Source organism: Pseudomonas sp. GM30, from assembly GCF_000282275.2.
GTDB lineage: Bacteria > Pseudomonadota > Gammaproteobacteria > Pseudomonadales > Pseudomonadaceae > Aquipseudomonas.
Genome location: NZ_AKJP02000016.1, coordinates 1 through 55869 on the forward strand (window position 1 = coordinate 1; position 55869 = coordinate 55869).

55 protein-coding genes and 1 pseudogene (1 of these 56 only partly in view) are annotated in these 55869 nt (G+C 61.1%); 32 read left to right on the forward strand and 24 right to left on the reverse strand.

Going from position 1 to position 55869, the window contains the following annotated elements:
- Positions 1–49 precede the first annotated feature (49 nt).
- On the reverse strand, positions 50–529 hold the full coding sequence (locus PMI25_RS12025; RefSeq protein WP_007909658.1) for an Lrp/AsnC family transcriptional regulator: 480 nt from the start codon (positions 527–529) through the stop codon (positions 50–52).
- 454 nt (positions 530–983) lie between these two features.
- On the opposite strand from PMI25_RS12025, the gene PMI25_RS12030 reads away from it, so the two are divergent.
- A complete protein-coding gene (locus tag PMI25_RS12030) occupies positions 984–2012 on the forward strand; it encodes a DUF6515 family protein (RefSeq protein WP_007968497.1) in 1029 nt (342 codons plus the stop codon).
- On the opposite strand, the gene PMI25_RS12035 is transcribed toward PMI25_RS12030, so the two are convergent.
- Complete coding sequence (locus tag PMI25_RS12035) at positions 2006–2914, reverse strand: cation diffusion facilitator family transporter (RefSeq protein WP_007968496.1); 909 nt, start codon at positions 2912–2914, stop codon at positions 2006–2008. The genes PMI25_RS12030 and PMI25_RS12035 overlap by 7 nt on opposite strands.
- Positions 2915–2923: 9 nt before the next feature.
- Positions 2924–3343 (reverse strand): hypothetical protein, encoded by a 420-nt coding sequence (locus PMI25_RS12040; protein WP_003228492.1) that lies wholly within the window; start codon positions 3341–3343, stop codon positions 2924–2926.
- 109 nt (positions 3344–3452) lie between these two features.
- Here PMI25_RS12040 and hrpB point away from each other — a divergent pair, with 109 nt between their 5' ends.
- Positions 3453–5972 (forward strand): ATP-dependent helicase HrpB, encoded by a 2520-nt coding sequence (hrpB, locus tag PMI25_RS12045; protein ID WP_007968495.1) that lies wholly within the window; start codon positions 3453–3455, stop codon positions 5970–5972.
- A gap of 3 nt (positions 5973–5975) precedes the next feature.
- On the opposite strand, the gene PMI25_RS12050 is transcribed toward hrpB, so the two are convergent.
- On the reverse strand, positions 5976–6893 hold the full coding sequence (locus tag PMI25_RS12050) for a LysR family transcriptional regulator (RefSeq protein WP_007968494.1): 918 nt from the start codon (positions 6891–6893) through the stop codon (positions 5976–5978).
- Positions 6894–7115: 222 nt separating this feature from the next.
- Here PMI25_RS12050 and PMI25_RS12055 point away from each other — a divergent pair, with 222 nt between their 5' ends.
- From PMI25_RS12055 to PMI25_RS12070, 4 genes are all read left to right on the forward strand, one after another.
- Positions 7116–8606, forward strand: coding sequence for an aldehyde dehydrogenase (locus tag PMI25_RS12055; RefSeq protein ID WP_007968493.1), 1491 nt, complete (start codon positions 7116–7118; stop codon positions 8604–8606).
- A 378-nt stretch (positions 8607–8984) separates the two neighbouring features.
- Positions 8985–9971: an ABC transporter substrate-binding protein gene (locus PMI25_RS12060; RefSeq protein ID WP_007968492.1), complete on the forward strand. Its 987-nt coding sequence runs from the start codon at positions 8985–8987 to the stop codon at positions 9969–9971.
- 9 nt (positions 9972–9980) lie between these two features.
- Entirely contained in the window at positions 9981–10784 is an 804-nt protein-coding gene (locus tag PMI25_RS12065) for an ABC transporter permease (RefSeq protein WP_007968491.1), read from the forward strand.
- Entirely contained in the window at positions 10772–11608 is an 837-nt protein-coding gene (locus tag PMI25_RS12070) for an ABC transporter ATP-binding protein (protein WP_007968490.1), read from the forward strand. Before PMI25_RS12065 ends, PMI25_RS12070 begins: the two co-directional genes overlap by 13 nt.
- 121 nt (positions 11609–11729) lie before the next feature.
- Here the strand turns inward: PMI25_RS12070 and PMI25_RS12075 are convergent, their stop codons facing one another.
- The gene (locus PMI25_RS12075) at positions 11730–12809 is read right to left on the reverse strand and encodes an endonuclease/exonuclease/phosphatase family protein (RefSeq protein ID WP_007963707.1); all 1080 of its coding nucleotides are present in this window, start codon (positions 12807–12809) and stop codon (positions 11730–11732) included.
- A gap of 74 nt (positions 12810–12883) precedes the next feature.
- Positions 12884–13558, reverse strand: a complete 675-nt coding sequence (locus tag PMI25_RS12080) for a YciC family protein (protein WP_007963708.1) — start codon at positions 13556–13558, stop codon at positions 12884–12886.
- 178 nt (positions 13559–13736) lie between these two features.
- On the opposite strand from PMI25_RS12080, the gene PMI25_RS12085 reads away from it, so the two are divergent.
- From PMI25_RS12085 to PMI25_RS12095, 3 genes are all read left to right on the forward strand, one after another.
- A complete protein-coding gene (locus PMI25_RS12085) occupies positions 13737–14495 on the forward strand; it encodes a DUF2076 domain-containing protein (protein WP_007963709.1) in 759 nt (252 codons plus the stop codon).
- A 244-nt stretch (positions 14496–14739) separates the two neighbouring features.
- Positions 14740–15219 carry a LabA-like NYN domain-containing protein gene (locus PMI25_RS12090; protein ID WP_007963710.1) on the forward strand — a complete coding sequence of 160 codons (480 nt, stop codon included), beginning with the start codon at positions 14740–14742 and terminating at the stop codon, positions 15217–15219.
- A 24-nt stretch (positions 15220–15243) separates the two neighbouring features.
- Entirely contained in the window at positions 15244–15849 is a 606-nt protein-coding gene (locus PMI25_RS12095) for a 3'-5' exonuclease (protein WP_007963711.1), read from the forward strand.
- Between the two features lie 128 nt (positions 15850–15977).
- On the opposite strand, the gene PMI25_RS12100 is transcribed toward PMI25_RS12095, so the two are convergent.
- Complete coding sequence (locus PMI25_RS12100; protein WP_007963712.1) at positions 15978–16433, reverse strand: Lrp/AsnC family transcriptional regulator; 456 nt, start codon at positions 16431–16433, stop codon at positions 15978–15980.
- 163 nt (positions 16434–16596) lie between these two features.
- Here PMI25_RS12100 and yedA point away from each other — a divergent pair, with 163 nt between their 5' ends.
- Both yedA and PMI25_RS12110 read left to right on the forward strand, forming a co-directional pair.
- Positions 16597–17538 carry a drug/metabolite exporter YedA gene (gene yedA, locus PMI25_RS12105; protein ID WP_007963713.1) on the forward strand — a complete coding sequence of 314 codons (942 nt, stop codon included), beginning with the start codon at positions 16597–16599 and terminating at the stop codon, positions 17536–17538.
- Between the two features lie 66 nt (positions 17539–17604).
- Positions 17605–18945: a DEAD/DEAH box helicase gene (locus tag PMI25_RS12110; protein ID WP_007963721.1), complete on the forward strand. Its 1341-nt coding sequence runs from the start codon at positions 17605–17607 to the stop codon at positions 18943–18945.
- A gap of 115 nt (positions 18946–19060) precedes the next feature.
- On the opposite strand, the gene PMI25_RS12115 is transcribed toward PMI25_RS12110, so the two are convergent.
- The gene (locus PMI25_RS12115; RefSeq protein ID WP_007963722.1) at positions 19061–20305 is read right to left on the reverse strand and encodes a TIGR03862 family flavoprotein; all 1245 of its coding nucleotides are present in this window, start codon (positions 20303–20305) and stop codon (positions 19061–19063) included.
- 294 nt (positions 20306–20599) lie between these two features.
- Positions 20600–21520: a histone deacetylase family protein gene (locus tag PMI25_RS12120; RefSeq protein WP_007963723.1), complete on the reverse strand. Its 921-nt coding sequence runs from the start codon at positions 21518–21520 to the stop codon at positions 20600–20602.
- Positions 21521–21602: 82 nt separating this feature from the next.
- Here PMI25_RS12120 and PMI25_RS12125 point away from each other — a divergent pair, with 82 nt between their 5' ends.
- The 3 genes from PMI25_RS12125 (at position 21603) to PMI25_RS12135 (ending at position 23737) form a co-directional block, all read left to right on the forward strand.
- Complete coding sequence (locus PMI25_RS12125; RefSeq protein WP_007963724.1) at positions 21603–22172, forward strand: GNAT family N-acetyltransferase; 570 nt, start codon at positions 21603–21605, stop codon at positions 22170–22172.
- A 105-nt stretch (positions 22173–22277) separates the two neighbouring features.
- Positions 22278–23147, forward strand: coding sequence for an acyl-CoA thioesterase II (gene tesB / locus PMI25_RS12130; protein ID WP_003228466.1), 870 nt, complete (start codon positions 22278–22280; stop codon positions 23145–23147).
- The gene (locus PMI25_RS12135; RefSeq protein ID WP_007963725.1) at positions 23144–23737 is read left to right on the forward strand and encodes an HAD family hydrolase; all 594 of its coding nucleotides are present in this window, start codon (positions 23144–23146) and stop codon (positions 23735–23737) included. Before tesB ends, PMI25_RS12135 begins: the two co-directional genes overlap by 4 nt.
- A 115-nt stretch (positions 23738–23852) precedes the next feature.
- On the opposite strand, the gene PMI25_RS12140 is transcribed toward PMI25_RS12135, so the two are convergent.
- The 4 genes and pseudogenes from PMI25_RS12140 to PMI25_RS12155 all read right to left on the reverse strand — a co-directional run bounded on the left by PMI25_RS12140 (position 23853) and on the right by PMI25_RS12155 (position 28435).
- Positions 23853–24806 (reverse strand): alpha/beta hydrolase, encoded by a 954-nt coding sequence (locus PMI25_RS12140; protein WP_007963727.1) that lies wholly within the window; start codon positions 24804–24806, stop codon positions 23853–23855.
- A complete protein-coding gene (ypfJ, locus tag PMI25_RS12145) occupies positions 24807–25697 on the reverse strand; it encodes a KPN_02809 family neutral zinc metallopeptidase (RefSeq protein WP_007963729.1) in 891 nt (296 codons plus the stop codon).
- Positions 25698–25886: 189 nt separating this feature from the next.
- A pseudogene (locus PMI25_RS12150) lies at positions 25887–26712 on the reverse strand (aldo/keto reductase).
- Entirely contained in the window at positions 26696–28435 is a 1740-nt protein-coding gene (locus tag PMI25_RS12155; RefSeq protein ID WP_007963732.1) for an FAD-dependent oxidoreductase, read from the reverse strand. The pseudogene PMI25_RS12150 and the gene PMI25_RS12155 overlap by 17 nt, the downstream one beginning before the upstream one ends.
- Before the next feature lie 175 nt (positions 28436–28610).
- On the opposite strand from PMI25_RS12155, the gene PMI25_RS12160 reads away from it, so the two are divergent.
- The 4 genes from PMI25_RS12160 (at position 28611) to PMI25_RS12175 (ending at position 32353) form a co-directional block, all read left to right on the forward strand.
- Positions 28611–29387: an IclR family transcriptional regulator gene (locus PMI25_RS12160; RefSeq protein WP_007963733.1), complete on the forward strand. Its 777-nt coding sequence runs from the start codon at positions 28611–28613 to the stop codon at positions 29385–29387.
- A gap of 143 nt (positions 29388–29530) precedes the next feature.
- Positions 29531–30592: a Gfo/Idh/MocA family protein gene (locus PMI25_RS12165; protein ID WP_007963734.1), complete on the forward strand. Its 1062-nt coding sequence runs from the start codon at positions 29531–29533 to the stop codon at positions 30590–30592.
- Between the two features lie 2 nt (positions 30593–30594).
- Positions 30595–31410 carry a sugar phosphate isomerase/epimerase family protein gene (locus PMI25_RS12170; RefSeq protein ID WP_007963735.1) on the forward strand — a complete coding sequence of 272 codons (816 nt, stop codon included), beginning with the start codon at positions 30595–30597 and terminating at the stop codon, positions 31408–31410.
- Between the two features lie 64 nt (positions 31411–31474).
- Complete coding sequence (locus PMI25_RS12175) at positions 31475–32353, forward strand: DMT family transporter (protein WP_007963736.1); 879 nt, start codon at positions 31475–31477, stop codon at positions 32351–32353.
- 109 nt (positions 32354–32462) lie between these two features.
- Here the strand turns inward: PMI25_RS12175 and PMI25_RS12180 are convergent, their stop codons facing one another.
- Positions 32463–33800, reverse strand: a complete 1338-nt coding sequence (locus tag PMI25_RS12180; RefSeq protein WP_007963737.1) for an MFS transporter — start codon at positions 33798–33800, stop codon at positions 32463–32465.
- 111 nt (positions 33801–33911) lie between these two features.
- The gene (locus PMI25_RS12185; protein WP_045122042.1) at positions 33912–34145 is read right to left on the reverse strand and encodes a hypothetical protein; all 234 of its coding nucleotides are present in this window, start codon (positions 34143–34145) and stop codon (positions 33912–33914) included.
- Between PMI25_RS12185 and quiC the strand changes: the two genes are divergently transcribed.
- Together quiC and PMI25_RS12195 are read left to right on the forward strand one after the other, a co-directional pair.
- Positions 34144–36045, forward strand: a complete 1902-nt coding sequence (gene quiC / locus PMI25_RS12190; protein ID WP_007963739.1) for a 3-dehydroshikimate dehydratase QuiC — start codon at positions 34144–34146, stop codon at positions 36043–36045. The two genes, PMI25_RS12185 and quiC, sit on opposite strands and share 2 nt — an antisense overlap.
- Positions 36046–36147: 102 nt before the next feature.
- Entirely contained in the window at positions 36148–36825 is a 678-nt protein-coding gene (locus tag PMI25_RS12195; RefSeq protein WP_007963740.1) for a TetR family transcriptional regulator, read from the forward strand.
- A gap of 79 nt (positions 36826–36904) precedes the next feature.
- Here PMI25_RS12195 and PMI25_RS12200 read toward each other — a convergent pair whose 3' ends face one another.
- Positions 36905–37759 (reverse strand): shikimate dehydrogenase, encoded by an 855-nt coding sequence (locus tag PMI25_RS12200; RefSeq protein ID WP_007963741.1) that lies wholly within the window; start codon positions 37757–37759, stop codon positions 36905–36907.
- On the reverse strand, positions 37756–38205 hold the full coding sequence (gene aroQ / locus PMI25_RS12205) for a type II 3-dehydroquinate dehydratase (RefSeq protein ID WP_007963742.1): 450 nt from the start codon (positions 38203–38205) through the stop codon (positions 37756–37758). Before aroQ ends, PMI25_RS12200 begins: the two co-directional genes overlap by 4 nt.
- Positions 38206–38534: 329 nt before the next feature.
- On the opposite strand from aroQ, the gene PMI25_RS28095 reads away from it, so the two are divergent.
- Both PMI25_RS28095 and PMI25_RS12210 read left to right on the forward strand, forming a co-directional pair.
- Positions 38535–38963 carry a hypothetical protein gene (locus tag PMI25_RS28095; RefSeq protein ID WP_007963743.1) on the forward strand — a complete coding sequence of 143 codons (429 nt, stop codon included), beginning with the start codon at positions 38535–38537 and terminating at the stop codon, positions 38961–38963.
- Positions 38960–39406, forward strand: a complete 447-nt coding sequence (locus tag PMI25_RS12210) for a DUF2442 domain-containing protein (RefSeq protein WP_007963744.1) — start codon at positions 38960–38962, stop codon at positions 39404–39406. The genes PMI25_RS28095 and PMI25_RS12210 overlap by 4 nt, the downstream gene beginning before the upstream one ends.
- A gap of 55 nt (positions 39407–39461) precedes the next feature.
- Here the strand turns inward: PMI25_RS12210 and trmA are convergent, their stop codons facing one another.
- Both trmA and PMI25_RS12220 read right to left on the reverse strand, forming a co-directional pair.
- Entirely contained in the window at positions 39462–40541 is a 1080-nt protein-coding gene (trmA, locus tag PMI25_RS12215; RefSeq protein WP_007963746.1) for a tRNA (uridine(54)-C5)-methyltransferase TrmA, read from the reverse strand.
- Positions 40538–41833: an NCS2 family permease gene (locus PMI25_RS12220; RefSeq protein ID WP_007963748.1), complete on the reverse strand. Its 1296-nt coding sequence runs from the start codon at positions 41831–41833 to the stop codon at positions 40538–40540. The genes trmA and PMI25_RS12220 overlap by 4 nt, the downstream gene beginning before the upstream one ends.
- Before the next feature lie 224 nt (positions 41834–42057).
- On the opposite strand from PMI25_RS12220, the gene PMI25_RS12225 reads away from it, so the two are divergent.
- Complete coding sequence (locus PMI25_RS12225) at positions 42058–42507, forward strand: DUF4879 domain-containing protein (protein WP_007963749.1); 450 nt, start codon at positions 42058–42060, stop codon at positions 42505–42507.
- A 67-nt stretch (positions 42508–42574) separates the two neighbouring features.
- Positions 42575–43126, forward strand: a complete 552-nt coding sequence (locus PMI25_RS12230; RefSeq protein WP_007963750.1) for a DJ-1 family glyoxalase III — start codon at positions 42575–42577, stop codon at positions 43124–43126.
- A 6-nt stretch (positions 43127–43132) separates the two neighbouring features.
- Here the strand turns inward: PMI25_RS12230 and PMI25_RS12235 are convergent, their stop codons facing one another.
- Positions 43133–44371 carry an MFS transporter gene (locus tag PMI25_RS12235; RefSeq protein WP_007963751.1) on the reverse strand — a complete coding sequence of 413 codons (1239 nt, stop codon included), beginning with the start codon at positions 44369–44371 and terminating at the stop codon, positions 43133–43135.
- A gap of 547 nt (positions 44372–44918) precedes the next feature.
- On the opposite strand from PMI25_RS12235, the gene PMI25_RS12240 reads away from it, so the two are divergent.
- From PMI25_RS12240 to PMI25_RS28100, 3 genes are all read left to right on the forward strand, one after another.
- Positions 44919–46361, forward strand: a complete 1443-nt coding sequence (locus PMI25_RS12240) for a cytochrome ubiquinol oxidase subunit I (protein WP_007963752.1) — start codon at positions 44919–44921, stop codon at positions 46359–46361.
- 3 nt (positions 46362–46364) lie between these two features.
- On the forward strand, positions 46365–47372 hold the full coding sequence (gene cydB, locus PMI25_RS12245) for a cytochrome d ubiquinol oxidase subunit II (protein WP_007963753.1): 1008 nt from the start codon (positions 46365–46367) through the stop codon (positions 47370–47372).
- Positions 47373–47456: 84 nt separating this feature from the next.
- Positions 47457–47624, forward strand: coding sequence for a DUF2474 domain-containing protein (locus PMI25_RS28100; RefSeq protein WP_007963754.1), 168 nt, complete (start codon positions 47457–47459; stop codon positions 47622–47624).
- A gap of 74 nt (positions 47625–47698) precedes the next feature.
- On the opposite strand, the gene PMI25_RS12250 is transcribed toward PMI25_RS28100, so the two are convergent.
- Together PMI25_RS12250 and PMI25_RS12255 are read right to left on the reverse strand one after the other, a co-directional pair.
- On the reverse strand, positions 47699–48823 hold the full coding sequence (locus tag PMI25_RS12250; protein ID WP_007963755.1) for a methyltransferase: 1125 nt from the start codon (positions 48821–48823) through the stop codon (positions 47699–47701).
- 150 nt (positions 48824–48973) lie between these two features.
- Complete coding sequence (locus PMI25_RS12255; RefSeq protein ID WP_007963756.1) at positions 48974–49702, reverse strand: autoinducer binding domain-containing protein; 729 nt, start codon at positions 49700–49702, stop codon at positions 48974–48976.
- Between the two features lie 330 nt (positions 49703–50032).
- Here PMI25_RS12255 and PMI25_RS12260 point away from each other — a divergent pair, with 330 nt between their 5' ends.
- Positions 50033–50809, forward strand: a complete 777-nt coding sequence (locus PMI25_RS12260; protein ID WP_007963758.1) for a ferredoxin--NADP reductase — start codon at positions 50033–50035, stop codon at positions 50807–50809.
- Positions 50810–50850: 41 nt separating this feature from the next.
- Here PMI25_RS12260 and mscL read toward each other — a convergent pair whose 3' ends face one another.
- The gene (gene mscL, locus PMI25_RS12265) at positions 50851–51264 is read right to left on the reverse strand and encodes a large-conductance mechanosensitive channel protein MscL (RefSeq protein WP_007963760.1); all 414 of its coding nucleotides are present in this window, start codon (positions 51262–51264) and stop codon (positions 50851–50853) included.
- A 286-nt stretch (positions 51265–51550) separates the two neighbouring features.
- Between mscL and katB the strand changes: the two genes are divergently transcribed.
- Genes katB through radA form a run of 3 tightly spaced genes read left to right on the forward strand, consistent with a single transcriptional unit; the run spans position 51551 to position 55100 of the window.
- Positions 51551–53092 carry a catalase KatB gene (gene katB, locus PMI25_RS12270; protein WP_007963762.1) on the forward strand — a complete coding sequence of 514 codons (1542 nt, stop codon included), beginning with the start codon at positions 51551–51553 and terminating at the stop codon, positions 53090–53092.
- Between the two features lie 60 nt (positions 53093–53152).
- Entirely contained in the window at positions 53153–53689 is a 537-nt protein-coding gene (locus PMI25_RS12275) for an ankyrin repeat domain-containing protein (protein WP_007963763.1), read from the forward strand.
- 43 nt (positions 53690–53732) lie between these two features.
- Positions 53733–55100: a DNA repair protein RadA gene (gene radA, locus PMI25_RS12280; protein WP_007963764.1), complete on the forward strand. Its 1368-nt coding sequence runs from the start codon at positions 53733–53735 to the stop codon at positions 55098–55100.
- A 165-nt stretch (positions 55101–55265) separates the two neighbouring features.
- Here the strand turns inward: radA and PMI25_RS12285 are convergent, their stop codons facing one another.
- Positions 55266–55634, reverse strand: coding sequence for a PilZ domain-containing protein (locus PMI25_RS12285; RefSeq protein WP_007963765.1), 369 nt, complete (start codon positions 55632–55634; stop codon positions 55266–55268).
- A gap of 159 nt (positions 55635–55793) precedes the next feature.
- Here PMI25_RS12285 and PMI25_RS12290 point away from each other — a divergent pair, with 159 nt between their 5' ends.
- Positions 55794–55869: the 5' end (the start) of a carbon starvation CstA family protein gene (locus tag PMI25_RS12290; RefSeq protein WP_007963766.1), read on the forward strand. It continues 1991 nt past the right edge of the window; 76 of the gene's 2067 nt are visible here — the first part of the coding sequence; its start codon is at positions 55794–55796; its stop codon lies off the right edge, out of view.

Genomic DNA, 55869 nt, shown 5'->3' on the forward strand with positions numbered 1-55869 from the left:
ATTTGGAATGCATTTCCCTGTGGGAGCGGGCTTGCTCGCGAAGGCGTCTTCAGCTACGCAGATGCGTCAGCGGCAATTCAGTGCTGTTGAGCACTTGATTGAGCACAAAACTCGAACGCACGCTGGTCACCCCTTCAATTCGGGTCAGATGCCCCAGCAGCAGCTTCTGATAGTGATCCATGTCCGGCACCACCACTTTCAACTGATAGTCGGCATCCACGCCGGTCACCAGGCTGCATTCCAGCACCTGCGGCAAGGTGCGGATCGCCGCTTCGAAATTCTCGAAACGCTCCGGTGTGTGCCGATCCATGCCGATCAGCACGTAGGCGGTCAGGCTCAGGCCGAGCATCTTGCGATCGAGCAGGGCGACCTGGCGCGAGATGTAGCCGTCGTCCTCCAGTTGCTTGACCCGGCGTGAGCAGGGGGAGGGCGACAGACCGATGCGCTCGGCCAGTTCCTGGTTGGAGATGCGGGCGTCGCGCTGCAATTCCGCCAAAATGCTCAGGTCGTAACGGTCGAGTTTGCTCATGAATCAGTCCTTGGTTGTAACTATTGCGGCGGATTATCTATCCAGGGTTAAAAATTGCGCAAGCAGTGTTTATTTGAGCAATCTTCGCAATCCTCTGTCGCGCCTTGCGGCCTATTCTTATCACCAGAATCACTGCTCGGTAACGCAGTCCACTGCGGCCCGCCCAATCAGGCCCGCCGCGGCCGCCACCCCCACCGGGGATGTGCCGGCCCCCGAGCTGCACACTGTCCAGAAGACGGCGTGAGGTGAGCCGACGTCAAAAGCGTCGAGCCAGGACGAAGTTCTCTGAAGGGAGGCCGACGGGTCTCCCTTTTTCTTGTCTGCGTTTTTTGTGCCTCGATGCACAGCCTTCCTCAATAAATAAGTTTCGTGACTGATAACCTGTCGCAGAACCCGGTGTGCGTATTCCCGGTCTTAGCTACAAGCCCTCTTAATACCCGCAGTGAGGAAAAGCATGAAGTCGCGCATCTGGCGTCTGGCCGGTGTTGGTTTGCTGTGTGTGAGCGTCGGTGCGCAAGCGCTGGCCGACGAGCCACAGAATCGTGGCCCCGAGAATAACGGGCACGGCGGTGAGCATCAGGGCAATCAGGGTCGTGGCGGCGATCATCAGCCCCGCGGGCAGAACAATCCGCCGCCGCAAAATCAGCCGCGGCCGCAGAACAACGAAATCATTCGGGGCGACAACAGCCGCCAGTTCGAACACAACGGCCAGCAGCACAACAACGGCCAGTGGCAGAACCAGAACCGCGCGCCCAATCAGCCTGCCCCGGTGCATCAGGCGCCACCGTCGAACAACCTGCCGATCCAGCCACGGCCCGACACCGTGCGCCAGACCCAAGAGCCGCGTCAGGGTTACTACCGTGACGAGCGGCCGCAGAATGGTTACCACAACCAGCAATGGCAAACCGGCAACCGGCCCAATGACAATCGCTGGCCGGGTCGCCCGGACGGGCATGGCAACGGTTGGGGTCCAGGCCCGCAATACCGCCCGGGGCATGTGATCGACCGCTTCCCGGATCGCGAATACCGCGTGCCGTATCGCGGCCAGGATTACTTCTATTCCGGCGGCTACTGGTATCGCCCGCAAGGTCCGCGCTATATCGTCGTGCAGCCGCCACGAGGGATTCGTACCCAGTATCTGCCGGACTACGCCCGTGAAGTGTGGATCGGCGGTGCGCTGCTGTTCCTTGCTGCCGGTTCGTACTATGCCTATCAGGAAGCCACTCAGGATTACGTCGTGGTCGAGCCACCGGTGCAGCAACCGCCGCAACCGCAGCCACAATCCCAGGGCTATGACGTCGAGGCCTATCCGGCCAACGGTCAATCGCCGGAACAGGTGCAGCAGGACGGTTATCAGTGCTACCAATACGCTGTGCAGCAGAGCGGTTTCGACCCGCGTACCGCGACCTATCAACCAGCGCCTGAAGTGGTGCAGGCTTACCGTCAGGCTCAGGGCAACTGCCTGAGCAGTCGCGGTTACTGAATCCGGGTTTGCGCCCGTTCGGTCTTGACCACTTCCTGCGGGTCGGCGTGCACCAGTACTTCGGCTCGCGGGTAGGCGGCGTGAATCGCATCCGCCGCCTGATCGCTGATGCCGTGGGCCACTGACAGGGTCAGCTCTCCCGGCAACTCAAGATGCAGCTGCACGAACCAGTGGTTGCCCGAAATCCGTGTGCGCAAATCATGCGCGCCCAATACGCCGGGTACGCCGCAGGCCAGTTCGAGCATGTGCTGACTGACGTCCGCCGGCAGCTCTTCATCCATCAGCACCGAAAAACTTTCCCGGGCGATCTGGATCGCGCTCCACAAAATGTACCCGGCAATCCCCAGACCGAACCATGCATCGAGCTGATGAAAGCCCATGCCGGCGAGGATCAGCGCGATCAGAATGCTGCCGTTGAGCAGCATGTCCGAACGGTAATGCAGCGAGTCGGCGCGTACGGCGTTGGAGCCGGTCTGCTTGATCACCCGGTGCTGCAGCGTCAGCAACGCTGCGGTCAGCAGCAGCGAGAACACGATCACCCCGATGCTCAGCCACGGTGCGCCGAGCGGTTCCGGTTGCTGGATGCGTTCATACGCCTGAAACGCAATCAGCAGCGCACTGCCACCGATAAACAGCGCCTGCGCCATGCCCGCCAGCGATTCAGCCTTGCCGTGGCCGTAACGGTGATCGTCATCGGCCGGGCGCAGCGCGTAATGCACCGCCAGCAGATTGAGCAGCGAAGTGACGCCATCCAGCGCCGAGTCGGTGAGGCCGGCGAGCATGCTCACCGAACCGCTCAGCCACCAGGCGATGGCCTTGGCGATGATCAGCGTGCAGGCCACTGCCACCGAAGCGCGGGTTGCCAGCCGCAGCAGGCGGGCGTGTTCGGGGCTGGTGGTCATGTGATTTCCTTATGCGGCGGGTTGCAGGCCAAACATCGCCAGTTGCTGAGTGCTGCCCTTGTGCTGGATCAGGCGTGGATCGTCCAGCGGCAGGTTGCGGCCCAGTTCAGTTTCGAGAATAGCCTGCAACTTGAGGTTATCGACCTGACCGTCCGGGCCGACCGCTTGTTTGAGTTTGGCCGGATCGACCTGAGCGGTGTGGCCCGGTTCGAAATAGATCGCGCCGGTGGTGAAGTCCACGGCAAACGCGATCAGCCCGGGAATCACGTAGAACAGCAGGCCCACGGCGTCGAGCACGGCAATCGCCGGATCGATCTTGCCATCGATCTGCCCGCGACGATCGGGGTAGAAAATCGAGCCGCAGGCGGTGAGCTGAGTGAGCAGGGTGGCGACCAGTACACCGCCGATCAGGCGAGAAGGTAAGCGCATGGAAAATCTCCTGAGTCATCTATTAACGAAGCTTCGTCTTGTGAAGTTAAGACCCTGACGAACGCCAAGCAGTTCGCCGTTATACTCGCGGCTCTGTTTGGGAGCCAGCATGATTTCTTTGCCGATCGATGAAGTTTTACCCGCCCTGCGTGAAGCGTTGGCGACACGCCACGAAGCCGTGCTCGAAGCGCCGCCGGGTGCCGGTAAAACCACCCGCGTGCCGCTGGCCTTGCTCGATGAAGCGTGGCTGGCCGGGCAGACCATTCTGATGCTTGAACCGCGCCGTCTCGCCGCGCGGGCAGCGGCTGAGCGACTGGCCAGCGAACTGGGCGAGAAGGTCGGTGAAACCGTCGGCTATCGCATCCGCCTCGACAGCAAGGTCGGTCCCGATACCCGTATCGAAGTGGTCACCGAAGGCATTCTCACCCGGCGTCTGCAGGATGATCCGGCACTGGAAGGCGTCGGTCTGCTGATCTTCGATGAATTCCACGAACGCAGTCTTGATGCCGATCTGGCCTTGGCCCTGAGTTTGAACGGTCGTGAACTGTTTCGAGCTGAACAGCCGCTGAAGATTCTGCTGATGTCGGCAACGCTGGAAGGCGAGCGGCTGTCCGGGTTGCTGGATGACGCGCCGATCCTGCGCAGCGAAGGGCGCATGTACCCGGTGACGATGCGCTGGGGCCGGCCGTTCCAGCCTGGCGAATACATCGACCAGCGCGTGACCCAGACCGTCCTCGAAGCCCTGCACGATGAAACCGGCAGCCTGCTGGTGTTCTTGCCCGGTCAGGCGGAAATCCGTCGCGTGCATCAGCAACTGAGCGATGCCATTGGCGAGCGAAAAGACGTATTGCTCTGCCCGTTGCACGGTGAACTGGACCTCAACGCCCAGCGCGCAGCCATCGACCCGGCCCCGACCGGCCAGCGCAAAGTGGTGCTGGCGACCAACATCGCCGAGACCAGCCTGACCATCAACGGCGTGCGCGTGGTGATCGACGCCGGGCTGGCGCGGGTGCCGCGTTTCGACCCGGGCAGCGGCATGACCCGTCTCGATACTCAGCGCATTTCCAGGGCCAGCGCCACCCAGCGTGCGGGCCGTGCCGGACGTCTGGAACCGGGCGTGTGTTATCGCCTGTGGTCGCAGGATCAGCACGAGCAGCTCGCCGCTTACGGCAGTGCGGAAATTCTGTCGGCGGATCTGGCGAGTCTGGCGCTGCAACTCGGACGCTGGGGCGTGACGCCGGGGGAACTGGTGTGGCTCGATGTTCCACCGGCAGCGGCTTATGCACAGGCGCAGGACTTGTTGCAGCGCCTGGGCGCACTCGAAGGCGAGGCGCTGACCGCGCACGGTCAGGCCATGGCCGAGTTGCCGGCGCATCCGCGCATCGCGCATTTGTTGCTGCGCGGTCAGGCGCTGGGGCTGGCGAACATGGCGTGCGATGTCGCGGCACTGCTCGGCGAGCGCGATATCCTGCGCGGCTCCGGTGCGGATCTGCACAGCCGCCTGGTGCTGCTCTCCGGCGAAGAACGCGCGGCACGCGGTGCACAGGGTGGCGTGCAGCGTGCCCGGCAACTGGCGCGGCAATATCGCGGTTACCTGCGTGGCAAGGCCAGCGCGCCGGTCAGCGATCCCGATCACCCGCGCTGGCTCGGTGCGCTGCTGGCGCTGGCCTATCCGGATCGGGTTGCCCAGCAGCGGCGTGCCAGTGGTGCCGAATATCGTCTGGCCAATGGTCGCGCAGCGCTGTTCGCCGAAGCTGACAGCCTGATGAAGGAACCTTGGATCGTCATTGCTGACCTCGGCAGCCGTCAAGGTCAGCGCGAGGAGCGTATTTACCTGGCGGCGGATTTCGATCCGGCGCTGTTCGATTCGGTACTCGCCGAGCAGGTGCATAACGTCGATCAACTGGACTGGGACGAACGCGAAGGCGTGTTGCGCGCCGAGCGCCAGCGCAAGGTTGGCGAGCTGATCCTCAGCCGTGAACCGTTGACCGGTCTCGACGAAGCGGCGCGCAGTCAGGCGCTGGTCAATCTGGTGCGGCGCAAGGGGCTGGAGTTGCTGCCGTGGACGCCGGAGTTGCGTCAGTGGCAGGCGCGTGTCGCGTTGCTGCGACAACTGGATCTGAACGCCCAGGCCGAAAGCCATTGGCCGGATGTCAGCGACGCGACGTTGCTCAAAACCCTGGAAGAATGGTTGATGCCTTACCTGGGTAAAGTCTCGCGACTGAGTCATTTCGCCAATCTGGACCTGTCGAGCATCGTGCGCAATCTGCTGCCGTGGCCGTTGCCGCAGAAGCTTGATGAGCTGGCGCCGCATCACATCAGTGTGCCGTCGGGTTCATCGATTCGTCTGGATTACAGCGAGTCTCCGCCGATTCTCGCGGTGCGTTTGCAGGAGTTGTTCGGCCTTGCCGAGACGCCACGGATTGCCGGCGGCCGGCAAGTGGTCAAGCTGCACCTGTTGTCCCCGGCACGGCGGCCGGTGCAGGTGACGCAGGATCTGGCCAACTTCTGGCGCAGCACCTATGCCGAGGTGAAGAAGGATCTGAAGGGGCGGTATCCGAAGCACTACTGGCCGGATGATCCGCTGGTGGCCGAGGCCACGGCGCGGGCCAAGCCGCGCGGCACCTGAGGATCAAAAAATCGCAGCCTTTCCCGTCAGTTGTTCCCGGCAATAATCGGCGAACAACTGCGCCGGTTTGGTCAGTTGTCCACGTTTGAGCCACGCCGCGACCAGCCCTGAACCGGTGACATCTTCGACAATGTCGACGCACACCACTTTCTTGCCGTCATAGGTGCATTCCGAGTGCGGCTTTGTCACCAGCACCGAGAAGCCGAAACCCTGGCCGACCATGCCGCGCACCATCTCGATCGACGGCGAGCTGAACTCGATGCGCGGCGTCAGGCCGAGTTCTTCGAACAGGCTGACGAAGTAGGTTCGGCTCGGCTGCACGTCGAGCAGAATCATCGGTTCCAGACACAGATCGCGCAGCGACACTTGCTTGTACTGGGCGAAACGGTGATCGGCCGGCAGTAGCGCATACGGCCGTTGCGCCGGCATCAGCGGTTCGGTCTGGATGGTGGCATCAAGTTCGTGTTCGTAGAGGATCACCAGATCGAACGTGCCCGAGGTCAGGCCTTGCACCAGTTCCTGCTGCTCGCCGTCGCGGATGCGAATTTTCACCCCGGGGTACAGCGCGGAAAATCCGGCAATCAATTGCGGCAGGTACAGCGGCGCAACGGTTTCGAAGCAGCCGATGTCGATCTGCCCGGCGACGATATCGTTGTCGGCGAGGGCGTTCTGCTCGAACTCCCGGGCCATGCGCAACAGCTCCTGCGCCTTGCGAAAAAACCGTGCGCCGCTCGGCGTCAGGGACACGCCCTGCGCGTGATGGCGGATCAGCAGTTGCACCGCGAAGCTGTCTTCCAGACCTTTGATCGCCGTGGAGATCGCCGGTTGCGCGATGTACAGCTTGCGCGAGGCTTCGGCAACGCTGCCGCATTCGACGGTGGTGATGAAGTATTTCAGCTGACGCAAATTGTAGGCGGCCACGGCAAACCTCAGGACGAGCGGACTCGACTTCCAAGCAATTTGTGCGCCGCCGCGTCCGCTGCGCGACGATGTTTTTGTTCTTGAACAGTAGTCACCCACAGCGGTTTTGGGGAAACCGATTGAGCAGTTTTTTCATTGTCTGCGAAGACATTTTTACTAATTTTCGCCCGTCCGGGCCTGCGCCAACATCGACTGCACAATAACGTCCAAGGAGCATTCGACGTGTTCGAACTTGCAGAGTGGCAGCGCCAGGCCGTTGCCTTGAAGTTTCCCGATCAAGCCGTGATCAACGGCCAGCATTGCGCTGCGCAATCGGGGCAGACCTTCGCCGCGATCAACCCCGCCACCGGCCAGGTGCTGGCCAATGTCGCCGCGTGTGGCGAGGACGATGTCGACGCGGCGGTGGCTAATGCGCGACAAGTATTCGAGGCCGGCACCTGGGCGCAACGCCCGCCCGCCGAGCGCAAACAGGTACTGCTGCGTCTGGCCGATCTGCTGATGGAACATCGCGAAGAACTGGCCCTGCTCGATTCGCTGAACATGGGCAAACCGGTGATGGACGCTTACAACATCGACGTGCCGGGCGCCGCCGGGGTGTTTCGCTGGTACGCCGAAAGCATCGACAAACTCTACGACCAGATCGCCCCCGGCGCCACCAATGTGCTGGCGACCATCACCCGTGAAGCACTGGGCGTGATAGCAGCGGTAGTGCCGTGGAATTTCCCGTTGGACATGGCCGCGTGGAAGCTCGCGCCAGCGCTGGCGGCGGGTAACTCAGTGATCCTCAAACCGGCCGAACAATCACCGTTTTCCGCGTTGCGTCTGGCCGAGCTGGCGCTGGAGGCCGGGCTGCCGGCGGGTGTGCTCAACGTGTTACCGGGGCTGGGTGAGCAGACCGGCAAAGCCTTGGGCCTGCACCCGGATGTCGATTGCCTGGTGTTCACCGGCTCGACCCAGGTAGGCAAATATTTCATGCAGTACTCGGCGCAGTCCAACCTGAAACAGGTGTGGCTGGAATGCGGCGGCAAGAGCGCCAATCTGGTGTTCGCTGACTGTCGCGATCTGGCTCTGGCGGCGGAAAAAGCGGCGTTCGGGATCTTCTTCAATCAGGGCGAAGTGTGCTCGGCCAACTCGCGGTTGCTGGTCGAGCGTTCGATTCACGATGAGTTTGTCGAGCGCCTGAAGGCTCAGGCCGAACGATGGCTGCCGGGGGATCCGCTCGACCCGCAAAGCCGTGCCGGGGCGATTGTCGATCAGCGGCAGACGGCGAGCATCATGCGCGCCATTCGCAGTGCCGAGCAGGCGGGTGCGAGCCTTGTGTGTGGTGGTGAGCAACGGCGCTTCAATGGCTCGGACAACTTCATCGAACCGACGATTTTCACTGGCGTCAGTGCCGACATGCCGCTGTTTCGCGAAGAGGTGTTCGGCCCGGTGCTGGCGGTGGTGCCGTTCGATGATGAAGACGCGGCCGTGCGTCTGGCCAACGACAGTGTCTACGGGCTGGCGGCATCGCTGTGGACCGATGATCTGCATCGAGCGCATCGCGTGGCGCGGCGGCTGCGGGCCGGCACAGTGTCGGTGAATACCGTCGATGCGCTCGACGTGACGGTGCCGTTTGGTGGTGGCAAGCAATCAGGCTTCGGTCGTGATCTGTCGCTGCACTCGTTCGACAAATACACCCAGCTGAAAACCACCTGGTTTCAGTTGCGCTGATACCGCGTAGATCCTATCGCTGGCAGGCCAGCTCCCACAGGTTTTTGTGGTGTCCACCAATTCCGGGTACACCAGCGATTACTGTGGGAGCTGGCTTGCCAGCGATTGCATTCTCCCAGGCAGTGAAAATTCCTGGCTTGCACCGACCGTGAGCATCCCCGCCAACCCCGCGCTTTTGCGGTGCACCCTAAGCAGTTTTTTCATCATTTGCTGCCAACAATTTCCTGATTTTCCTCGGCCCGCACATGGGCCACCATCGATCTCGCCAGCCCGATGTTTCACGCCAGAGTCCAGCAGAGACCGCAGCGTGGATTCACATCATCGCGGCCGGCCGTACTGCCCATGACAAAACTAAATCAACAGCGTCGGGAGTGCTCCATGATCAAGTCCTTGTGTATCCGTCTCACCCATCCTCTGGCAATCACCGCCCTGGCCGCCACGGTCGCGACCAGCGCGCAGGCCGGCACTTTGTCCATTGGCCATACCACCTGGGTTGGCTATGGCACGCTGTATCTGGCTCAGGATCTGGGCTACTTCAAGGAAAACGGCCTGACCGTCGAATTGCCGGTGGTCGAAGAAGCCTCGATGTACATGGCCGCCCAGGCCTCCGGACAACTCTCCGGCTCGGCCTCGACCATCGACGAAGTGCTCAAGTACCGTCCGCAGTTCTGCTTCAAGGCCGTCGCAGCACTGGATGACAGCCACGGCGGCGACGGCGTGCTGGTGGGCAAGGACGTGAAGTCGTTGCAGGAGCTCAAGGGCCAGGCGGTGGCCGTCAATGAAGGTTCGACCTCACAGTTCTGGCTGTCGTACCTGCTGAAAAAGAACGGCATGAAAATGAGCGACATCACCGTGCAGAACATGACGGCCGACGATGCCGCCACCGCGTTCATCGCCGGTCGTGTGCCGGCCGCCGTGACCTGGGAGCCGCATTTGTCGATGGTCCGCGACAAACAGCAGGGCAAGGTGCTGATCGACAGCAGCAGTACGCCGGGGGTAATCGTCGATGTGGTAGCGCTCAACTGCAGCGTCATCGAAAAACAGCCGCAGGACGTCAAGGCGCTGGTCGCCGGTCTGTATAAAGCGGTCAAGTACACCCAGGAACACCCGGACGAGGCCTACGCGATCATGGCCAAAGGCGTCGGCGGTTATCTTTCCGATCCTAAGGAGCTGGCCGCTGCCGCCAAAGGTGTGCGTTTCTACGATCAGGCCATGAGCGAAAAACTGCTCGGCGCGCCGGGCAAACCGGGCGACAGCGCCGCACTGATCAAGCTCGCCAACGAAACCGCCAGCGAACTGCAAGGCAAGCCTTACAACGTCAGCCACGACGATCTGGTCGACAACCGTTTCGTCAGCCCGCTCTAGGAGGTCAGCATGTTCAAGCGCAAATCATGGCTGAGCCGTTGCCTGACGCCCAAGACCGGTTTGCCGGTGCCAGTGGTGTGGAGCGCCAGCGGCCTGGCCTGGGTGTTGTTGGTCGGACTGTGGGCCGGGCTATCCTACGGCGGCATCGTCCCGGGGATGTTTTTGCCGACGCCCGGCGCGGTGGTTGAAGCGGCGGTACGTCTGAGTCACGACGGTACTCTCGGCACCCACGTGTGGGCCAGTGTCGAAGTGGTGATGGTCGGCTTCATCGTCTCGTCGCTGGTGGCGGTGCCGCTGGGCTTGTTGATGGGCAGCTTTCGCATCGTCCAGGCGTTCCTCGAACCGCTGGTCAATTTCATCCGCTACCTGCCGGTGACCTCGTTCGTGCCGCTGTTCATTTTGTGGATCGGCATCGGTCTGGAACAACGGGTGTCGGTGATCATCTTTGGCGTGTTCTTCCAGCAACTGGTGATGATTGCTGACGTCTCCAAAGGCATTTCCAAGGACCTGATCAACGCCTCCTACACCCTCGGCTCCAATCGTCGCGATGCGGTGTTGCATGTGATCGCCCCGGCCTCGGTGCCCGGCGTGCTCGACACCTTGCGCGTGACCATGGGCTGGGCCTGGACCTATCTGGTGGTGGCCGAACTGGTCGCGGCGTCGAGTGGCCTCGGTTACCTGAGCCTGAAAGCCATGCGCGGTTTCCAGGTTGACGTGATTTTCCTCGCCATCGCGATCATCGGCCTGCTGGGTCTGGTCACCGATCAACTGTTCCGCTTTCTCCGCTTGAGGGTTGCCGCATGGGCTCAGTAACTGCCGCCAATCATCGTTTCGCCGAACCGCGCGCTGCTGCGCCGCAAGCCGCGCCGCGCCTGCAAGTGGACAAGGTCAGCCTGCGCTACAGAAAGCCCGACGGCGGCACGTTTACCGCACTGGAACAGGTGTCGTTCGAGGTGCCGGATCAGCAGTTCGCGGTGCTGGTCGGGCCGTCGGGCTGCGGCAAGTCGAGCCTGTTGTACCTGACCGCTGGCCTCGCCGAGCCGACCTCCGGCGAGATCTACGTCGGCGGTCAGCAAGTGCAGGGCCCGGGTGCTGATCGCGGCATGGTGTTCCAGAGCTACACGCTGTTTCCGTGGCTGACGGTGCGGCAGAACGTCGAGTTCGGCCTCAAGCGGCGCGGCATGCCGGCGGCGCGGCGCAAGGAAATTGTCGATTACTACGTCAATGAGGTCGGCCTCAGCGGCTTCGCCGACAGCTACGCCAAGCAACTGTCGGGCGGGATGATGCAGCGTGTGGCGATTGCCCGGGCGCTGGCCAATGACCCGCAGATCCTGCTGATGGACGAACCGTTCGGCGCGCTCGACAGCCAGACCCGTTTGCAGATGCAGCAGTTGCTGCTGCGGGTCTGGGGCAACAGCAAGAAGACCGTGCTGTTCGTCACGCACGATATCGACGAGGCGATCCTGCTTGGCGACCGGGTCTATGTGATGGGCGCCAAACCGGGGAGGATCAAGCAGATCCTCGACGTGCCGATCGAACGTCCGCGCTCACTGGACATGGTCATGGAGCGTTCGTTTATCGACATGAAGCGCGAGATCTTCGGCTTGCTGCATGACGACCTCGAGGAAGTCCATTGATCACATAAGCCTCCTGTAGGAGCTGCCGCAGGCTGCGATCTTTTGATCTTGTTTTTTAAGATCAAAAGATCGTCCGAACGCGGCCCGAACCTTCGGCAGCTCCTACAGGGGTAATTGGTGATCAGGGGGTGGCGGGGAGGAGAAACCGCGCAATCACCGGCAAGTGATCGGAAATGCGCAACGTATCGTCCTGGCGCACCCGCGCCTCGACCCGTTTGATCTTCGGGCTGTAGAACAGATAGTCGACGGTGCGATCCGGGCCATTCAGGCCGGGGTCGTTGGGGTAGTGGGTCAGCCAGTGGGCGCGGTCGATGCCGCTGGCTTCGTTGTTGGTCGGGATCATCGGGTACTTGTCCCACAGCAGATGAAGCGCGCTGTCGATGGAGTAGGGCGTGCGCTGCTCGGCGGGCAGACGCTGATACTGGCCCAGCGGCAACAGGTTGAAGTCACCGCCGATCAGCCATGGCAGGCCCTGGCTTTCGTATTTGTCGAGCACCTTGGCCACCGCCGTCACTTGCGCCTGCAAGGTCTCGTCCGGTTGGCTGGCGCGATCCAGATGGGTGTTGAACACCGTCAGTTGCCCGCCGTCGCTCAGCGGCAGCTTGGTGGCGAGCAGAGCATCCTTGGGTTCGAACTGGCGCGAGATGAAATTCGCCGGCGGCACCGGCAATTGCAGGCGTTCGGCGTGTTCGATGCGGTAACGGCTGAGGGTCGCCAGTTGCCGGCCAACGCTGCCGAAGATGTGTGGATCGGGAACGAAATCGGCCTTCCAGTCGAAGGCGTGGGTGCTGCAGGGGTAGAGGTCTGCCACCCGTTCCTGCAGCAATTTGAGCTGATTCTGATAGTCACTGGCCTTGGCACCGTCATCCAGCTCCTGCAACAACACCACGTCGGGCTGCTCGTCGCGAATCACCCGCGCCACTTCGTCGAGGCTGAAGGCCATGTCTTCCGGGGTGGGCGCTTCATCGGTGCCCTGGGCCAGATCGTTCCAGAACACGTAGCGCTTGCCCGCGAGGTACTGCACGTTCCAGGTCATGACTTTCAGCGCTTGCCCCGGCACCAGGGTCGGCGGCGTACCGGTGCAGGCGACCGGCAGTGTTTCGCGCGCGCCGGGGCGCCAGGTCAGGCTATAGAGCAGCCCGCCGATCAGGACGATGGCGAGCACAATCAGCAACAGGGTGTAGCGCAGCAGACGGGGCATGGCTCGGCTTATCGCGTTACAAAAGTGGCTCCGAGCATACCTGACCGCAGAGCCTTGGCCCAAGGGCCGCGAAGTCAGACTGCTCCGTTACGTTTGTCAGGCAATTCGCTGATCAGCATGAACAGGCGGAACAGCACCACGCTGGTGAACAGCTGCAGGAAACTGTGCGCGCTGTCGATCAGGACCGCGATCAACGGATTCTGCGGGTCAGGGTACGCTGCCAGGGTTGCACCCTTGAGCAGCCACAACGGCCCCATCACACACAGAATGCACAGCAGGATCCGCCAGAAATGCCCACGGGTCAGGCGCAGGCTTTCCTTCATTGCCTGCAACGGCCCCATGCCGCGCAACACCAACAGGTATTCAGCGAATGCGAGCATGACCATCAGCATCAGGCCCGGCAGGAAATACAGCGACAGCCCCAGCAGAATCAGCAAGGTATTGAGCGCCGTGAGCAGGGCGAAACGCGGCCACAGGCGCGCGGACATCGCCAGCAGATCGAGGTTGCGCGGGGCTTCGCCACGGGTGCGAGCATCGAGGAACAGGATCAGCGCGGCGGTGTACAGCGGATACACCAGCAGACCGACCACCACGCTGGCGGCGGAGAAACTGTCCGGGTCGGTGACGTGATCCACCACTTGCTGCAACGCCGCTTCGAAGATCACCAGCGGCAGGCACAACTGCACGATGCTGCCCAGGTGGCGTTTGAAAAAATACAGAGAGTCGCGCAGTACATCGAAGGCATTCATCAGTCGGTATCGCAGGTCGAAAACAGTGGCTCACTTTAACCGATGATGGGCGGGCCGACACAAACGTAAACATTCGGTAAAGGTCGTTGAAACATCCTGTCACTGCCTCCATTACAGAGGTGCGCCATGTCCACCGTGGACACGGGCAACGTTATCCCCGGCAATCTACGAGGTCGCCATGAACAGCGAAGAGCAAACCCTGATCGATGGACTGTTTTCCCGGCTGCAACAGGCCGAAACGGAGGCAGCCCCGCGCGACGCCCAGGCCGAGGCGCGGATCAAGGAACACCTGACGCGCCAGCCGGCGGCAGGTTATTTCATGACCCAGGCGATTCTGGTGCAAGAGGCGGCCATCAAGAGCCTCGACGAACAGAACAAGCAGCTGACCCAACAAGTCCAGCAATTGCAGGCTGAACTGCAGGCGGCCAAGTCCCAGAACGCGGCCCCGGCGCCAAGCGGCGGCGGTGGTTTCCTGTCGAGCATCTTCGGCGGCGGCAGCTCGCGTCCGGCGCCGACCCAGAGCGCTCCGGCTTCCACCGGCGGCTGGCGTGAACCGGCGCCACAGCAGAACTACGCTGCGCCAGCGCCACAACAGAACTATGCCGCGCCACCGCCCAATTACGCGCAGCAAGCAGCCCCGGCTGCGGGCAGCAGCTTCCTCGGCGGCGCCCTGAAAACCGCGGCTGGCGTGGCCGGCGGGGTGATGCTGGCGCAGGGCATCAGCAGCCTGTTCCATCACAACCAGCAGCCTGAAGAAATTGTTGAAGTGATCAAGGAAGAGCCGGCGCAAGTGGCTGACCAGAGCGGCAACGACTGGGGCAATGACCAGCGTGTGGCCGATAACGGTTTCTCTGGCAATGACCAGGGCGGGTTTACCGACACTGATTACAGCGATGACAACTCGTCGTTCTTCGATGACGATGATTCGTTCGTCTGAGTGATAAGCCGCCAGTATCAAACCTGTGGTGAGGGGATTTATCCCCGATGGGCAGCGCAGCGGCCCCGAAAATGGGACTGCTGCGCACTCCATCGGGGATAAATCCCCTCACCACAATCCACCATCCGTCTGGAGTGGTGGGTCGATTATTCGCGCCACCTTCCTGTGGGCTGGCATACTGAGCGCCTTTTTCGGGCCCGGCGCCTGATCCCGCTTCGGGCGCTGTGCGCTCACAGGAATTCCGGTGAAAAAAATCGCAGTGTTCGCCGACGTGCAGAACCTCTACTACACCGTGCGTCAGGCCTATGGTTGCCATTTCAACTACGCCGCACTGTGGGCTGACATCAGCAAGCAAGGGCAAATCGTCGAGGCCTATGCCTACGCGATCGACCGTGGCGACAGCAAACAGCAGCAGTTCCAGCAGATCCTGCGCAACCTCGGTTTCACCGTGAAGCTCAAGCCCTACATTCAGCGCAGCGACGGCTCGGCCAAGGGCGATTGGGACGTGGGCATCACCCTCGACATCATGGACGCCGCCGACCACGTCGACGAAATCGTCCTGGCCTCCGGTGACGGTGACTTCGACATGCTGCTCGAACGCATCATCAGCAAACATGGCGTGCAAGCGGTCGCCTATGGCGTGCCCGGCCTGACCGCCAACTCGCTGATTCGCGCCGCCAGCCGTTATGTGCCGATTGAAGGCGCGCTGTTGCTCAAAAATTGATTTTTGTACGGAGTTGAACCCGGTTTGGAACGCATTGCAGTCATCGACTTTGAAACCACCGGCCTGTCGCCGAACAGCAGCTGCCGCGCCACGGAAATCGCTGTGGTCATGCTGGAAAACGGCCGTATCGTCGAGCGTTACCAGAGCCTGATGAACGCCGGCGTGCGCGTCCCCGCGTTCATCGAACAACTGACCGGCATCAGCAACGCCATGCTGCGCACCGCACCTGCGGCGGAGCGGGTCATGGAAGAGGTCAATGAATTCGTCGGTTGCACGCCGCTGGTGGCGCACAACGCCTCGTTCGACCAGAAGTTCTGGGACTTCGAGCTGGGGCGGATCAAACGCACCCGTCTGCAGAACTTCGCCTGCTCGCTGCTGCTGGCCCGCCGCCTGATGCCGGCGGCGCCGAATCACAAGCTCGGGACTCTCACCACGTTCGCCCGCCTGCCGCACACCGGCCAGGCGCACAGGGCGATGGCGGATGCGGAGATGGCGGCCAATCTGATGGCGCACCTGGCGGATGAACTGCGCAGCAAGCATGGCGTACGCGAACTGTCGCACGACCTGCTGTGCAAATTGCAGAAAGTCCCGGCGGCTAAAGTCAGCGAACACCTGCAGCGCTACCGCTGATCCCCAGCCCGACACAGAACCCCTGTGGGAGCGAGCTTGCTCGCGAATGCGGTGTGTCATTCAGCTTCAATGTGACTGATCTACCGCTTTCGCGAGCAAGCTCGCTCCCACAGGTGCCTTCATCGCCCTCAGGGTTTACCGTTGCCCTCTATATGGCTGAGCGGCACACGCTTCTCGATCGCGCTCGACAACACAATCGAGGTCTTGCTGAAGCCGAACTTCGCCACGCGATTGATCAACTCTTCCAGCTCCGTCATCGACCCCACTGCACCCTTCATCATCACGCACGGATCGCCGGTCACCCGAAAGCACTCGGTCAGTTGCGGGATTTTCACCAGTTCGTCGTAGACCTTCTGGCTGCCGTTCTGGTGCAGGCGCAATTCGATCATGCACTGGATCGGCAAGCCGATTTTCGACAGGTCGATGTTCGCCTGATACCCGGTGATCACCCCGGCCGCTTCAAGCTTGGCCACGCGCTCGGCCACGGCGGGGGCGGACAGGTTCACTTTGCGCGCCAGGTCGGCGTAGGACGCGCGACCGTTTTCCAACAGGGCGCTGAGCAGCATGCGGTCGTATTTGTCCAAGGCCGGACTCCTGAAATTGCCAGACTTTCGAAATCACGGTTTAGCCCGTCGATCTCCGTTGTTTCAAAAGTGTACCGGCGTGATAAACAGGTTTTGTAGCTTATTTTTGCTCGCGGGCCTTTCTAGAATAATTCACACCCTGCCTCTGACTGTCGAGCTGCCCATGCCTGCCTTGCGCCGTTTTTCCTTGCCGTTGATCGCCGCGTTTTTCGCGCTGTATGTGATTTGGGGATCGACCTATCTGGTGATCCGTCTTGGCGTCGAATACTGGCCGCCGCTGATGCTCGGCGGGGTACGCTTCGTGATTGCCGGCAGCCTGATGTACGCCTTCCTGCGCTGGCGCGGGGCGCCGGCGCCGACCTGGGCGCAGTGGAAAGCGGCGGGGATCATCGGGATTCTGCTGCTCAGCTTCGGTAACGGCGCGGTCAGTGTCGCCGAGCACACCGGCGTGGCTTCCGGCGTGGCGGCACTGGCGGTGGCGACGGTGCCGTTGTTCACGTTGCTCTTCGGCTATTTCTGGGGCGCGCGCAATACTCGCCTGGAGTGGGCCGGGGTGGCGTTGGGAATTGTCGGCATCGCCATGCTCAACATGGGCTCCAACCTGCAATCGAGTCCGCTGGGCGCGGCGCTGCTGATTTTTGCAGCGGCGACCTGGGCGTTCGGCTCGGTGTGGAGCAAACACCTGCCGCTGCCGCAAGGGGCGATGGCCAGTGCCGTGGAGATGCTGGTGGGCGGTGTTGTCTTGCTGATCGGCAGCGCGGTCAGCGGCGAACACCTGCAAGCCTTGCCACCGGTGGAAGGCTGGCTGGCCTTGGGTTATCTGATCTTCTTCGGCTCGATCATCGCCTTCAATTCCTACATGTACCTGCTCAAGCACGTGCGTCCTGCGGCGGCCACCAGTTATGCCTACGTCAACCCGGCGGTGGCGGTGTTGCTGGGGATCGTGTTTGTCGGCGAGACCATCGGCATGGAAGAAGCGCTGGCGATGCTGGTGATCATCAGTGCCGTGGTGCTGATCGGTCTGCCGCAATGGCGGCGGCCGGCGCAGCCGCTCGTCGTGGAGCCGGCGAAGACCGTCGTCGGAGCAGAACAGCGTGTGAATTAGGGTAAACTGCGCGCCATTGCACACTCGTGTCGCACAATTGCGCTGAATTTTTCCTACGGTACTCCCATGACTTTCGCCACCCTTGGCCTGATCGAACCCTTGCTGCGCTCCCTCGAGAAGCTCGGCTACCAGACTCCAACGCCGGTCCAGGCGCAAGCCATTCCGGCCGTTCTGGCCGGTCGCGACCTGATGGCTGCGGCCCAGACAGGTACCGGCAAGACTGCCGGTTTTGCCTTGCCGCTGCTGCAGTTGCTGGCCATGGAAGGGCCTAAAGTGGCCGCCAATTCGGCGCGTGCACTGATTCTGGTGCCGACCCGCGAGTTGGCGGAGCAGGTTCATGAGTCGGTGCGCCAATACGCTGAAAACCTGCCATTGCGCACGTATGCGGTGTACGGCGGCGTCAGCATCAACCCGCAGATGATGAAGCTGCGCGGCGGCGTTGATGTGCTGGTCGCCACGCCTGGTCGCCTGATCGACCTGTTACGCCAGAACGCGTTGAAACTCGATCAGTTGCAAACCCTGGTGCTGGATGAAGCCGACCGCATGCTCGACCTGGGCTTCTCCGAAGAACTGGCGAACATTTACCGCATGCTGCCGAAAAAGCGTCAGACGCTGCTGTTCTCTGCGACTTTCTCCGATGATATCCGCCTGCTGGCCGGGCAGATGCTCAACGATCCGCTGAGCATCGAAGTCAGCCCGCGCAACGTCGCGGCCAACACCGTCAAGCAATGGGTGGTGACGGTGGACAAGAAGCGCAAGCCGGAACTGTTCGTGCACCTGATGCGCAAGAACAAGTGGAAGCAGGTGCTGGTGTTCGCCAAGACTCGCAACGGTGTGGATGCGCTGGTGGAAAAACTCCAGGGCCTCGGTGTGAATGCCGACGGTATCCACGGTGACAAACCGCAGGCCACTCGTCAGCGTGCGCTGGATCGTTTCAAACTCAGCGAAGTGCAGATTCTGGTGGCGACCGACGTTGCCGCCCGTGGTCTGGATATCGAAGATTTGCCGCTGGTGGTCAACTTCGACCTGCCGATCGTCGCCGAGGATTACATTCACCGCATTGGTCGTACTGGCCGTGCCGGTGCGACCGGCGAGGCGATTTCGCTGGTGTGTGCCGATGAAGTGAATCTGCTGTCGGCGATCGAGATGCTTACGCGTCAGACCTTGAAGCGCCACAACGAACCGGACTTCGAACCCGAGCACCGCGTGCCGGATACCGACGCCAGCGGTCAGGTGATCAAGAAGCCGAAAAAACCGAAAAAGCCGAAGACGTCCGGCGGCGGTGGCGGCAAGCGCAATCTCGGCAAGTGGGTCGACAGCGGTGAGACTCAGGCGCCGGAGCCTTCGATCAAGCCTGTGCGTAAAGTGCCGGTGTTCAATACCGGGCCGCGCAAGCGCAAGCCTTGATGTGATGCGGCGTCAATTTGGAATGCATTTCCTGTAGGAGCTGCGGCACGCTGTGATCTTTTGATTTTGTTTTTTAACGGTCAAAAGATCGCAGCCTCGTTTCACTCGGCAGCTCCTACAGGGTTTTGGGCTGCAGCCACTGCAGTATTCCCAACCCTGCAGCCCGCCCGCTGGCAAAACACCCGGTCAGCAGATAGCCGCCTGTCGGCGCTTCCCAATCGAGCATTTCCCCCGCACAGAACACCCCCGGCAACGCCTTGAGCATCAAGCGCTCATCCAGCGCTTCGAACGTCACGCCACCGGCACTGCTGATGGCTTCGTCCAGCGGCCGCGCTTTCACCAACGTCAGCGGTAACGCCTTGATCGCCCGTGCCAGCAACGCCGGATCGGCGAAGGTTGCCGCGTCAGTCAGTTCACGCAACAACGCCGCTTTCACCCCATCAATCCCGACCTGACTGTGCAGATGCTTGGCCATCGAACGCGAACCGCGCGGTTTGCTCAACGCCGCCTGCAATTTATCCACAGGCCGGCCGGGCAACAGATCGATGTGCACCGTGGCTGAACCCTGCGTATTGATCGCCTCGCGAATCGGTGCCGACAGCGCATAGATCAGGCTGCCTTCGACCCCGGTTGCGGTAATCACGCATTCGCCCAGGCGTGGGATATCGTCGTTCAAACCGATGGCGACATTTTTCAGCGGTGCGCCGGCGAATTTGCTGACAAGCAATTCGCTCCAGGCCTGCACTTCGAAGCCACAATTGCTTGGTTGTAACGGCGCCAGTCCTACGCCTTTTTGCTCCAGAGGCAGCATCCACGCGCCATCCGAACCCAGCCGCGACCAACTGCCACCGCCGAGGGCGAGCAGGGTGGCGTCGGGTTTGACGGTGATTTCGCCGTCGGGGCTGGCGATGCGCAGTGCACCGTGTGCATCCCAACCGAGCCAGCGATGGCGGGTGTGGATAACCACGCCGCTGTCGCGCAGGCGTTTGAGCCAGGCGCGCAACAGTGGTGCGGCTTTCATGTCGGTGGGAAATACCCGGCCGGAGCTGCCGATGAAGGTCTCGATGCCCAGATCATGAATCCAGCGGCACAACGCGTCGGCGTCGAAGCCGCGCAGCAGTGGCGCGATCTGCGGCGCGCGTTCGGCGTAGCGTGCGAGGAACGCCGGGTAAGGCTCGGAGTGGGTGATGTTCATGCCGCCAACCCCGGCCAGCAGGAACTTGCGCCCCACCGAGGGCATGCCGTCGTACAGATCGACGCGCACGCCGGCCTGGCTCAGCACTTCGGCGGCCATCAGGCCGGCGGGGCCAGCGCCAATGATGGCAACGTGAGCGGAGAGGGGGGCGGAGGTCTGGGTCATGGCGTGCGCTGCGGTATGGCGGGATAAGGCGCGCATTCTAACAGCGCAGACCAATGTGGGAGATCCCTGTGGGAGCGAGCTTGCTCGCGAAGACGTCGGTAGATTCAACATCTAGTTGACTGACCCACCGCTTTCGCGAGCAAGCTCGTTCCCACAGTGGATTTTTTAGTGAATTCGATACCTGGTTAAAAATTAGTCAGTGTGCTGCAAGCCATGAGCGGTATGGCCTGTAGTCCCTTTCGCTCAGGTTATCCACAGGCCGTTCCACAGCGATTGTGGGTAACGCAGCACAGCTTAGTGACAACCGTGTGACGTCCAGACCCGTTGCGCGCTGTGATGCAGGATGCCGTGGCGGCGGGCGAGGGCGTGGCGATCCTTGCTGTAGCCGCCGCCGATCACGCCGACCACCGGGATGTCGCGACCCAGACAATGGCGCATCACGCTTTCATCGCGGGCGGCGACGCCGGCGTCTGTCAGTTGCAGATAACCGAGGGCGTCGTCCTTGTGCACATCGACCCCGGCGTCGTACAGCACCAGATCCGGTTGATACAGCGGCAGCAGGTAATTGAGGGTGTCATCCACCACCTGCAGATAGTCGGCATCGCCCATGCCGTTGGGCAGCGGAATGTCCCAGTCGCTTTCGGCCTTGCGTGCAGGAAAGTTCTTTTCGCAGTGCAGGGAAACGGTAATGGCCTCCGGCGTGTCGTGGAGGATTCGCGCGGTGCCGTCGCCCTGATGCACGTCGCAATCGAAGATCAGCACCCGGTTCACCCGACCGCTTTGCAGCAGGTAATGGCTGATGATCGCCAGGTCGTTGAAAATGCAGAACCCGGCCGGATAGTCGTAGTGGGCGTGATGGGTGCCGCCGGCGAGGTGACAGGCCAGACCATGCTCCAAGGCTTTTTCTGCCGCCAGAATCGAGCCGCCAACTGCGCGCACCGTGCGCCGCGCCAGTGCTTCGTTCCACGGCAGGCCGAGGCGCCGCTGGTCTTCGCGGGACAACTCGCCGCTCATGTAACGTTCGATATAGCGACGGTCATGCGCCAGGGCGAGGATGTCGTTGGGGCAGATCTCGGGACGCAGCAGGTCGGCGTCGCGGGTCAGGCCGCTGTCGACCAGGTGATCGCGCAGCAAGCGGAACTTGTCCATCGGAAAGCGGTGATCCGCCGGAAACTCGGGGCTGTAGTCTTCGTGGTAGATCAGCGGCAGTGGCATGGCAACTTCATGTAGGAACGATGGAAAGAGTGAACGATCCTACCAGCGATGTAGACTTGCGGCATGGAAACGGAGGGGCATGATGGAGCCGATACTGCAACTGGAAAGTGCGCGATTACTGATGCGCCAATGGCAGGACGAGGATTTGCCGGCATTTGCGGCGATGTGTGCCGATCCGCAGGTCATGCGTTACTTTCCACTGCCCCTGAGCCGTCTGGAAAGTGCGTCGATGATCGGCCGGGTGCGCGGGCATTTTGCCGAGCATGGTTTCGGTCTGTGGGCGCTGGAGCGCAAGGACAGCGGTGAGTTCATCGGTTTTACCGGTCTTGGCGTGGTCGGCTTCGATGCGCCGTTCACCCCGGCGGTGGAAATCGGCTGGCGTCTCGCCAAGGAGCACTGGGGCCTGGGCTATGCCAGTGAAGCGGCGTGGACCGCTCTGCGTTGCGGCTTTGACCGATTGTCGCTGAAGGAAATCGTGTCCTTCACCGCGCAGAGCAATCTGCCGTCGGAGAAAGTCATGCAGGCGATTGGCATGCAACACGATCCGGCCGATGATTTCGATCACCCCAAACTTGCCGTCGATCACCCGTTGCGCCGGCATTTGTTGTACCGGATTACCAGGGAGCAATGGCTGCAAACCCTGCATGGCTAAGCCGACACGGACGTTTACAATGGCGCGACAATGGCTCGCGCCAGAACCTGAATGGGCCGCCGCAGCCAAGACTGCGTGGCATAGCGTTGTGTGAGGAGAGTCTGAATGAGCCAAGTGTTGGAAGATCTGGTCGACCTGCTGACCCTGGAGCCGATCGAGGAAAACCTGTTCCGTGGCCGCAGCCAGGACTTGGGTTTCCGTCAGTTGTTCGGTGGTCAGGTACTCGGTCAGTCGCTGTCGGCGGCCAGTCAGACGGTTGAAGAGGCGCGCCACGTGCATTCGATGCACGGTTATTTCCTGCGTCCGGGCGACGCCAAGTTGCCAGTGGTGTATTCGGTGGATCGCGTGCGCGATGGCGGCAGTTTCAGCACTCGCCGGGTCACGGCCATCCAGAAGGGCCATCCGATCTTCACCTGCAGCGCTTCGTTTCAGTACGACGAGGCAGGCTTCGAGCACCAGAGCCAGATGCCGGTGGTGGTCGGCCCGGAAAACCTGCCGTCGGAACTGGAACTGACCCAGCAGCGCGCGCACCTGATCCCCGAGCACATGCGCGAAAAACTGCTGTGTCCGAAACCGATCGAAGTGCGCCCGGTCACCGAAAAAGATCCGTACAACCCGCAACCGGCCGATCCGGTGAAATACGTGTGGTTCCGTGCCGACGGCGCGTTGGCGGATATTCCGGCGTTGCACAAATACCTGCTGGCCTACGCCTCGGACTTCGGCCTGCTGACCACCTCGATGCTGCCCCACGGCAAGTCGGTCTGGCAGAAGGACATGCAGGTCGCCAGCCTCGATCACGCGTTGTGGTTCCACAACGATCTGCGCGCCGATGACTGGTTGCTCTATGCGATGGACAGCCCGTGGGCCGGCAATTCCCGTGGTTTCTCCCGTGGCAGCGTGTACAACCGCGCCGGGCAACTGGTGGCGTCGGTGACCCAGGAAGGCTTGATTCGGCACCGCAAGGACTGGGCATGAGCCTGAGCGATGTGAAGCATTGGGTGTTCGACATGGACGGCACCCTGACGGTTGCCGTGCATGATTTTGCGGCGATCCGTGTGGCGCTGGCGATTCCGCCCGAGGACGACATTCTCACCTACCTCGCGGCGTTGCCGGCGGAGGAGGCCGCGGCGAAACACGCGTGGTTGCTCGAGCATGAGCGCGATCTGGCGCTGGGTTCGAAACCGGCGGCGGGTGCAGTGGAGCTGGTGCGTGATCTGCACGGGCGCGGCTATCGCCTTGGCATCCTGACCCGCAATGCGCGCGAGCTGGCGCATGTGACACTCGACGCCATCGGCCTGGCCGACTGCTTCGCCGTGGAAGATGTGCTGGGCCGCGATGAAGCACCACCCAAGCCGCACCCCGGCGGGTTGCTGAAACTGGCCGAGGCCTGGAAGGTGCCGGCCCGCGAGATGGTGATGGTCGGGGATTACCGCTTTGACCTGGATTGCGGGCGAGCGGCCGGGGCGCGGACGGTGCTGGTGAATCTGCCGGACAACCCGTGGCCGGAACTGACGGACTGGCATGCGCAGGATTGTGTCGAGTTGCGGCGGATGCTTTCGGTCTGAGATCTTCGGTGCCTGTCAGATTGCCTTCGCGAGCAAGCTCGCTCCCACAGGGGAATGCATTCCAACTGTGGGAGCGAGCTTGCTCGCGAAGAGGCCAGAACGGCCACCGCACAACTTACTGCTCAAAAAGCGCTTTCTGCCCCTCTGGCGACGTCAACATCCCATCGCCGTTATGCCCGATCCCGGGTACTTCAACCAGCCGCTGATTGACCCCTTCCGGATGGCGACGCAGCAGGTAGCCGAAAAACAGCTTGCCGCGCTCCAGCCGATACGCGCCCTGGGCCTCGGCGGCGCAACTCTTGTCCAGCGCCGGATGTTGCGGGTCTATGTCCTGCTGCCCCAGCAGATAAATCACTTCGCGTTTGATGTAGCTGCTCTCAAGCTGCAACGGCGTTTGCCCACCGGCGTATACCGGCATGTCTGCCAGACCGTACTTCCAACGATTGAAACCCGGGCACTGTGCGTGATCGAACGCCACCGGCCGCTGTTCATTGAAATAAGCGTACGACGACGGATTGGCCACCACATAGCGCAGGCGAATGCCATTGGCCTTCAGCGCCGGCTGATCCTTGGCCAGCAGGGCGTAGCGCTGCACCACCTGGCCGCCACCGGAATGGCCGAAAATCACGATCTGCTGCACGTCCGGAAACTGCTTGCGATCGCTGACCCGGGCGACGATGGCGTCGAGTGCGGCGTAGGAACTCAGCGGCTTCGGCCCTGTGGATAACCCGCCGCCCATCCACTCGTTGCCTTTCCAGCGCAGCAATGTGTTGGGCAGGGAGTACAGCGCGACGTCGCTTTCGTTGAGAAACTGCGGCGCGATCACCAGCGTGTGCGCAGTTTGCCCGGCCAGTTCGGTGGCGTGCTCGGCACTCTTGCGATAGGTCTCGGCATTGCGCAGCCGACCGTGAATGACGATCAGCACCCGCTCGATTTTCTCCGGTGCCGGGCTGATGCCGACGGCCATTTCGCCGGCCTCGAATTGCAGGCGCCCGGGGCTGATCGCATCGACGCCCGCCGCGTGCGCGCTGCCGCCGATGATCAGTAAAGCCAGAAGCCATTTGCGCATTTACAAATTTTTCGCCGCGAAGGTATCGCACTGGCCGACCTGGCCCTGGGCGAAACCGGTTTTGAACCAGCGCACCCTTTGCGCCGACGTGCCATGGGTAAACGAGTCCGGTACCACACGGCCCTGACCCTGTTGTTGCAGGCGATCATCACCGATGGCGTTGGCCGCATTCAAGGCCTCTTCGACGTCACCCGGTTCCAGCCAGTTCAGGCGCTTCTGCGCATGGTAGGCCCAGACGCCGGCGAGGCAGTCGGCCTGCAATTCCTGACGCACCAGCAAACCGCCGTCGCCTTCCATCTGCCTGCCCTGCTGACGGGCCGCCTGAATTTTCGCCGAGACGCCGAGCAGCGTCTGCACGTGATGGCCGACTTCGTGCGCGATCACGTAGGCCTGGGCGAAGTCGCCGGCAGCCTTGAAGCGCTGGGCCATTTCCTGGAAGAACGCCATGTCCAGATAGACTTTCTGATCCGCCGGGCAATAGAACGGGCCGGTGGCAGAAGTCGCTAGACCGCAGGCGGAATTCACCCGGTTGCTGAACAGCACCAGGGTCGGGTCCTTATATTGGCGGCCAGCCTGCTGGAAAATTGCGCCCCAGGTGTCTTCGGTATCGCCGAGGATCGAACGCACGAATTCGGCCTGCTGGTCGTTGGCCGGGGGCGCCTGCCGGGTTTGCGTCGAGGCCGGTGCCGATTGCTCGGTCATTTGCCCGGTGAGCTGGCCGAGGATCTGCAACGGATCCTGTCCGGTAATCCAGCCGATGCCGACGATCAGCAGGATCGCCCCCAGGCTCAGGCCTTTGCCGCCACCGAACCGCATGCCACCGCCGCCGCCGGTATCATCGCCACGGGCATCGACGACGTTGTCACTGCGTCGGCCTTTTTTCCATAGCATGTGGGAATCCTCTTTCTGTACGTGGTGATGAGTGTTGCCGGTGTGTGAGTGTGGCGCCAGTCCGGTCGTCCGTCTATTGGCGTATACGCAAACAGGCCCGGCCTCGGGAGACGAGGGCGGGCCTGTTATTGACGAGCGTGTGGGCGACTAATTCAATCGATTGGCTGATTTCTCTTGGCGCACTGTGCGTCAGCGATCGAAGGCATCCCACACCGGGGCGAAATCCGGGCTGACCTGACGCTGATTTTTCGGCAGTGCGGCGATCAGTGCGCGGTCTTCGGCGTCCAGTTCTACCTGCAGCGAAGCCAGGTTCGCCAGTTGATTGGCGCGGCTGCTGGCCTTGGGAATCGCCGCGACGTTGGGCTGATCCAGCAGCCATTTCAATGCGACCTGAGTCGGCAGCACGCCGTGTTTTTTCGCGATCTGCTGAATCTGCGCAATGTCCGAGACCTTGTTGCGCGCCAGCGGTGTGTAGGCCGTCAGCGCCAGGTCGTGTTGGCGCGCATAGTCGAGCAGGGCGTTCTGGCCGAGGAGGACGTGGTACTCGACCTGGATCGCTGACAGAGGGATGCCGTATTCCTCGACGACTGTGCGCAGCAGCGGCAGCGGAAAATTCGCCACGCCGATGTTGCGCGCCAGACCTTGCTCCTTGAAGGATGCGAGGGTTTCAAGCGTGCGCGGCAAGTCCCAGTCAGTGCTCGGCCAATGGATCATGAACAGGTCGACGTACTCGCTGCGCAACGCCTTGAGGCTTCGTTCCAGCGAGTGGCGCATGGCGTCGGGTTGCAACTGGTCCCACCAGACCTTGGTGGTGACATGAATCTGCTCGCGAGGCGTCGGTGTGTTCGCCAATGCTTGTCCGACCGCGTCTTCGTTGTTGTAGGCCGCCGCCGTGTCGATAGCCGAGTTCCAGCGCTTGCTCCACGGCGCGGGTGCATTCGTCGCCGAGCATCGGCCAGGTGCCGAGGCCGAGTTTCGGCATGTTCAAACCCTGGGCGTTAACGATGTGCTGCATGGTCGATCTCCTGTTCGAAAGCAGTAATGCCAGCGATATGCCGGGCGGCGATGTAGCCGAAAGTCAGCGCCGGGCCAAGGTTGATCCCGCCCGCCGGATAGTGCCCGCCCATGATGCTGGCCATGTCGCCACCAGCGGCGTAGAGCCCGGCGATGGGCCGGGCATGGGCGTCGAGCACTTGCGCCTGCGGGTTGACCTTGAGCCCGGCAAAGGTGCCGAAGCAGCCCGGTTGGACTTTCACGGCATAGAAGGGGCCGGCCTCTATTGGGGCAACGCAAGGGTTGGGAAGGTTCGCCGGATCGCCCTGTTTGCGGTTGTAGGACGTGGAACCGCGACCGAACAACGGGTCTTCGCCAAGGCGAGCCTGCAGGTTGTAGTGATCCACCGTGTGACGTAATCCAACGGGATCGATGCCGCAGGCGCTGGCCAATTCCTCCAGAGTGTTGCCGGTTTTCAGATAGCCGCTGCGGATAAATCCTGACACCGGAACGGGAAATGGCCGCGACATGCCCAGGCCATAACGCCGTTGAAAGGCGCGGCTGCAGATCAGCCACGAGGCGACTTCTTCGCCTTCAGGCGTGGCGGCAACCATGGCGCTGACGTAGTCGTAGTAACCGTTGGCTTCGTTGACGAAGCGCTGGCCGTTGCGCAGTACGCCGATGATTCCCGGTTTGCCGCGTTCGATGATGTGTGGGAAATGGCCGATGCTGCCGTCGGCATGCGGCACTTGCGAGACCGGCGCCCAGGCCACGGGCGACGCCAGGTCGGTGTTGACCGTGGCGCCGACGCTTTCGCCCAGACGCAGGCCATCGCCGTTCACCGCCAGCGGTGGCAATGCCCAGTGTTCATGACCCGTGGGCGTGCGCGGAAACAAGGCCTTGCGCCGTTCGACGTCGTTGGCGAATCCGCCGGCGGCGAGCACCACGGCTTTGCGTGCATGAATGCGGACCGGGCCTTTGGCGCTGTTGACCATCGCGCCGCAAACCCCTGCTTCATCGCGCAGCAGTTCGGTCACGGGTGCTGACTCCCATAACAGGACGCCAAGGTCCTCGGCGGACTTCGCCAGTCGTGCGACCAGCGCCACACCGTTGACCAGTTGCATGGCCCGGCCATGTACCGCGAGGTCAAGCAAGTGCCGGGTAAAACGACGGGTTACGTGCCACGCGGCTTTCAGCGATCGGCTGAGATTGAGGAACGCCGCAAGGTCGGCGCCGGCCATGATCGGCATGCCCATGAAGGACGTTTCGCGCATGGTTGTACGCAGGCGCCTGAGCAGACGTCCGACTTTTCGTCCGTCGTAAGGCGCCGCGATGACCGAGCGGCCGCCCGTGCCGGCGCCGGGTGTATCGCCATGAATGTCGGCAATGGCGTTGCCATCGGCGAATTGCAGAGCAGTGTGCTGTTCGAAGAACGCCACCATGTGTGGCGCGGCAGTGAGGAAAGCGTCGACCATTGCCGGGTCGTAATGCTCGCCAAGTTCATGGCGCAGGTACGTGCGCGGTTGCTCGACGTCTTCGACGATGCCGGCGCGCCGGGCCAGCGGATTGCACGGCACCCATGCCCAGCCCCCGGACCACGCAGTGGCACCACCAAATACCGGGTCTTTCTCGACGACGATGACTTTCAGACCGTGCCAAGCGGCAGTGACCGCTGTGGATAAACCGGCGGCACCGGAGCCGACGACCAGAACGTCGCAATCGATTTCGGGAAGTTCGGCAGGCATCAGGCAAAGCTCCGGAACTGGTTTTATTGGAATTTGATTCCAGAAATTAACCAATGAGGTGCGACTGCAACAAGGTGTGTTTCAGTAAAGTGGGCGGTTATCGCACGGCCAGTTCCGGATTTCGCTTTGTCCCGGATGTCTTCTAGAATCGGCAAAATTTCACTTGGACCTTCCCATGGCCGGCAGTCAGATCGAACGGGTATTCAGCGTGCTGGAAAGCCTCACCAGTGAGCCGCGCGGGCTGCCGATGCAGACCCTGGCCGAGCAACTGGATATCCCGAAAAGTGCCACTCATCGCATGCTTGCGGAGCTGATCCGGCTGGGCTACGTGCGGCAGAATGCCGACACTTTGCGCTATCACCTGTCGACCAAACTGGTGGCGATGGGGTTTCAGTACCTGTCGAGCAGCGGTGCCGACATCGTGCAACCGGTGCTGGATCGACTGGCTCAGGAAACTGGCGAACTGGTGCGCCTGGGGGTAATCGACGGCGAGCGCCAGACCTGGATCGCCAAGGCGCAGGGCGCGCGGACAGGCCTGCGTTATGACCCGGACATGGGCCGCGACGCGCCGTTGTTCTACACCGCTTCCGGGCACGCGTGGCTGGCCTGCATGAGCGACGCCGAAGCCTTGTCGCTGGTTGAACGCCAGGGCGTGGAAGTGCCGGTAGGCGTCGGGCCGAATGCTCCGCGCTCCAATATCGAACTGCTGGAGCGCCTGCGGCTGGCGCGGGAGCAGGGTTACGCCTGTGTCGAGGAAAGTTCGGCGGTGGGCACCTCGGCGATTGCCGCGGTGGTCAAGCATCCGGTTGACGGGCGGGTGATCGGTGTACTGAGCATAGCCGGGCCAAGCGCGCGGATGCCCGGCGCGCGGCTGCACGAATTGGCGCCGTTGCTGCTGACGTTTACTGAGGAATTGTCGGCGGCGAGCCTGGCGTCCGAATTGTTCATCTGACCCGCGCCTGTAGATTCAGCGGCAAGTACAAAGTTGTGCGGTGTTCGCACGGTTTTCCCGTCACCGGGTGTTGGATTGTGGAACGCGGTTCTAAATTGTTGCTGGAGTGACATTTCCAACAACAATCACAAAAGGATCGCGCCTTGACTCCGCCCCTTCGTATCGCCCTGATCGGCGCTGGCAACATGGGCCAGCAGCATTACCAGCATTTGCAAACCCTCGAAGAAGCCCGGTTGTGCGCAGTGGCCGATCCCGGCCCGCAAGCGCCCGCGCTGGCGGCGCAGTGGGGCGTGACGTATTTCGCTGATCATCGACAGATGCTGGAGCAGGTACGGCCAGACGCAGTGATCGTGGCCAATCCGAATAGTCAGCACGTCAGCACCGCCCTGGATTGCCTCGCCGCCGGGGTTGCGGTGCTGCTGGAGAAACCGGTGGGCGTGCATCTGGACGAGGCGCGCGAACTGGTGGCGGCAGTCAAACGCAGTGGCGTGCCGGTGCTGGTCGGCCATCATCGGCGGCACAATCCGTTGATCGTGCGCGCCCACCAATTGCTGCGCAGCGGCGCGCTCGGGCGCCTGAGCACGGTTACCGCGCTGTTCCAGTTACGCAAACCTGACCGTTATTTCGAGGTCCCGTGGCGCCGTGAGTCGGGGGCGGGCCTGTTGCTGACCAACCTGATTCACGACCTTGATCTGCTGCGTCACCTGTGCGGTGAAGTGCAGGCGGTGCAGGCCGTCACCGACAACGCAGTGCGTGGTTTTGCCAACGAAGACAGCGTGGCGCTGTTGCTGCAATTTGCCGACGGTGCACTGGGTACGCTGAGCGGTTCCGATGCAGTCGCCGCGCCGTGGAGCTGGGAGCTGAATTCCGGAGAGAACCCGGTCTATCCGCGTCAGGTCGATCAGCCGTGTTATCTGCTGGCGGGTACCGCCGGGGCGCTGAGCCTTCCGCAACTCAAGCGCTGGCATTACCCTGCCGATCAAGTCGATGCCGGTTGGCACGAACCGCTGACTGCGGTGCAAGAACATTGCGCGACCGGGGATGCTTTGCGGTTGCAGCTGGAGCATTTTGTGCAGGTCGCGCGGCGTGAAGTCGAGCCCTTGGTCAGTGCCGCCGATGCCGCGCGAACATTGGCGCTGGTCGAGGCGATTCGCGAGGCGGCGGCCAGCGGTCGTGCCTGTTCCCCGGCAGCGGTCGAGGCTTGAGCATGAACGAACGAATTCTGTCTCTGGCCAGTCTCACCGTACTCGAGTTGTCACCGCCGCAAATGGTCGAGGTGGCGGCGCGTGCCGGTTACAGCCATGTTGGCCTGCGGCTGGAGCCGGCGACGCCTGAGGAATATCACTTTCCATTGGTGGCCGATCGCGGTTTACGGCGTCAGACGCTGGCGCGTTTGCGCGACACTGGCATCGCTGTGCTCGATGTGGAAATCCTGCGTCTGAAACCGCAAACCGTGGTCGCCGATTTCGACAAGCTGCTGGCCGTCGGCGCGGAGTTCGGCGCCAGTGAATTACTGGTCGCCGGCAATGATCCTGACGAGCAACGGCTCACCGACAACTTTGCCGCGTTGTGTGATCTGGCGGCGCCTTACGGTTTGCATCCGCATCTGGAGTTCATGCCCTGGACCGATGCGCGCAACCTCGAGCAGGCGTTGCGCATCGTTGCCAATGCCGACCGGGAAAACGCCGCAGTGCTGGTCGATGCCTTTCATTTCGATCGCTCCGGCTCACGGCTGGAGGATCTGGCCAGCGTTGCGCCCGCGCGCCTGCGTTATGCGCAATTGTGCGATGTGGCGGGACCGCGACCGGGGGACATGGCCGAGATCTTGCGTCAGGCGCGCAATGAGCGGCGGTTACCCGGCGAGGGCGATTGTGACCTGCACGGTTTGTTGCGCAGTCTGCCAGCTAATATTCCACTGAGCCTGGAGATCCCCACGGTAAAACTGCTGGAGCAGGGCGTCAGCGGATTGCAACGAGCGCAGATGGCGCTCGACAGGACGCGGGAATTGTTGGCGCAGTTGTAAGTCAGTTTTTGTGGCGGGGCGCCAGCGTCCTCGCCACTGTTCATTTTTCCTTCAGAGATATCCAATGACCGTCAGCACCCCGCTCTCCGGTGTCAACCAACCCTTCAAGGGGATCTTGCTGATTGTCGTGGCGACTTTCCTGTTCTCCAGCCACGACGCGCTGTCGAAATACCTCTCGGGTTTCTACCCGATCGTCATGGTGGTGTGGGCGCGGTATCTGGTGCACACCTTGCTGATGGCGGGGATTTTCCTGCCGCAATCAGGGCTGCGTGTGCTGCGCACCAAACGGCCGTTATGGCAGTTGGCGCGGGCGCTGTGCCTGCTCGGCACCAGTCTGTTTTTCACCACCGCGCTGCTGTACATCCCGCTGGCCGAGGCCACGGCGGTCAACTTTCTTGCGCCGGTGCTGGTGACGGCGTTGTCGGTGCCGTTGCTCAAGGAGCGGGTGACGCGTGGACAGTGGATCGCGGTGATTTGCGGATTCATCGGCGTGCTGATCATCGTCCATCCGGGCGGCGAGCTGTTCACCCCGGCGGTGCTGCTGCCGTTCTGCTCGGCGTTGTTTTTCTGCTTCTATCAACTGCTGACGCGCAAGCTCAGTGAAGTCGACAGTCCGACCACCAGCAACTTCTTCGCCGGTCTGTGCAACACGCTGGTGATGAGTGCGCTGGTGCCGTTCTTCTGGCAGGTGCCGACCTTGTCGCACGCTGTGTTGATGCTGGCGTTGGGCAGCTGCGGGATGACTGCGCATCTGTTTCTGACCCAGGCGTTTCGCCACGCGGCACCGGCCCTGCTGGCGCCGTTCGGCTACTGCCAGATCGTGTTCGCGGGGCTGCTGGGGTGGGTGGTGTTCAACCACACGCCGAGTCTGCTGACGGTGATCGGGATTGCGGTGATCTGCTGCAGCGGCCTGGCGGCCGCGTGGCAGCAAAGCCGTCGCTGAAGGATCCACAAATTCCTGTGTAGGAGCTGCGGCACGCTGCGATCTTTTGATCTTCAAAATCAAGATCAAAAGATCGCAGCGTGCCGCAGCTCCTACAAGGGTAGGCCGGTTATTCGGTGACGTCTGGAATCTTGCGCGGGGCCATGAAGTACATCCAGGTCAGCGCGAGGAAGTACATCGCCGGGATCAGTGTGAACAGCACCGTGTAGTTGTTATGGGTGACGGTCAGGATGTGGCCGACGATCTGGGTCATGAACATCCCGCCGATCGCGGCGCACATACCGCCGAAACCGAACACCGTGCTCATCATGTGCTTGGGCGTGTAGTCCATCACCAGGCTCCAGATGTTTGCAGTCCAGGCCTGATGCGCGCCGATGGCCAGAGAGATTGCCGCGACGGCGACCCACAGATTGCTCGAACCGGCGGCCATGACCACGCCGATGATGCAGCAGGCGAACAGGAACATCGACAGCAGTCGCGCCTTGATCGAGTTCATGCCGCGACCGATCAGGAACGAAGACAGAATGCCGCCACCGACGCTGCCGAAGTCGGCCGTCACGTAGATGATGATCAGTGGAATACCCATCTGGGTGACGTTGATGCCCAGGTTGTATTGCTGATTGAGAAACGGCGGCAGCCAATACAGGTAGAACCAGAACACCGGCGCGGTCAGCGAATAGGCGAGGGCGAAGGCCCAGGTGCCGCGCATGCGCAGGATGCGTGAAAACGGGACGCGGGCTTGTTCCGGTTCGACTTCCTGCTGGATGTAGTCGAGTTCGGATTTCTTCACACGTGGATGGTCTTCCGGGTTGAAGTATTTCAGGCCCCAGAACAGCAGCCAGATCCCGCCCAGTGCCGACATGCACAGGAACGCCGCCTGCCAGCCCCACACGTGCAGGATCAGCGGCAGCAGCATCGGCGTGAACATCGCGCCAACGTTGGTGCCGGCGTTGAAGATACCGGTGGCCACGGCGCGTTCACCGGCGGGGAACCACAGGCGCGTGGTTTTCACGCAGGCCGGGTAATTGGCTGCTTCGGTCAGGCCGAGAATGAAGCGGCAGACCATGAAGCCGACCGCCGACGTTGCCAGACCGTGAGCGCCGGTGGCCAGGCTCCAGAGCAGCACGGCGCAGAAGAACACGCGCTTGACGCCGATCCGGTCGATCAGGCGTCCCTGCAGGACGAAGCCGATGGCGTAGCCGACCTGGAACCAGAAGTTGATGTTGGCGTAATCCATCGCCGTCCAGCTCATTTCCTTGGCGAGGATCGGCTGCATGACACCGAGGGCGGCGCGGTCGATGTAGTTCAGGGTCGTGGCGAAAAACACCAGCGCCAGCATGCCCCAACGGGTCTTGCCGACGGCCATGGCGCCGCGGATCTTGTCGCCGATGCCACCCGTGGCAGTGCTCATGGCCGGGGCCATGCGGGAAGTCTGTGAAGGAATCATTGTTCCACCCGTTTTTGAATTTGTTATGTGGTGTTGTTTGCACGCACTGCGACCGAAGGTTCATTTCCGGACTCAATGTGGAGTCGATGGTGGGCAGTGGACGAAAAATCGTCAATTCGCCGAAACGCCATAGTGTTCGATAATCGCACGCAAAACTAACCGGCTGGTACACTTTAAATTGCTGCTGAAGACGATGCAGCCAATAATTTCCTCACGATAAAAAACGGGCCTCTGCAGGCGCTGCCGAAGGCTGCGATCTTTGTTTGTGAAGATCAAAGGATCGCAGCCTTCGGCAGCTCCTGCAGGGACGCGTGACAAGACGATCTCCATCGGGAGTAGAAACATGCAGCATTCCATTGCCACCGTTTCCCTGAGCGGCACCCTGCCGGAAAAGCTCGAAGCCATTGCCGCCGCCGGGTTCGACGGGGTCGAGATCTTTGAAAACGATCTTCTGTATTACGACGGCAGTCCGCGGGAAATCAGGCAGATGTGCGCTGACTTGGGGATCGCCATCACCCTGTTCCAGCCGTTCCGCGATTTTGAAGGCTGCCGCCGTGATCGACTGGCGCGCAATCTTGAGCGGGCCGAGCGCAAATTCGACTTGATGCAGGAACTGGGCACCGATCTGGTGCTGGTGTGCAGCAACGCCTCGGCGGACAGCGTCGGCGACCGGCAGATTCTGGTCGATGACCTGCGGCTGCTGGCTGAACGTGCCGGCGCTCGCGGGTTGCGCATCGGCTATGAAGCGCTGGCCTGGGGCCGGCACGTCAATACTTATCAACAGGTCTGGGACATCGTCCGCCAGGCCGATCACCTGGCACTCGGCGTGCTGCTCGACAGCTTTCACACTTTGTCGCTGAAAGGTGATCCAGGCGCGATCGCCGACATTCCCGGCGACAAGATCTTCTTTGTGCAAATGGCCGACGCGCCGATCCTCGCCATGGATGTCCTGGAGTGGAGCCGGCATTTCCGTTGCTTCCCGGGGCAGGGCGAGTTCGATCTGCCGGGGTTCCTTGCGCCGATTATCCAGAGTGGTTACACCGGGCCGTTGTCGCTGGAAATCTTCAACGATGGCTTCCGCGCCGCGCCGCCACGGGCGAATGCCGCCGATGGTCTGCGGTCTCTGCTGTATCTGGAGGAGAAAACCCGCCAGCGTCTGGAGCAGCAGGTAACGCCGGTGAGTAACCGCGACATCCTTTTCGAAACGCCGCCGGCCAGTGAGTACAACGGCATCGAGTTTCTTGAGTTCGCCGTCGACGAAAGCCTCGGCGCCAAACTGAGCAACTGGCTGGAACGCCTGGGTTTCGTCAAGGCCGGGCAACACCGCTCCAAGAGTGTGAGCCTGTTGCGTCAGGGCGATATCAACCTGATCCTCAACGCCGAACCCTATTCGTTCGGCCACAGTTTTTTCGAGGCCCATGGCCCTTCGCTGTGCGCCACTGCCGTGCGGGTCAAGGATAGCGCCAGCGCTCTGGCCCGCGCCGTTGCCTACAAGGGTCAGCCCTATCGCGGGCTGGTCGGCCCCAACGAACTGGAACTGGCCGCCGTACGCGCGCCGGACGGCAGCCTGATTTATCTGGTGGATGAAGCGGCGGACGTTTATGGCACCGACTTCAATCTGCTGCCGAACGCTCAGGCCCGTGGCGGCCTCAAGCGCATCGATCACATGGCCATGGCGTTGCCGGCCGACAGCCTCGACAGTTGGGTGCTGTTCTACAAGAGCCTGCTGGATTTCGAGGCCGACGATGAGGTGGTGCTGCCCGATCCATATGGGCTGGTGAAGAGCCGCGCGTTGCGCAGCCGCGACAGTTCTATCCGCCTGCCGCTGAATATCTCGGAGAACCGCAATACCGCTATTTCTCACGCACTGTCGAGTTATCGCGGTTCCGGTGTGCATCACATCGCCTTCGATTGTGATGACATCTTCGCCGAAGTCAGTCGCGCCAAGGAGGCCGGCGTGCCGCTGCTGGATATCCCGCTGAACTATTACGACGACCTCGCGGCACGCTTCGATTTCGACGACGAATTCCTCAGCGAGCTGGCGTACTACAACGTGCTCTACGACCGCGACGCGCAGGGCGGTGAGCTGTTCCACGTGTACACCGAGCCGTTCGAGGGACGCTTCTTCTTCGAGATCATCCAGCGTAAAAACGGTTATGCCGGTTATGGTGCGGCGAACGTCGCGGTCCGTCTGGCGGCAATGGCCAAATCACGCAGTGGCGCCGTGCGTCAGGCGAAGTTGTAGGAAATTCGTAAACGCGGGATTAAACACGAGCCGCGTGGCTTCCTTCACTGTGCAGCGCGGCCCATAATCGCCAACCTGTGCAGTGATGGCCGTGAGCCCGCAATGACAATGACTTCAGAACTTCCCGCCGCTCCCGTCGAATCCGGCATCGAGCCGCGCAAGAGTCGCAAGAACAACCCGGAAAAAACCCGCGAGAACATCCTGCAGGAGGCGATCGTCGAGTTCGTTCAGCAGGGCCTGTCCGGCGCCCGCGTTGACGCGATCGCCGAGCGTATCCACACCTCCAAACGCATGATCTATTACTACTTCGGCAGTAAGGAGCAGTTGTACGTCGAGGTGTTGGAGAAGCTTTACGGCGACATCCGCAGCACCGAAAACCGCCTGCACCTGGCCGAGTTGCCGCCGGTGGTGGCGATCCGTCGACTGGTGGAATTCACCTTCGATCACCACGACCGCAACGTCGATTTCGTGCGCATCGTGTGTATCGAAAATATCCACAACGCCGAGTTCGTAAAGCGTTCGGATGCGATAAAGGCGATGAACAATACGATCCTCGATTCACTGGGCGAGATTTTGCGTCGCGGTGCCGAGGAGGGTGTCTTCCGCGCCGGGCTGGACGCGCTGGATGTGCACTTGTTGATCAGCTCGTTCTGCTTCTATCGCGTCTCGAACCGCCATACGTTCGGTGAGATTTTTCAGATCGACCTGCCGGATGAAAGCATCAAGCAGCGTCATCGCGAGATGATCTGCGAGTCGGTGTTGCGCTACTTGCAGCCGTGACAAGCAAAAGATCGCAGCCTTCGGCAGCTCCTACACAAGGCCCTGTAGGAGCTGCCGAAGGCTGCGATCTTTTGATCTTTTAAACGTTCATGCTTTGAAAATGCGCCAGCATGCGCTGCGCATCCGGCACCACGCCGCTGAACAGCTCAAATGCCTTCACCGCCTGAAACACCGCCATGTTGCCGCCGTCCAGCGTGCGGCAACCCAGCGCGCGGGCGTTGCGCAGCAGTTCGGTTTCCAGCGGGAAGTAAACGATCTCCGCGACCCACAGTTCCTTGCGCAGCAACTCCACCGGCACCGGCATCCCCGGCAGTTTGGCCATGCCCATCGGCGTGGTGTTCACCAGGCCATCGGCCTGATTCAGCGTGCCCGGCAGATCACGCCCGGCCAGCGCGCGGCCTGAGCCGAAATGCTGGTTGAGGTTGTTCGCCAGACTCTCGGCGCGTTCGCGGTCGACGTCGAAAATGCTCAGCTGCTGTACGCCTTCACTCAACAGCGCGTGGGCCACCGCCGCCCCTGCACCCCCGGCGCCCATCTGGACCACACGTTCACGCGCAGCGTCCTTCAGGCCCCGACGAAAACCTTCGGCAAAACCCAGGCAATCGGTGTTGTGGCCGATGCGCTTGCCGTCCTTGAGTACCACAGTGTTGACCGCGCCGATGCCCCGGGCTTCCGGCGACAGTTCGTCGAGCAGCGGGATGATCGCCTGCTTGCACGGAAAGGTGATGTTCAGACCGGTGTAGTTCATCCGTTCGGCGGCCTGCAGCAAGTCGGGCAGGGCGTTGCTGTCCAGATGCAACTGATCGAGGTCGATCAGCCGATACAGGTAACGCAGGCCTTGCGCATCGCCTTCGTGTTCATGCAGGGCTGGCGTGCGCGAGGCCTGAATGCCAGCGCCAATCAGCCCGGCGAGTATTACGTTCTTGCGGATCATGCTGCGCGTCCTTTCAGCCGTTGACTGAAATGCTCCAACGCCAGGCGATAGCCATGACTGCCGAAGCCGCACATCACCGCCGTAGCGATGGCAGAAACGAAGGAGTGATGGCGGAACGGCTCACGCGCATGGACGTTGGACAGATGCACTTCGATCACCGGCAACTCACTGGCGACCAGCGCGTCGCGGATCGCCACCGAGGTGTGCGTCCAGGCCGCCGGGTTGATCACGATCCCGGCGCAACGCCCGCGTGCCGCGTGAATCCAGTCGAGCAATTCACCTTCGTGATTGGTCTGGCGAAACTCCACCGTCAGGCCGAATTCTTCGGCGGCACGCCCGCACAGTGCAGAGATATCAGCCAGGGTTTCGTGACCGTAGGTCGCCGGTTCACGGGTGCCGAGCAGGTTCAGGTTCGGGCCGTTGAGCACCAGAACGATAGGGGACATGGGGCAAACTCCACTTATTGTTGTTGGCTTGGGCCGAGTGTTTCAGCCTGTGGAGGTAAAATGTACCAGATGGTTACCATGGTCAATTGAACGGCGTTGCGTCCGATGTTTTATGTTCGGTGATCGCACAAGAGCCACATTGCATTCGGATTTTTCGAATTGTATCGACAGTTTTGCTTACGTTTTTTCTCGAAGATGCAGCGCTTCCTCATCCGTGCCGACGCTAGTCTGAATGTGGTGAAAGGCATTGAGGTGCAGTGCAGCACCGGCCGTCGGATTTGAAAGGAAAATCGAATTCTGAAACTTATTAACCTAACGGATGGGTTAGCATGAAAGTATGCAACTACAAGGGATTGTCGATAAGCATCATGTTGCGAGATGAGCATTGCCCGCCACATGTTCACGTTAATGCAGGCGCCTGGAATGCCCGATTTCAGTTCAGTTTCTGGCACAACGACATTGACCTGTGGGATGTCGTGCCGCTTTCACGTCGACCGCCGCTGGCGGTGCTGGAAGGATTGTGTCGATCACTGGGGCAACCTGCTCATCTGCGTCGCGCACGAGGGATCTGGTGGTCAGTCTTGCAGACAGTTTGTCTCGACAATCAGGTGTGGGACTGCGAGTCAAACGAAGTTCCCGTGATGAAACCGGTCACCGCTACGACCTACAGGATCAGTTCGGCGCGTTATGAGCCAGAAGCAGACAAGACTGTTCTGACATTGCTCGGCAAACTGGCAGGAGTTGAAATCGATTTATGAAAGTCATCAAGGCAAAGCCGTCCGTACATCGTCCGCTGACGGAAGAAATGCTTGATGCCGCGATAAAACGTGGCGAAGCGCGCCAAGCTAGTAGCTTGCAGGCTGTTTCTGTGACCTTTGAAAGCCCGTCTCTGGTCATTCGTTTTGAAGACGGCAGCGGTGTGATGCTACCGGTGAGCCAGTATTCGGAGTTCGACGGGTTTGATTCAGACGATTATGCGAACCTGACAGTCGGCTATGCAGGCACTGCGCTTTGCCACGAGGGCAAAGACCTCGACGTTTCCATCACCGGAATGATTTCGGCGAGCCCGTCACTCATGAGGATGGCGGCTTCGGTGGTTGCGTCGCGCAACGGTCGTCAAAGCAGTGCGGCAAAATCCGAAGCTGCACGAGCAAATGGCAAGAAGGGCGGGCGTCCACGTAAGACCGACACTGCACCGTAAGCAGGAACAAAAAAGCCGTCAATCAAGACGGCTTTTTCGTATCCGGCATTCGCCATCAACGGCGGGTCAGCAACACCCCGGACTCCATGTGATGCGTCCACGGGAACTGGTCGAACATCGCGCAGCGGGTGATGCGGTGCGTGTCGTGCAGTTGGGCGATGTTGGCCGCCAGGGTTTCCGGGTTACAGGAGATGTACAGGATGTTGTCGAAGCGTCGGGTCAGCTCGCAGGTGTCCGGGTCCATGCCGGCGCGTGGCGGGTCGACGAATACGCTGCCGAACTCGTAGCTCTTCAGGTCGATGCCTTGCAGGCGACGGAACGGGCGCACTTCGTTGAGCGCTTCGGTCAGCTCTTCGGCGGACAGACGCACCAGCGTGACGTTATCCACAGCGTTTTCGCTGAGGTTGCTCAGTGCGGCGTTGACCGAAGTCTTGCTGATCTCGGTGGCCAGCACTTTGCGCACGCGGGTGGCGAGCGGCAGGGTGAAGTTGCCGTTGCCGCAGTACAGCTCCAGCAGATCGTCAGGACGATCACCCAGCGCTTCGTATGCCCAGTTGAGCATCTTCTGGTTCACCGTGCCGTTGGGCTGGGTGAACGCACCTTCCGGCTGGCGATAGCTGAACGTGCGACCACCGACGTCGAGTTTCTCCACCACGTAATCGTGGCCGATGACTTCGCGTTTGCCCTTGGAACGGCCGATGACGCTGACGTTGAGATCAGCCGCCAACTTCGACGCGGCCGCATGCCAGTGCTCATCCAGCGGACGGTGATAGCACAGGGTAATCATCGCATCGCCGGCCAGAGTGGTCAGGAGCTCCACCTGGAACAGCTTGTGGCTCAGCGCCGAACTGGCCTGCCATGCCGCCTTGAGCTGCGGCATTAACTGGTTGATGCGCAGGCTGGCAATCGGGAACTCTTCGATCAGGATCGGCGTGCGTTTGTCGTCTTGGGAAAACATCGCGTAGTGCCGCTCACCGGCCTCGCGCCACAGGCGAAATTCCGCGCGCAGGCGGAAGTTCTGCAGCGGCGAGTCGAACACGGTCGGCTCTGGCGCACCGAACGGGGCCAGCAGGTCACGCAAACGCGTGACCTTGTCTTCGAGCTGAGTGGCGTAGGCCTGGGAATCGAAAGTCATGCGTTGAACCAACCCAACTTGATCACGAACAGAATCGACAGAATCACCAGCGCCGGGTTCAGCTCACGGGCGCGGCCCGACAGCAGCTTGATCACGGTCCAGGAAATGAAGCCGAACGCGATGCCGTTGGCGATCGAGTAAGTGAACGGCATGGCCAGCGCAGTGACCACCACCGGCGCGGCGACGGTAATGTCTTCCCAGTCTATTTCCGCCAGGCCCGAGGTCATCAGCACGGCGACGAACAGCAGTGCCGGAGCGGTGGCGAAGGCTGGAACGCTGGCCGCCAGTGGCGAGAAGAACAGCGCCAGCAGGAACAGGATCGCCACGACGATGGCCGTCAGACCGGTACGGCCGCCAGCACTCACGCCGGCAGCCGATTCGATGTAGCTGGTGGTGGTCGAAGTGCCCAGCAGCGAACCGGCCATCGCGGCGGTGCTGTCGGCGATCAGTGCACGACCCATTTTCGGCATATGGCCGTCCTTGCCCATCAGGCCGGCACGCTTGGCGACGCCGATCAGGGTGCCGGAGTTGTCGAACAGGTCGACGAACAGGAAGGCGAAGATCACGCTGACCAGACCGATGTCCAGTGCGCCCTTGATGTCCAGTTGCATGAAGGTCGGCGCCAGCGAAGGTGGCATCGAAGTCACGCCGCCGAACGGGGTGAAGCCCATGGCGATGGAAATGATGGTCACTGCCAGAATGCCGATCAGCACCGCGCCGCGCACTTTCAGCGCTTCGAGGGCGACGATCAGGGCGAAACCAAGGGTGGCGAGAATCGGCGCCGGGGCTTTCAGGTCACCGAGGCCGACCATGGTCGCCGGGTTGCTGACCACGATGCCGGCGTTGTGCAGGGCGATCAGCGCGAGGAACAGGCCGATACCGGCAGCAATCGCCGAGCGCAGTGGCAGCGGGATGCTGTTGATGATCCATTCGCGGATGCGGAAGATCGACAGCAGGAAGAAGCACACCGCCGAGATGAACACCGCGCCCAGCGCCACTTGCCAGGTGTGGCCCATGTGCAGGACCACGGTGTAGGTAAAGAAGGCGTTCAGGCCCATTCCCGGTGCGAGGGCGATCGGGTAGTTGGCGATCAGGCCCATGATGGTCGAGCCGATGGCGGCTGCCAGACAGGTGGCGACGAACACCGCGCCTTTGTCCATGCCGGTCTCGCCGAGAATGCTCGGGTTGACGAACAGAATGTAGGCCATGGCCAGGAAGGTCGTGACGCCCGCAAGAATCTCGGTGCGCACATTGGTGTTGTGTGCCTTGAGTTGAAACAGCCTTTCCAGCATGTCTGCTCCCCGTGGCGCGCGCGGCGCCGTGAATGTATCGACCTCAACAGCAAAGCACAGACCGTCGCAAGCGCCTGGGAATTTATGGTGGGCCGGAAAAAGCCGCGCATCATACCAGCCGCGTGAGGAATATGGCGGATGTTGGTGCCGAACGTCGTCGAAGTTTTGCCGCAGGGCCAACTGCGCCATACTGCGCGCTGAATTTTTCGGGGAAACGCGATCACATGGGCAAGCGCTGGATGAAGGCTTTCGGGTTAGTGGCCGGGCTGATGGCCGGGTCGACGGCGGCGCTGGCAGCCTCGGCACCACCGTTGACGCAAGTGAAAGTGATCAAGGTTCAGTCGCCCGCCTGTGGGCTGGAAGACATCGGTGACGGACAGACCCAGACTCAATGCAATCACGCCGGGCCGAGTATCAAGGTGTACGTACTGGAAGTCGGCTATGGCCAGAACCAGCCGCACGCTACGCTGGACGGTTTTGAAGTCAACGGCACCCGGGCGCCGGTGTGCGCCTTTGATAACGGCAACCTGACCGAGTGCACGCCCGGCAGCAAAACTGTCGGCTCGCTGTATACCTTCGATCTGGCGGGCAAGCAGGAAGGCACTTTCAGTTTCAGCAACACCTCGATCAACGCGCCACGCAACACCATGTCGACCCAGCTTTACATCAAGTAACGGCTGTCAACGAACGGGGCAGGGCAAAGCTGACTACGCTTTAAAGATCACTCAGCGGATGGCGCCCATGACCTTTAGAGCCCTGATTACCCTCGCCGAGGGCATCGATGATCTGCAAAGCGTGACCCTGATCGACGTGCTGCGCCGTGCCGGCGTCGAAGTCGTGGCGGCCAGCATCGAAGGTCGGCGCATGCTGACCTGCGCGCGCGGTACGCGTCTCACGGCGGATGGCATGCTGATTGATGTACCGGCGCAGACTTTCGACCTGATCGTCCTGCCCGGTGGTGTTGTCGGTGCACAACATCTGGCAGCGCATCAGCCGCTGCAACAATTACTCAAGGACCAGGCCAGCGCCGGGCGCCTGTTCGCCGCCATCGCCGAGTCGCCGGCCATCGCCCTGCAAGCTTTTGGCGTGTTGCGTCAACGGCGCATGACCTGCCTGCCGAGTGCCAGCCATCAACTTTTAGGCTGTACGTTTGTTGATCAATCGGTGGTGGTCGACGGCAACGGCATCACCGCCCAAGGCTCAGGTGGCGCACTGGTGTTTGCCCTGACGCTGGTGGAGCAGCTTGGTGGCAAGGCGTTGCGGGCGAAAGTGGCGGGGGAGATGTTGGTTTGACGAGCCTCAGACCTTCGCCTCTTCCACCGGCACATGCATCCGGTCGCGGTTGGCCAGCGTCGGAAACAGTTTGATCCACGTTCCGGTGACCACCAGTGTGCCGATCCCGCCCATGACCACGGCCGGCACGGTGCCGAACCAGTGGGCGGTGAGGCCGGATTCGAATTCCCCCAACTGGTTCGAGGCGCCGATGAACAGGCCGTTCACCGCGCTGACCCGGCCGCGCATCTCGTCCGGGGTTTCCAGTTGCACGAAGGAGGCGCGGATGACCATGCTGATCATGTCCGCCGCGCCGAGCACCACCAGCACCGCCAGCGAGAACCAGAACGAGGTCGACAGGCCAAAGGCGATGGTTGCCACGCCGAATACGCCGACCGCGGTGAACATCACCCGGCCAACGTTGCGCTCGACGGCGAACCGGGCGAGGAACAGTGACATCCCCAGCGCGCCAACCGCCGGCGCCGAGCGCAGCAGGCCCAGACCCCACGGCCCGGTGAGCAGGATGTCCTTGGCGAACACCGGCAGCAGCGCCGTCGCACCACCGAGCAACACCGCGAACAGATCCAGCGAGATCGCCCCGAGAATGTCCGGGCGGCTGCGAATGAAGCGGATGCCTGCCAGCAACGAATCCAGCGTGGCTTTACCCTTGTTCAGCGGCGTTTGCCGGGCGGGCAGGTTGAGCATCAAGGTGCAGGCGATGACGTAGAGCAATACCGTCGGGCCGTAGACCCAGACGCTGCCGAACGCGTAAAGCAAGCCACCGAGGGCTGGAGCGACAATGGTGGCTGACTGTTGAGCCGATTGCGCGGCGGCGACCGCCCGTGGAAACAGGGCGCTGGGCACGATGCTCGGCAGCAGCGCCTGGGTCGTCGGCATTTCGAAGGAGCGCGCCGCACCGAGCAGGAAGGCGAGGATAAAGATCATTTCCCGGGTGACGTGGTCGGTCGCACTGCCGATGGCCAGTGCCAGGGCAATCAATGCCTGCAACGACTGGCAGATCGCGGCGACCCGGCGCCGGTCATAACGGTCGGCGACATGCCCGGTGTGCAGCATGAACAGCACCCGAGGCGCGAATTCGACCAGACCGACCAACCCCAGGTCGAGCACGTTGCCGGTCAGTTGGTACAGATTCCAGCCGATCGCCACGGTGAGCATCTGAAAACCGCTGGCGGTAAAGATCCGGGCGAACCAGAACGCGAGAAACGGACGATGGTGACGTAACAGCAGGGGCTCTTGGCTGGGCATCTGAAGGCAGGTCTGGCTCGGGGGGGAACCGCGAGGTTATCACCAGTCTGTAACAGGAAGTTGCTATGACAGAAAATTTAGTTAGCCAGACATCGATTATCCGGATACCCCTTTCTCTGTGGCGAGGGAGCTTGCTCCCGCCGGGTCGCGAAGCGGCCCCAAGCCAGCGCAATCCTGCTTTCAGGCAAGCGCTGGAAAATCTTTTTACGACTGCTGCGCAGCCGAGCGGGAGCAAGCTCCCTCGCCACAAAGGGTTTTCTGGCTCTGGGACATCTGTTTCAGAGCGTTGCCCAGGCAATGAGGCAACTTGTCACGCGGCAAACGACCACGCGGTTGTTCGTCGCAAATGGGACTACTCTTTCAACGTTGCTTGATCCAGATCAAGACCCTCCCAGGCGATGGTCTGGTGGCCCGTCGGCCAGACTCCCTGCGTTGCGATGGCTGTTAAAAAGAACGAATCAGAATTCGCCGCACTCCATATCCGTGGGGGCAGTAGGCGCAGGGGCCACAAGCCCTGTTGCCGGTATTACCTGACAGAGGAAGCCATATGTTCGGTTTAGAGGCACTCGATCTCGCCCGAATTCAGTTCGCGTTCACCATCTCGTTCCACATCCTGTTCCCGGCCATCACCATTGGTCTGGCGAGCTACCTGGCGGTGCTCGAAGGGCTGTGGTTGAAAACCCATAACGACACCTACCGAGACCTCTACCACTTCTGGTCGAAGATCTTTGCCGTCAACTTCGGCATGGGTGTGGTTTCCGGTCTGGTCATGGCCTACCAGTTCGGTACCAACTGGAGTCGTTTCTCGGACTTCGCCGGTTCCGTCACCGGGCCGCTGCTGACCTACGAGGTGCTCACGGCATTCTTCCTCGAAGCCGGTTTCCTCGGGGTGATGCTGTTCGGCTGGAACAAGGTCGGACGCAAACTGCACTTCTTCTCCACAGTGATGGTAGCGATCGGCACGCTGATCTCGACATTCTGGATTCTCGCTTCCAACAGCTGGATGCAGACCCCGCAAGGCTTCGAGATCGTCAACGGTCAGGTGATCCCGACCGACTGGCTGGCCATCGTCTTCAACCCGTCGTTCCCCTATCGCCTGATGCACATGGCGACCGCTGCGTTCGTCGCCACGGCGTTCTTCGTTGGCTCGTCGGCGGCCTGGCACCTGCTGCGCGGCAAGGACAACCCGGCGATCCGCACCATGCTGTCGATGGCGATGTGGATGGCGCTGATCGTCGCGCCGATCCAGGCGGTTATCGGTGACTTTCATGGCCTGAACACCCTTGAGCACCAGCCGGCGAAAATCGCCGCGATCGAAGGTCACTGGGAAAACAAAGGCAACGAAGCGACCCCGTTGATTCTGTTCGGCTGGCCGGACATGAAGGAAGAGAAAACCAAGTTCGCCGTGGAAATCCCCTACCTCGGCAGCCTGATCCTGACCCACTCGCTGGACAAGCAGGTGCCGGCACTCAAGGAGTTCCCGCCTGAAGACCGGCCGAATTCGACCATCGTGTTCTGGTCGTTCCGGGTCATGGTCGGCCTCGGCTTCCTGATGATCTTCACCGGTCTGTGGAGTCTGTGGCTGCGCAAGCGCGATTCGCTCTACACCTCGCGGCCGTTCCTGTATCTGGCGTTGTGGATGGGGCCGTCCGGCCTGATCGCGATCCTCGCCGGCTGGTTCACCACCGAAATCGGTCGTCAGCCGTGGGTGGTCTATGGGCTGATGCGCACGGCAGATGCTTCGTCCAACCACAGCTTCATGCAGATGAGCATCACCCTGATCATGTTTGTCGTGGTGTATTTCGCGCTGTTCGGTGCGGGGCTCGGCTACATGATGCGTCTGGTGCGCAAAGGACCGAAAACCGACGAAGGCAAGGAAACCAACGACGGCGGTCCTGGCCAGAAACGCACACCGGCTCGGCCGTTGTCCGCCGCCGATGACGAGGGCACTGACGCTGGTTCGCATCGCAGCCTGGAAAAGGAGATTTGACTCATGGGTATTGATCTTCCGCTGATCTGGGCCGTGATCATCATCTTCGGCATCATGATGTACGTGGTCATGGACGGCTTTGACCTGGGGATCGGGATTCTCTTCCCGTTCATCCCGGGCAAGACCGACCGTGACGTGATGATGAACACCGTCGCCCCGGTGTGGGACGGCAATGAAACCTGGCTGGTACTGGGCGGCGCGGCGTTGTTCGGCGCGTTCCCGCTGGCCTATTCGGTAGTGCTGTCGGCGCTGTACCTGCCGCTGATCTTCATGCTGATCGGCCTGATTTTCCGCGGTGTGGCGTTCGAGTTCCGCTTCAAGGCCAAGGACGACAAGCGTCACCTGTGGGACAAGGCGTTCATTGGCGGCTCGGTGGCGGCGACGTTCTTCCAGGGCGTGGCACTCGGGGCCTTCATCGACGGTTTGCCAGTGGTCAATCGGCAATACGCCGGCGGTTCACTGGATTGGCTGACGCCCTTCACCCTGTTCTGCGGCGCCGCGCTGGTGGTGGCCTATGCCTTGCTCGGTTGCACCTGGCTGATCATGAAGACCGAAGGCAAGTTGCAGGAGCAGATGCACAACCTCGCGCGGCCCTTGGCGTTCGTGCTGTTGGCGGTGATCGGCATCGTCAGTCTGTGGACACCGCTGGCTCATCCCGAGATCGCGACACGCTGGTTCAGCATGCCGAACCTGTTCTGGTTCATGCCGGTACCGATTCTGGTGCTGGTAACGCTGTACGGGTTGATCCGCGCGGTGGCGCGCAACGCCAACTACATGCCGTTCCTGCTGACCCTGGTGCTGATTTTCCTCGGCTACAGCGGTCTGGGCATCAGCCTGTGGCCGAACATCGTGCCGCCGTCGATCTCGATCTGGGACGCCGCCGCACCGCCGCAAAGCCAGGGCTTCATGCTGGTCGGTACGCTGTTCATCATCCCGTTCATCCTGGGTTACACCTTCTGGAGCTACTACGTGTTCCGCGGCAAGGTCACCCATGAAGACGGTTACCACTGATCTCTCGCTCTGCTCACCTGTGGGAGCGAGCCTGCTCGCGATGGCGTCCTTGGCGACGTCATCGCCTGATGGAGGAACGATGCAATGAACGGCAAACATTCCCTGCACGAGATTGAAGAAGCCGAAAAAAAACCGCTGTGGCAGCGGCTCGGCTGGTTGGCCCTGATCTGGATCGGTAGCGTCGGCGCGCTGTTCATTGCCGCCAGCCTGATGCGCCTGTTCATGAACGCGGCCGGTTTGACCACGCACTGATACATCCCGTCCCGTGGCCCTTGGGCACGGTTTACAACCCTCTGTACCGCGGAGGGTTTTTTTTGCCTGAGGTTTTACTTGCGGGCCTTGAGAATCACGAATTTCGGCGTGGCCGCCACTTGCTCGACGCCACGGAACAGCCGCGCCAGTTTGCTGTGATAACCCAGATGACGGTTGCCGACAATGTACAGCGCACCGCCCACCACCAGCGCTTCACGGGCCTGCTGAAACATGCGCCAGGCGAGGAAGTCACCAACCACCTGCTGCTGGTGGAACGGCGGATTGCACAGCACCACGTCCAGCGATTGCGGCTCTTGACCGGCCAGGCCATCGCCGGCCCGCACGATCACTTCGCGCTCGCCCAGCGCGGCACGCCAGTTCTCGGCGGCCGATTGCACGGCCATGAACGATTCGTCGACCAGCGTGTAGTGCGCCTCAGGGTTGTGCAGGGCACTGGCGATGGCCAGTACGCCGTTACCGCAGCCGAGGTCGGCGACGCGGGCGCTGCCGAGGTTTTTTGGCAGGTGTGGGAGAAAGGCTCGGGTGCCGATGTCCAGACCTTCACGGCAGAACACGTTGGCGTGGTTGAGCAATTCGATGGCCGGCTCGTCGAGCTGGTAACGCGAAGGATAGGGCGAGGTCGCCGGGGCTTTGGCCTCGGGCGTGGCGATCAGCAGGCGCGCCTTTTTCACCGCCAGTGAGGCCTGTACCGGACCGATGTAACGCTCCAGCAGATCACCGGCAGCACGCGGCAAATGCTTGACCATGGCCGCTGCCACCACTTCGGCGCCAGGTGCCAGTTGCCCTTGCAGGCGAATCAGTTGTTCTTCCAGCAATGCCAGCGTCTTGGGGACGCGGATCAGCACTCGGTCGAACGGTCCGACCAACGGCTCACTGGCCGCAATCCCGCGCACCGCATCAAATGCCAGGCCGTTGCGTACCAGGTTCTTTTCCAGCCCCTGGAATGCGAGAAACGAGTCGCCACTGCTGCTGACCTGTACCTTGCCCGCCAGACTTGCCGCCAACGCTCCGAAGCTGTCATTGAGTACCAATACCCGGGTGTCTGCCGTCGGTTGTTGCGTGGCCAGATGATTGAGCAGGTATTCGTCAGCCGCGTCGAACGCTTGCAGCGGTTCGTTCTGCTGTTCTGGCTGGCGGATCAGGTCGAGTTGGGCGAAGGGTGTATCGAGCAAGGGCATGGTACGGGAACTCTGGTTAATCAACGGGTGGCCCGCAGCCCAGGGTGTCGCGCAGCGGAACCGTCCGAGTGAAATACAACGTCAAGGTTCACGTCATCACTCAGGAAGGTCGCAAATGGTACGTTTTTTTCTGGCGAATTACTCGTGGCTTTAGGCGATCGGGGCATCGAGAAGGCCACAGCGGCTGGCAGCGATGACCGCCGAAATCTTGTTACAGACGTTCAGTTTGATAATCACGTTTTGCACGTGGTAATTCACGGTCCGTTCGCTCAGGCAGAGGATTCTGGCGATTTCATAGGCCGTTTTGCCGAGCGCCGAGAGCTTCAACACTTCCAGTTCACGTGGTGAGAGGTGCGGGTGCTGCGGCTTTTTCGGTGCTCTGGGCAAGGTTCTGGCGAACAGATCGCTCAGATGGCTGGTTGCGTAAAACATATAGCCAAAATGCTCGTACAACTCCAGCGGGCTCAGTGGGCCATTTTTTCTGACAAGGCTGAGCGTGCTGCACAGGCCGCTGGCTTCATGGTGAAACGACTGCGACCAGCCGTGGCGCAACCCATGTTTCTGTTGGGCATCCCATAGTGGCAGGGTCTGCGAAAACACGTCCTCGGTCCAGACAATCGGCAGCATCGAATGATTGCAGTGTGCTATTACCGGATCGATTTTGCTGTAGCTCCGTTTTTCATAAAGTTGATTCCACTCCATCGGATAGTTATTGATTTGCAAGGCTTTGAAGTCAGCGTTCCGATTCATTGATGTTAATGAGATAGCACAAAAATTGAACCCAATATTTTGAGCGAATCGCAGCAGGATCGGATAAGCGGTCTCTATTTCTCTTGCGAAAGTCAGTTGCTTTAATTGCGACTCCTTCCACATTTCCATCACAAACTCTCCATGAGTTGTTTTCGGGGGTGCTTGCTTGGATCCAATCGGATCCTGCACGCAACGGAGTGTAGGACAGGTCCTACAAGAGGCGTTGAATTTTTTTGCTCTTATAGGGGGGTGTTAGTTGCTGGAAAAGTTATGACTCATCAATAACTCATTGTATGTAGCCTGTCATTCAATGTGCTTATGGATAGCGCTGTATTAACTGTATATGGGTCTACTTCTCATTGAGCTGGGCTCCGTGAATAGGAAGTCATTACAAAATCAGTGGTGTTTTATGCTCTGGGTTTGCGCGAGACTGTAAGGGACTTTTCAGTGGAGTGCCCCATGACTGTCAGCGCAGAGAAGTTTACCGCCCAGACCCTGCTCGACGTGCAGCCCTTGACCCCCAGCCTGTTTACCCTGCGTACCACACGCGATGCGGGTTTCAGGTTTCGCGCAGGACAATTCGCCCGCCTGGGGGTGACCAAGGCTGATGGCAGTACGGTGTGGCGTGCCTACTCGATGGTCTCTTCGCCTCATGACGAGTTTCTCGAGTTCTTCTCCATCGTGGTGCCGGGTGGCGAATTCACCGGTGAACTGAGCCGGCTGCAGGTCGGCGATACCCTGCTGGTGGAGCGCCAGGCGTTTGGTTACCTGACGCTGGATCGGTTTGTCGACGGTCGGGACCTGTGGCTGTTATCCACCGGGACCGGGGTTGCGCCGTTTCTGTCGATTCTGCAGGACTTCGAAGTGTGGGAGCGATTCGAGCGGATCATTCTGGTGTACAGCGTGCGTGAGGCCGGAGAGCTGGCCTACCAGTCATTGATTGCTGAGCTGTCCAGGCGTGATTACCTGGCAGAACATGCCCATAAGCTGCGGTTTATCCCCACGGTTACCCGCGAACAATTGCCGGGCGCCTTGCACGGTCGCATCACCACGCTGATTGAAAACGGCGAGCTGGAGCGTGAAGCCGGCGTTGAACTGACCCCCGAGCACTCGCGCGTCATGCTGTGCGGAAATCCGCAGATGATCGATGACACCAGGGCACTGCTGAAACAACGCCACATGAGCCTGAGCCTGACGCGGCGACCGGGGCAGGTGGCGGTGGAAAACTACTGGTAAAAAAACGGCGCCATCAGGCGCCGTTTTTATTCATAAAGCAGTCAAGGCCGGTTGTTCTGGGCTTTGAGCAGATCGCGGATCTCACCAAGCAACTCTTCTTCCTTGGTCGGAACCGGTGGCAGGGAAGGGGCTACGGCTTCTTCGCGTTTCAGACGGTTGATGGCTTTGACACCCATGAAAATCGCGAAGGCGACGATCACGAAGTCCAGAATGCTCTGGATGAATTTACCGTAAGCCAATACCACGGCAGGGGCGTTGCCCTCGGCGGCTTTTAGCGTAATGGCCAGATCACTGAAGTCCACCCCTCCGATCAGCAGGCCGATTGGCGGCATGATCACGTCGCCGACAAACGACGAAACGATTTTGCCGAAGGCCGCGCCGATGATGATACCGACGGCCATGTCGACCACATTGCCTTTGACCGCGAAGGCCTTGAACTCACTTAGCACGCCCATAGGTTATTTCCTTGTTACAGATGAGTTTGGTGTACGCAGTGTAAATCAGCAAAACGCGTCCTGCGCGAAACACCTTCTTACAATGCCCGTTTTTATCGACACATGAATCGACGATTAGTTTGCAAAGTGCCACTAATCGCGCGCGAAATACGCCGTAAATCGCTGATCGCAAAGCCATTTTTTTCAATCGTCGGGTTGCGAACTTTCTATTTATGTTCACCGGCGTAGCCCTCTAGCCTCTGGTTGGCGCACCTGGATGCGCCCAAAAAAACCAGAGGAACCTGATATGAATTCCACTCTTGGACTGGGGGCTTTTCCCCATCGCCGTACGCTCGGCGTGCTTACCGCCAGCTTGCTGACCTTCTCCGTGCACGCCGCGCCCCTGACCCGGGATAACGGCGCGGCGGTCGGCGATAATCAGAATTCGCAGACCGCCGGCGCCACCGGCCCGGTGCTGCTGCAGGATGTGCAACTGATCCAGAAGCTCCAGCGTTTCGACCGTGAGCGCATTCCTGAGCGCGTGGTGCATGCCCGCGGTACCGGTGCCCATGGCACCTTCACGGTGACCAACGATCTCAGCGACCTGAGCAAGGCCAAGGTATTTGCCGCCGGCCAGGTCACCCCGGTGTTCGTGCGCTTCTCCGCGGTGGTTCACGGCAACCACTCCCCGGAAACCCTGCGTGATCCACGGGGTTTTGCCACCAAGTTCTACACTGCCGATGGCAACTGGGACCTGGTCGGCAACAACTTCCCGACCTTTTTCATCCGCGATGCGATCAAGTTTCCAGACATGGTCCACGCCTTCAAGCCCGATCCACGTACCAACCTTGACGATGACTCACGTCGTTTCGACTTCTTCTCCCACGTGCCGGAAGCTACTCGCACGCTGACCGAGCTGTATTCCAATTCGGGTACTCCAGCCAGTTATCGGGAGATGGACGGTAATGGCGTGCATGCCTACAAGTTGGTTAACGCCAAAGGCGAAGTGCACTATGTGAAGTTCCACTGGAAAAGTTTGCAGGGCATCAAAAACCTTACACCTGAACAAGTCGAGAAAGTTCAGGGCAAGGATTACAGTCATATGACTAATGATCTGGTCAGCCATATCAACAAGGGTGATTTCCCGAAATGGGACTTGTACATCCAGGTGCTGAATCCGCAAGATTTGTCCAAGTTTGATTTCGATCCATTGGACGCTACCAAGATCTGGCCGAATGTTCCTGAGCGAAAAGTTGGACAAATGGTGTTGAACCGTAATCCAGCCAACGTGTTCCAGGAAACCGAACAAGTGGCGATGGCTCCGGCCAATGTTGTGCCGGGTATCGAACCTTCAGAAGATCGTCTGTTGCAAGGCCGAGTGTTTTCTTATGCCGATACGCAAATGTATCGTCTGGGAGCCAATGCCCTGCAGTTGCCGATCAACGCGCCAAAAGTTGCCGTCAACAATGGCAATCAGGACGGTGCGATGAACTTCGGTGCCACGCAGTCTGGCGTGAACTATCAGCCAAGCCGCCTGCAACCGCGTGAGGAGCCGCAAAGCGCGCGCTACAGCCAGCTGGCACTGTCGGGCAGCACCCAGCAGGCGAAGATTCAGCGTGAGCAGAACTTCAAACAGGCCGGTGATCTGTATCGCTCGTTCAGCCAGCAGGAACGTCAGGACCTGATCGCCAGTTTCGGCGGCTCGCTGGCGACCACCGATGACGAGAGCAAGCACATCATTCTGTCCTTCCTTTATAAGGCCGATCCGGAATACGGCACTGGCGTAACCAAAGTGGCCAAGGGTGACCTTGGCCGGGTCAAGACGCTGGCAGCGAAACTGGTCGACTGATCTCGATGCCCTGCCACGCGGGGCCTGATTCAGGCCCCGTTCTGCTCAAGGAGACGGCGAATGCGATTTTGTCTGTTATTGCTGCTCGGTTGCCTGTCATTTACTGCGCTGGCCGAACAGAACCCCGAGGCGATCAAGGCCCAGTTGCAGGATTACTATTTCGACGCCGCACGGCGTGGCGATGTGCCGATGCTCGAGACGTTTATCGAGTCCGGTTATTCCCTCGATACCCGCGACAGCAAGGGCTACACCGCTTTGATTCTGGCGGCGTATCACGGCCAGAGTGCGGCAGTTGACCGGTTATTGGCCGCAGGCGCTGATGCCTGCGCGCAGGACCAACGCGGCAACACGGCGCTGATGGGCGCGATTTTCAAAGGCGAGATGCAGATTGCTCGAAGGCTGATGGCCACCGATTGCAGCCCCGATCAACGCAACGGCGCGGGTCAGACTGCGGCGATGTTCGCCGGGTTGTTCAAGCGTGTCGAACTGCTCGATGCGCTCAAGGCCAAGGGCGCCGACCTCAATGCCGAGGATCCGCTGGGCAACAGTGCCGCGCGTCTGGCCAACGGCGAAATCCGCACCGCCGCGCCGCGCTGAGCGGTGGCTGCGTTATCATCGCGGTTTTTGCCGGGGGATCCAGATGGCCAAGGCCAAGCGCATGTACGGCTGCACCGAGTGCGGCGCAACCTTTCCCAAGTGGGCGGGCCAGTGCGGCGAGTGCGGCGCCTGGAACACCCTGACCGAAACCATGATCGAAAGCGGCGGGGCCACGGCGCCCACCGGACGTACCGGCTGGGCCGGGCAGCAGGCGCAGATCAAGACCCTGGCCGAAGTCAGCATCGAGGAGATTCCGCGTTTCTCTACCGCGTCCGGTGAACTGGACCGGGTTTTGGGTGGTGGTCTGGTCGACGGCTCGGTGGTGCTGATCGGTGGTGACCCGGGCATCGGCAAGTCGACGATTCTGTTGCAGACCCTGTGCAACCTCGCCAAGAGCATGCCGGCGCTGTACGTCACCGGCGAAGAATCCCAGCAACAAGTGGCGATGCGCGCCCGGCGCCTGGGTCTGCCCCAGGATCAACTACGGGTGATGACCGAAACCTGCATCGAAACCATCATCGCCACCGCCCGTCAGGAAAAACCCAAGGTGATGGTGATCGACTCGATCCAGACCATTTTCACCGAACAGCTGCAATCAGCGCCGGGTGGCGTCTCGCAGGTACGTGAGAGCGCGGCGCTGCTGGTGCGTTATGCCAAGCAGAGCGGCACGGCGATTTTCCTCGTCGGTCACGTCACCAAGGAAGGCGCGCTCGCCGGCCCCAGGGTGCTGGAGCACATGGTCGATACCGTGCTGTATTTCGAAGGCGAGTCCGATGGGCGTCTGCGCTTGCTGCGGGCGGTGAAGAACCGTTTCGGTGCGGTCAATGAACTGGGCGTGTTCGGCATGACCGACAAGGGCCTGAAAGAAGTCTCCAACCCTTCGGCGATTTTTCTTACCCGTGCCCAGGAAGAAGTCCCGGGCAGTGTGGTGATGGCGACGTGGGAAGGCACCCGGCCGATGCTGGTGGAAGTGCAGGCGCTGGTGGATGACAGCCATCTGGCCAATCCGCGCCGGGTTACGCTGGGTCTGGACCAGAATCGTCTGGCGATGTTGCTGGCGGTGCTGCACCGCCACGGCGGCATTCCGACCCACGATCAGGATGTGTTCCTCAACGTGGTCGGCGGGGTGAAAGTGCTGGAAACGGCGTCCGACCTGGCGCTGATGGCGGCGGTGATGTCGAGCCTGCGCAACCGGCCGTTGCCGCATGATCTGCTGGTGTTTGGTGAAGTCGGTTTGTCCGGCGAGGTGCGCCCGGTGCCGAGTGGGCAGGAGCGTCTGAAGGAAGCGGCCAAACATGGCTTCAAACGCGCGATCGTGCCCAAGGGCAATGCGCCGAAAGAGGCGCCGCCGGGGTTGCAGATCATTGCTGTGACGCGGCTGGAACAAGCGCTCGACGCACTCTTCGAATAGCCGCCATTCCCTTGATTGAATGAAAACCTGTGGTGAGGGGATTTATCCCCGATGGGCTGCGCAGCAGACCCGGATTTATCAGGGCCGCTCCGCGCCCCATCGGGGATAAATCCCCTCACCACAGGGTGTTCCAACAGGGTTGTTTTCCACGGGGCGATTTGGGGGCTAGATTTCGATCAGCGCGCCCAATTCGCGCTCAAGCTCGGCTTCGTCAGCCAGATTCAGCTCGATCAACCGCCGCAAGCGCTGGATCGACTCCAGGCTAATATGCCGGCACACGAAGCCCAGTTGCCCATGATCTTCATGGGCCAGATGCACATCCATCTGAATATCCACGTCATCGCTCAGATGAATGTCGACGAAGAAATCCTGCTCCCTATCCCCAAGCCACGGCTCCGGCCGTTCGATCAGCAGCCCTTTGAGCGACAGATCGATCAACTTCACCGGCCAGATGAATTGACCCTGACTCAGCTCGGTTCTGGCATCGAACGCAATACGTTTGAAGCGACGGCGATTGGCTGGGTGTTCGCTCATGGCGCAATCCTCGGAAGAGTTCGCTGACTATAGACCCGACCGTTGGGTGGCTGCCAATCGACAAGCCGTCTAGACCAACGTCGGGGTATGGCCTTTGGCGCCGTAAGCGCTAAACTCGGGGTGGCTGTCTTTCTTGTCCACCCTGGCTGGAATAATAAAATGAAAAATAATAATAGCCTGCTACGCCACTTACCCTGGCTAGTGCTGGCAATCGTAGGAGCGTGCGCCCTGGGCG

Bases quoted from the DNA above. Each gene is read 5' to 3' on its own strand.
- PMI25_RS12155 (WP_007963732.1), bottom strand. From the start codon at position 28,435: ATGCCTGCCGAACTTCCCGAAATCGATTGCGACGTTCTGGTCGTCGGC.
- PMI25_RS12030 (WP_007968497.1), top strand. From the start codon at position 984: ATGAAGTCGCGCATCTGGCGTCTGGCCGGTGTTGGTTTGCTGTGTGTG.
- PMI25_RS12260 (WP_007963758.1), top strand. From the start codon at position 50,033: ATGACTGTCAGCGCAGAGAAGTTTACCGCCCAGACCCTGCTCGACGTG.
- tesB (WP_003228466.1), top strand. From the start codon at position 22,278: ATGAGCCAAGTGTTGGAAGATCTGGTCGACCTGCTGACCCTGGAGCCG.
- PMI25_RS12230 (WP_007963750.1), top strand. From the start codon at position 42,575: ATGACCTTTAGAGCCCTGATTACCCTCGCCGAGGGCATCGATGATCTG.
- hrpB (WP_007968495.1), top strand. From the start codon at position 3,453: ATGATTTCTTTGCCGATCGATGAAGTTTTACCCGCCCTGCGTGAAGCG.
- PMI25_RS12195 (WP_007963740.1), top strand. From the start codon at position 36,148: ATGACAATGACTTCAGAACTTCCCGCCGCTCCCGTCGAATCCGGCATC.
- PMI25_RS12285 (WP_007963765.1), bottom strand. From the start codon at position 55,634: ATGAGCGAACACCCAGCCAATCGCCGTCGCTTCAAACGTATTGCGTTC.
- aroQ (WP_007963742.1), bottom strand. From the start codon at position 38,205: ATGTCCCCTATCGTTCTGGTGCTCAACGGCCCGAACCTGAACCTGCTC.
- PMI25_RS12200 (WP_007963741.1), bottom strand. From the start codon at position 37,759: ATGATCCGCAAGAACGTAATACTCGCCGGGCTGATTGGCGCTGGCATT.
- PMI25_RS12220 (WP_007963748.1), bottom strand. From the start codon at position 41,833: ATGCTGGAAAGGCTGTTTCAACTCAAGGCACACAACACCAATGTGCGC.
- PMI25_RS12250 (WP_007963755.1), bottom strand. From the start codon at position 48,823: ATGCCCTTGCTCGATACACCCTTCGCCCAACTCGACCTGATCCGCCAG.
- PMI25_RS12035 (WP_007968496.1), bottom strand. From the start codon at position 2,914: ATGACCACCAGCCCCGAACACGCCCGCCTGCTGCGGCTGGCAACCCGC.
- PMI25_RS12135 (WP_007963725.1), top strand. From the start codon at position 23,144: ATGAGCCTGAGCGATGTGAAGCATTGGGTGTTCGACATGGACGGCACC.
- ypfJ (WP_007963729.1), bottom strand. From the start codon at position 25,697: ATGCTATGGAAAAAAGGCCGACGCAGTGACAACGTCGTCGATGCCCGT.
- radA (WP_007963764.1), top strand. From the start codon at position 53,733: ATGGCCAAGGCCAAGCGCATGTACGGCTGCACCGAGTGCGGCGCAACC.
- trmA (WP_007963746.1), bottom strand. From the start codon at position 40,541: ATGACTTTCGATTCCCAGGCCTACGCCACTCAGCTCGAAGACAAGGTC.
- PMI25_RS12040 (WP_003228492.1), bottom strand. From the start codon at position 3,343: ATGCGCTTACCTTCTCGCCTGATCGGCGGTGTACTGGTCGCCACCCTG.
- PMI25_RS12025 (WP_007909658.1), bottom strand. From the start codon at position 529: ATGAGCAAACTCGACCGTTACGACCTGAGCATTTTGGCGGAATTGCAG.
- PMI25_RS12275 (WP_007963763.1), top strand. From the start codon at position 53,153: ATGCGATTTTGTCTGTTATTGCTGCTCGGTTGCCTGTCATTTACTGCG.
- PMI25_RS12080 (WP_007963708.1), bottom strand. From the start codon at position 13,558: ATGAATGCCTTCGATGTACTGCGCGACTCTCTGTATTTTTTCAAACGC.
- katB (WP_007963762.1), top strand. From the start codon at position 51,551: ATGAATTCCACTCTTGGACTGGGGGCTTTTCCCCATCGCCGTACGCTC.
- PMI25_RS12110 (WP_007963721.1), top strand. From the start codon at position 17,605: ATGACTTTCGCCACCCTTGGCCTGATCGAACCCTTGCTGCGCTCCCTC.
- PMI25_RS12125 (WP_007963724.1), top strand. From the start codon at position 21,603: ATGGAGCCGATACTGCAACTGGAAAGTGCGCGATTACTGATGCGCCAA.
- PMI25_RS12180 (WP_007963737.1), bottom strand. From the start codon at position 33,800: ATGATTCCTTCACAGACTTCCCGCATGGCCCCGGCCATGAGCACTGCC.
- cydB (WP_007963753.1), top strand. From the start codon at position 46,365: ATGGGTATTGATCTTCCGCTGATCTGGGCCGTGATCATCATCTTCGGC.
- PMI25_RS12075 (WP_007963707.1), bottom strand. From the start codon at position 12,809: ATGCCCCGTCTGCTGCGCTACACCCTGTTGCTGATTGTGCTCGCCATC.
- PMI25_RS12235 (WP_007963751.1), bottom strand. From the start codon at position 44,371: ATGCCCAGCCAAGAGCCCCTGCTGTTACGTCACCATCGTCCGTTTCTC.
- PMI25_RS12210 (WP_007963744.1), top strand. From the start codon at position 38,960: ATGAAAGTCATCAAGGCAAAGCCGTCCGTACATCGTCCGCTGACGGAA.
- PMI25_RS12225 (WP_007963749.1), top strand. From the start codon at position 42,058: ATGGGCAAGCGCTGGATGAAGGCTTTCGGGTTAGTGGCCGGGCTGATG.
- quiC (WP_007963739.1), top strand. From the start codon at position 34,144: ATGCAGCATTCCATTGCCACCGTTTCCCTGAGCGGCACCCTGCCGGAA.
- PMI25_RS12160 (WP_007963733.1), top strand. From the start codon at position 28,611: ATGGCCGGCAGTCAGATCGAACGGGTATTCAGCGTGCTGGAAAGCCTC.
- PMI25_RS12185 (WP_045122042.1), bottom strand. From the start codon at position 34,145: ATGTTTCTACTCCCGATGGAGATCGTCTTGTCACGCGTCCCTGCAGGA.
- PMI25_RS12085 (WP_007963709.1), top strand. From the start codon at position 13,737: ATGAACAGCGAAGAGCAAACCCTGATCGATGGACTGTTTTCCCGGCTG.
- PMI25_RS12255 (WP_007963756.1), bottom strand. From the start codon at position 49,702: ATGGAAATGTGGAAGGAGTCGCAATTAAAGCAACTGACTTTCGCAAGA.
- mscL (WP_007963760.1), bottom strand. From the start codon at position 51,264: ATGGGCGTGCTAAGTGAGTTCAAGGCCTTCGCGGTCAAAGGCAATGTG.
- PMI25_RS12170 (WP_007963735.1), top strand. From the start codon at position 30,595: ATGAACGAACGAATTCTGTCTCTGGCCAGTCTCACCGTACTCGAGTTG.
- yedA (WP_007963713.1), top strand. From the start codon at position 16,597: ATGCCTGCCTTGCGCCGTTTTTCCTTGCCGTTGATCGCCGCGTTTTTC.
- PMI25_RS12115 (WP_007963722.1), bottom strand. From the start codon at position 20,305: ATGACCCAGACCTCCGCCCCCCTCTCCGCTCACGTTGCCATCATTGGC.
- PMI25_RS12175 (WP_007963736.1), top strand. From the start codon at position 31,475: ATGACCGTCAGCACCCCGCTCTCCGGTGTCAACCAACCCTTCAAGGGG.
- PMI25_RS12065 (WP_007968491.1), top strand. From the start codon at position 9,981: ATGTTCAAGCGCAAATCATGGCTGAGCCGTTGCCTGACGCCCAAGACC.
- PMI25_RS28100 (WP_007963754.1), top strand. From the start codon at position 47,457: ATGAACGGCAAACATTCCCTGCACGAGATTGAAGAAGCCGAAAAAAAA.
- PMI25_RS12140 (WP_007963727.1), bottom strand. From the start codon at position 24,806: ATGCGCAAATGGCTTCTGGCTTTACTGATCATCGGCGGCAGCGCGCAC.
- PMI25_RS12060 (WP_007968492.1), top strand. From the start codon at position 8,985: ATGATCAAGTCCTTGTGTATCCGTCTCACCCATCCTCTGGCAATCACC.
- PMI25_RS12120 (WP_007963723.1), bottom strand. From the start codon at position 21,520: ATGCCACTGCCGCTGATCTACCACGAAGACTACAGCCCCGAGTTTCCG.
- PMI25_RS28095 (WP_007963743.1), top strand. From the start codon at position 38,535: ATGAAAGTATGCAACTACAAGGGATTGTCGATAAGCATCATGTTGCGA.
- PMI25_RS12240 (WP_007963752.1), top strand. From the start codon at position 44,919: ATGTTCGGTTTAGAGGCACTCGATCTCGCCCGAATTCAGTTCGCGTTC.
- PMI25_RS12070 (WP_007968490.1), top strand. From the start codon at position 10,772: ATGGGCTCAGTAACTGCCGCCAATCATCGTTTCGCCGAACCGCGCGCT.